The organism is Arthrobacter sp. zg-Y750, assembly GCF_020907365.1.
Classification (GTDB): Bacteria; Actinomycetota; Actinomycetes; order Actinomycetales; family Micrococcaceae; genus Arthrobacter_B.
Genome location: NZ_JAJJOC010000006.1, coordinates 1 through 55,534, shown reverse-complemented (window position 1 = coordinate 55,534; position 55,534 = coordinate 1). Strand labels below are relative to the sequence as shown.

Sequence of the window (55,534 nt, the reverse complement as noted above, 5' to 3'; positions counted from 1 at the left end):
GGTAGGGGATGGTGCCGACGGCGCTTATTAGCAGCCCCGTTTTGGCCCCTCCGTAGAAAAGAACATCAGCAATGGCGCAGCACCAACCGGACCATGCCCCTTCCACCACGCTCGGCGAGGATCCGGTGGGCGATGCACCTCTACCGGAGGCGCCTGCAGCGCCTGCAGCACCTGCAGCGCCTGCGGCTCCCGCCTTCGACCTGACTATGCCGCCACCACCGCCCGCACCTCCTGTGCCGGACGAACCGGCGGAGACCAGCGGGACGCGCAAGACCCTGAAGGGTGCCAACGCGGCGAAGCAGTCTCCGGCCGGCGTCCCGGGCGGGCGGAAAGGCAAGCGGATCTGGCTGGCCGCGGCCGGCGTCGTACTGCTGGCCGGTGGCGCTGTGGGCGGGCACTTCCTGACCGATCCGACGCGCAGCGACGAATACGCGGCAAAGGCAGGCGAGTCCGAACAGCGGCAGGCGCGGCTGGAGAAGTCCCAGAGCGACTACAACGCCATGAAGGCTGACTACAACAAGCTCTCCGCGGGCGTCTATGACCGGGAGAAGAAGGTGGGGGAGCGGGAAGAAGCGGTTACCGCGGCCGAAGCTGCCGTGAAGGCGCGCGAAACCGCGGTGACCTCCGCCGAAGCCACCAAGGCAGCCAACACCATTACCGACGGCACCTGGACGGTGGGAAAGACCGTCGCGGCGGGCACTTACACCACGACGACGGACGTCGGCTCGAGCTGTTACTGGGGCATCTACCGCAGCGGCTCCAACGGCGACGACATCATCGAAAACGACATTCCCGGCGGCGGACGCCCGTCGGTGACCATCTCGGAGGGCCAGGACTTCAAGTCCAGCCGCTGCGGAAAGTGGGAGAAGCAGTAATGAAGGAAGACGCTATGACACCCGGGCCGGAAAACCTGACACCGCCCGTCGCCGACGGCGGCATGCCGGTGCCGCCTCCTCCGCCCGCGGCGCCGGTGAACACGGCACCGGCCGCACCGTACGTCATGGAGCCATACCGGACAGCGCCCGATCCCGTATCTCCGCGGCGCAACTACGCGTTGTTCGCAGGCGCCGGACTGGTGCTGGGCCTGGGTGCAGGATTCCTGCTCGCGCAGATCGATTTTTCGTCCGAGCCCGAGCCCTCAGTGGCACTGACCAACGCGGTGAGCAGCTGCGGGGTTGAGGACACGACCGGCATCGAACTCGGAGACGAGGGGCAAAGCCTGACGATGGACAGCGAGGGCAAGGAATCCTACGGGGCCGATTTCGCCGACATCACCTGCGTGCTGGATGCCATCGACATTCCGGACAGCGTCAGTAACCGCATGAATGCCACCCGGTCCCTGGACGGCCGGCTGACCGCCGAGTGGGATGAGTTCGCCGCGTCTTGGAGCTACCACCCGGACAGCGGGATGAACGTGGTCATCGAGATTCTGGAACCCAGCGAAGACTAGCTGCAGCCTGCCGGGTGCCGGACACCATTGTCGGTACTATCGGGCCAGTCATTAGACAAACAAACCACCGAATGGGGAACGTCGTGGAATTGCCTGGAATCCTTTCTGAAGACCGCACCGGCGAAGCTGCCAAGCTTCTGAGCCGGTACTACACGGAGAAGGTGATCACCGGTTCAATCCGCACCGGCGCACGCTTTGATTCGTGGGCAGGCGGCGGCGACGCGCCGGCAGTAGCCAACGCCGTCACCTCCGACGACCTGCTGGCACTGGCCTTCCTGGGCGTGGAGGTTAAGGGCCCAGCTGTAGTGGGGTTGTTGGACACCCATGCTGCGGAGATCACCCGGCTGCTGGAGCAGATTCCCACGGATGTAGATATGGCCGATGTGAAACCGCAGGACTACGAGCGGTTTTACGGTGAGGGCAGTGCCGCCTGGGAACTGTGGAAGGTGATCCGCGGTTCCAAGGGTGCACGGTGGAAAATGGGGTCCACGAAAACCAGCAAGCTGCTGGCCCGAAAGCGGCCCCTGCTGATACCGGTCTGGGATTCCGTGGTTAAGAAAGAGACCCAGCTGAAAGGCTCGCTCACCCAGTGGTCTGATTGGCATGACCTGCTCACCCGGGACGGTGGCTTGGTGGCGGACCGGTTGGATGCAATCCAGCAGCAGGCCAACCTCCCGCACCCCGTCTCCCGGCTCCGCGCCATGGACGTTGTCCTGTGGATGCACGGAACTGACGGAGGGCTTCTGGAGCCGGCAGCCGACGAAGCCGATGATAGTGACGCCGCCTAGCTTCCGGACCGCTGGTTCCTGACCGGATGGCGTTTCCGCTGCCATTCCGGGATTCTCCTGCCGGTTTGGGAAATCCCTGCCGCTATGCAGTGGCAGGGATTTCCCAAACCGGTCGATTTTTCCCAAACCGGAGCGTCGCGGCAGGCCCGCGTGCCCGCACACCGGAGCGCCAGCCGAGCCCGCCAGCCCGCCGCCGACCGCCCGCCAGCGCTCATTCCCAGCACCGCCCCTCCACCCACCTCCCGCATCCGGCGTCAACCCCGGCCCCGAAACCGGCGCCAAAGCCCCGCGTTGTTCCGCTATGGGGCCTTTAGGCGCTTAATGTGAGGGTGGTAACGGTAAGTTTGCTTGCTCGTTTTCGCCCCGCCGCCTTCGGGCCGGCGGCGGCTTGGACAAGAAACATACGTACCAAAGTGAAGAGGTCTTGATGTGTGGGAATTCGTGGCGGACAGGTATCCGCAGATCCTGTTCGCCGGATGGCAGCACTTCAGCCTAGTTATTCAATGCCTGGTCCTGGCCACTGTGTTGGCGGTGGTCATCGCTGCACTGGTTTACCGGAACAAGACCCTGACCGGGCTGGCCAACGGCGTTTCCGCCGTCGGCCTGACGCTGCCCTCCTTTGCCCTGATCGGCCTGCTGATTGGCCCCGTGGGTTTCGGTGCCACCCCGGCCGTGATCGTGGTGGCGTTCTATGCCACCCTGCCCGTCCTGCGCAACGCCGTGGTGGGGCTGGCCGGTGTGTCGCCCGCCGTCGTCGAATCCGCCCGCGGCATCGGCATGGGCCGGCTGCGTACGCTGCTGCGGATCGAACTGCCGCTCGCCTGGCCGGTCATCCTGGCCGGCGTACGTGTGTCGGCGCAGATGGTGATGGGCATTGCCGCCATTGCCGCATACGCCCTGGGTCCGGGCCTGGGCGGCTTCATTTTCTCCGGCCTGTCCCGGCTCGGCGGTGCCAATTCCCTGGAATCCGTGGTGGTCGGCGTGGTTGGCGTCATTTTGCTGGCCATGATCCTTGACCTGCTCCTGGTCGGCCTGGGCCGGCTCACAACCCCGCGAGGTATCCGTGTCTGAGACAGAATCCCCCCAAGCTAACGACGGCGGTTCCGTCACCGGAGCCAGCATCCTCTTGGAGGACGTCACCAAGCGTTACCCGGGCCAGGAGAAAGCGGCCGTGGACGGGCTCACCCTGGAAATCCCGAAAGGCAGCATCGTGATGTTGGTGGGCCCCTCCGGCTGCGGCAAAACCACCACGCTGAAAATGATCAACCGGCTGATTGAGCCCACCAGCGGACAGATCATCCTGGGCGGCGAGGACGTCACCGGGATGGACGGCGACCAGCTGCGCCGCGGCATCGGCTACGTGATCCAGGCCGGTGGACTGTTCCCGCACATGACCGTGGCCGCGAACATTGCGGTGGTACCCAAAATGCTGAACTGGGACAAGGACCGGATCAGCGCCCGGGTGGACGAGCTGCTGGAACTGGTCTCCCTGGATCCGGCCGCGTACCGGGACCGGTATCCGAAGGAACTCTCCGGCGGGCAGCAGCAGCGCGTGGGCGTGGCCCGGGCGCTGGCCGCGGACCCGCCGGTGCTGCTGATGGATGAACCGTTTGGCGCAGTGGACCCGATCACCCGCCAGCGGCTGCAGGACGAACTGCTGCACATTCAGTCGGCGCTGCACAAAACCATTGTGTGCGTCACCCACGACTTCGATGAAGCTGTGAAGCTGGGGGACTGGATCGCGATCTTCGAGGAGGGCGCTCACCTGGTGCAGTACGACTCGCCGGAACGGATCCTGGCCAACCCGGCCAACGAGTTCGTGGAAAATTTCATCGGCTCCGGCGCGGGCCTGAAGCAGCTCACCCTGACCCGCGTCAACGAAGTGGACCTGGCCATGCCGGTCACCGCGAACGCCGGGGACCTGGCCAGCGACACCCTTTCCCGGCTGCAGGGCGAGGGCCAGCAGAACGCCGTGGTCCTGGACGGGCGCGGCCGGCCGGTGCAGTGGCTGTCCCGCCGCCAGCTCAGCCGGCTGGACCGGCACACGGACACTCCGGACCTGAAGCTTCCGGTGATCGGCGACCAGGCCACCCTCAACGACGCCCTGGACACCATGCTGGTTTCCAGCACCGGCGCGGCGCTGGTGACCGGGCCGAGGGACCGTTTCCTGGGCCTGGTCACCGTGCAGACGGTCATGGAAGCCATCACCGCTGCGAACGAAGCCGCGCAGCTGGGCTCCTCCGGGGCGCCGGTGGGGATCAACAGCGGCCTCATTGCACGGAACGGCGCCGACGGTTCCGGCAGTACGGTCGACGACGCCGGTGCCGCCGCCGGGCGGGGGTCCCGGTGAGCGCGGCCCAGCCGGCGGTCCCGCTGACGGCCCGGACCCAGGTTGAGGCTCAGACCGGCATGGATCCACAGTCCTGGCGGCCGCTGCTGCTGCAGCTGGCAGGCATTGCGGTGGCCTTCGGGCTTCTGATGCTCTGGCTGACCACCGTGGAGCTGAGCGCCACCGAGCGGGCCACCCTGGCACCGGAAGCCCTCTGGGCGTACACCGTGCAGCACCTGCTGCTCACGGGAGTCGCCGCCGTGATTGTGCTGGTGGTAGCCATTCCGCTGGGCATCCTGCTCACGCGCGGTCCGCTGCGCCGCCTGACCGGGCCGGTGATAGCGGTGGCCAACATCGGTCAGGCCGCCCCGGCCATCGGGCTGCTGGTGCTGCTGGCCTTCTGGCTCGGTTTCGGGTTCTGGGCGGCCATTACCGCGCTGGTGGTGTATGCCCTGCTGCCGGTCATGCGCAACACCATGGTGGGGCTGCAGCAGGTGGATCCGCGCATAGTGGAGGCCGGCCGCGGGGTGGGCATGAGTTCCGCCGGGGTGCTGTTCCGCCTGGAACTGCCGCTCGCCGTGCCGGTGATGCTCTCCGGCGTGCGCACCGCCCTGGTGCTGCTGGTGGGTACCGCCACCCTGGCCACGTTCGTCAACGGCGGGGGGCTGGGCATCCTCATTACCACCGGGGTGAACCTGAACCTGGACAAGGTGCTGGTGGCGGGGGCGCTGCTCGTGGCGCTGCTGGCACTGGTGGTCGACTGGATCGGGCGGCTGGTGGAACACGTCGCCCGGCCGAAAGGACTGTGATGGTTCGCCCAAACAACCCTGCCCGCCCAAAACCGGCCCGCCGCCGCCCGAACCTGCGCCGGGCTGCCGGCGCCGCCGCAGCCGGTACCGCCGCCGTCGGGCTCCTGCTTTCCGGCTGCGGCCTGCAACCGGCTGATTCCTACGTGCCCGAGGCCGATCCCGGCCTGATCCAGCCAATCGAGGGCCTGCCGGATCCTGCCCCGCTCACGGTCACCGGCAAGAACTTCACCGAACAGCTGATCCTGGGCAAGATCTCGGTGCTGGCCACCAAGGTTGCCGGGTTCGACGTCACCGACCTGACCAACATTCCCGGCAGCCAGCCGGCCCGCGAACTGATGGTTTCCGGCCAGGCGGACATGACCTGGGAGTACACCGGCACCGGCTGGATTGCCTACCTGGGGCAGACGGAAGGCATAGCGGATAAGCAGGAGATGTGGCAGGCGGTGCATGACGCGGACCTGGCCAACGGGCTGACCTGGGGCGACCCGGCGCCAATGAACAACACGTATGCCTTCGCCATCCGCAGCGAAGCCGCCGAGGAGCTGGGGGTGGACAGCATCTCCGACATTGCCTCCCTGCCTGTCCAGGAGCGAACCTTCTGCCTGGAATCCGAATTCAACTCCCGCCCGGACGGCATGAACCCGATGCTGGAGAAATACGGCATTCCGCGCGGCTCCCCGGACGGGGTGCCGGACGGGAACATCGGCATCTATGACACCGGTGCCGTGTATTCGGCCACCGACGCCGGGGAATGCAACTTCGGCGAGGTGTTCGCCACGGACGGGCGCATCGATTCGCTGGGGCTGACGGTGCTCGAGGATGACCTCGCTTATTTCCCGGCCTACAACGGTGCTCCGGTCTTCAACACCAAGGCGCTGGAGGAATATCCGGAGCTGGTGGACGTGTTTGCGCTGATCACCCCGCTGCTGACCGATGAGGAGCTGCGGAAAATGAACCTGGAGGTGGACGTCAACGGCCAGGAACCGGCCGAGGTGGCGTACGACTGGATGATATCCAAGGGGCTGATTACCGCTCCGGAATGAGGTGGCTCCGTGGATCTACCGGCAATCCTTGGGCAAAGGAACGTGCAGCAGGCGGCCGGGCTGCTGCGCAGCTATTACACGCGGAAACTGACCTCCGGGCACGTCCGCACGGGCGCGTTCTTCGACACGTGGGCCGGCGGGGGAGACGCGCCCGACGCCGTGAATCGGCTGACGGCCGATGACCTGGTGGCGGTCACCCTGCTGGGCGAGGACATCAAGGGCCCGGCCGCCCTGGGTTTGCTGGGCACCTACGCCGCTCCGGTTGCGGAGCTGCTGGAACAGATCCCGGCGGATCTGGACATGGCGGATGTTCCGCCGCAGGACTACATCCGGGTGTACGGCCGGGACAGCGCCGCCTGGCAGCTGTGGGACGTGGTCCGCGGCTATGCGGGCGGACAGTGGCGGATGGGGGCGGCGAAAACCAGCAAGCTCCTGGCCCGGAAGCGGCCGCGGCTGATTCCCATCTGGGATCCGGTACTGGCCCGGGCCGCGGACCTGGATACTTCGCTGACCTACTGGGAAGAGTGGCACCGGCTCCTCACAGCCGACGACGGCGCCCTGGCCCGGCGGCTTGGTTCCGTCCAGGACGCGGCGGACCTGCCGGTGCGGATCTCCGCGCTGCGGGCCATGGACGTCATCCTCTGGATGGACGCCAAGCAGCGCAGCTACTGACGCGCGGGAGCCGGAGGGCACCGGGGCGGCGGTGGTTGGCGGTAGGATCCCACGTGGCAGAAACTGCCGCACTTTTGACAAAAATACTGATTTCGGGGGGATTTAGTATGACGGTTAACACCGATCCGGGTTTGCCCAGGGAGGACGGCAGCAGCGCCTCCGCCAAGGGTGCCAAGACCGCCAAGACCGCCAAGGGCAAGCACCATCCGCTGACCGACCTGGCCGTGGGGCTGGTGCTGCTGCTTGCGGGCCTCTTTCTCGGCATTGACGATATCTCCGACAGCCATCGGGATCATCAGCTGATATCAACGGGTGTCCAGACGCAGGGCACCGTCACCGAAGTGGTCTTCGAGCACCGACGCAAGAAGGGCGACAAGAAGGTTGTCACCGCTTCCTATCAGGACACCAAGGGACACACGCATTCGGTGACCTACAGGGATCCGTACCGGAGCAAGGAAGAAGGTTCCAAAGCCGAGGTGTCCAAGAAGCTGCGCGGTGCCGGCGTTACTGTCTTTTATGAGCGGTCCAACCCCGGGGAAGCCGTAGTGCAGGGCCAGGAGGCTTCTACTGGCGTGGGCTACTTCATCATTGCGTTCTTTGGCCTCTTGAGCTGCCTTTTCCTGGTGCCGCTGGTCAAGGGCCTGAAGAAAAAGGCGAAACCTGCTGACGAGGGCGCCGGATCGGGAGCTGCGGGCAGCTAGCTCGCGTAGGTAAACACCGTCACCCCGCCGGAGGCGAAGTTGGGGATGTCGGCGTTGGCCAGCTGGCCCTCGGCGGTGGTCATGGCCTCCTGCATGGCCGGCTCGTCGTCGAAATCCGCCTCGAACAGCGCGAAGAACGGAGCCTGTCCCTCCGGGGAGCTGAGCCGCTGGGACTGCCGGAAAGCACGGATACCCGGAATGTTCCGCACCAGCGGCAGATGCACGTCCCGGTAGTGCCGGCGGAACGCGTCATGGTCCAGGGGATGGCCGTAGAGGACAACAAGGGTGTGCATGCCGGGCAGGGTAGCGCGAACGACGGCGGCGGGCACGAGTGGTTCCGGCCCGCGGCCGCAGGGGCTAGGGTCCTGTCTATGTCGCTTACCACCAGCCCCGCTTCCGCCGTCCCGACGCCGGACCTTCCGGCCACCATGCGCGTCTCGGTCCTGCGCGTCCCCGCCGCCCACCCCGGTGCCGATGACCCCGGTGCCGACGACCCGGCCGCAGCCGCCGGCACCGAGCACCCCAACACGCTCACCGTCGAGGAACGTCCTGTCCCGCAGCCGGGCGCGGGCGAGGTGCTGGTCCGGGTGGCCGCCGTCGGCGTCTGCGGCAGTGACGTGCACTATTACCGGCACGGGCGGATCGGGCCCTTTGTGGTGGAGGATTCGCTGGTGCTCGGGCACGAGGCGTCCGGTACCGTCGCCGCCGTCGGGCCCGGGGTGGACCCGGAACGGATTGGGCAGCGGGTCTCCATTGAGCCGCAGAAACCCTGCCGTAAATGCGGGCAGTGCAAGCAGGGCCGCTACAACCTCTGCCCGGACATGGCGTTCTATGCCACTCCGCCGGTGGACGGCGCCTTCGCCGAATACGTGGTGATCGAGGCCGACTTCGCCCATCCCGTCCCGGACTCCGTCTCGGACGAGGCCGCCGCCCTGCTGGAACCGCTGTCCGTGGGAATCTGGGCCTGCCAAAAGGCGGGCATCGGCCCGGGCCAGCGCCTGCTGGTGGCCGGGGCCGGTCCGGTGGGCGTCATCATTGCGCAGGTGGCGCGGGCCTTCGGGGCCAGCGCCGTCTACGTCAGTGACATTTCCCGGGAACGGCTGGACTTCGCCGCCGGGCACGGTGCCACACACACCCTGCACGCTTCCCAGCCGGTGGACCGGCTGGGGGCGGACGCGTTTATCGACGCGTCCGGTGCTCCCTCCGCTGTGCGCGCCGGCATCCGGGCGGTAGCGCCGGGCGGCCGGGCGGTGCTGGTGGGCATGGGCGCCGACGACGCCGAGCTGCCGGTGAGCGTGATCCAGAACCGCGAGCTCTGGGTTACCGGAGTCTTCCGCTACGCGAACACCTGGCCCACGGCCATAAGCCTCGCCGCCGAAGGCAGGGTGGACCTGGATGCGCTGGTGACGGATCTGTTCGGCCTTGGGCAGGTGGCGGAGGCGCTCGACGCCGGACGCCGGCCCGAGACGCTCAAGGCACTGGTCCAGCCGTGGCGCTGACGCCGCGACGGACCTGCTTTTCAGGCCAACCCGCCGCACCGCGCACGAGTCCTTCCGCCTCAAGTTACTGAGCGGTAATATAGCGGCCATGCACCTGATTCTGCGCACACTGCTGATCCTCTTCCGCGCCCGCCGCCGCTCCAAGCTCGGCTTCTTCGACAACTCTTCGGTGCCCATGCGGGTGCTGCCCACGGACATCGACGTTGCCATGCACCTGAACAACGGCATGTACCTGTCCCTGATGGACCTGGGCCGGTTTGACCTGCTGGTGCGCAGCGGCATGTGGGACATCATGAAGAAGAACAAGTGGAGCCCGGTGGTGAACAACGAGACCATCAGCTTCCGCAAGTCCCTGCAGCTGAACCAGCAGTACAGCATTGAAACCAAGATCATCGGTTTTGATGACCGGGCCATCTACCTGGAGCAGCGGATGGTGGCCGACGGCGAGATTTACGCCAGCGCGGTGATTGGCGCCCGCTTCCTCTCCGCCAAGGGGCCGCTGAGCAACGAGGAGATCTTCAAGAAGGTGGGCGCCGTCCCGCCGTCGGACCTGGTCCTGCCCGAGTGGATCAGCGAATGGCGGGCCAGCGTGGCCCTGCCCAGCACCCGCCGTCCCGCCCCGCACATCTGGTAGAACGCCGGCGCGGCCCAGCCGCCGGCAAAACCGTTGACAGCCCCGCACCCCGGGCAGAACCTTGAAGCAGCAGGGGAGAACAGGGGTGTCCGGTGAAACTGACAGTTAATGCCTTCCTGACGCTCGACGGCGTGATGCAGGGTCCGGGCAGTGCCGACGAGGACACATCGGGCGGGTTTGCCGGCGGCGGCTGGATGATCAACCATATGGACCCCGCGGTGGCCCGCATTGCCACGGAGTGGTTCCACTTCGGGGACGCGCTGCTGCTGGGGCGGACCACCTACGAGCTGCTCTGGCCCTATTGGCAGGACGCCCTCGACCCGCTGGACCTGGTGGCCGACCACATCAACCGCATGCCCAAGTACTTGGTTTCGGCAACCCTCACGGACCCGGGCTGGAACAACACCCGGCTCATCCGCGGCGACGTGCTGGCGGGCGTGCAGGAGATCAAGGCCCACGGCACGGGCGAGGTCCAGGTGCACGGCAGCTACCAGCTGGCCCGGTCCCTGTACGACGCCGGGCTGGTGGACGGCTACCGGCTGCTGATCCTGCCGGTCACGGTGGGGGAGGGGAAGCGGCTGTTCAACAGCGCGGCCGATCTGGGTGACTACGCCCTGACCCGCAAGGAAACCACGGACTCGGGTGCGCTGGCGGTGACCCTGGTCCACCGGGCAGCGGACTCCTCCTGACGAGAACCCTTTTCCACCATGCGATAAACTCCCCGCAGATCGTCGGAAGGGTCAACAATGGCTGAACGTGCCGCCGGGGCCGGCGTGCAGTCGGTGGAGCGCGTTTTCGAACTGTTGGAACTGATTGCCGATGCGGGCGGGGCCGTGTCGCTGAGTGAACTCGCCGGGTCCGCCGGGCTGCCCCTGCCCACCATCCACCGGCTGCTGCGCACCCTGGTGGGCCTGGGCTACGCGCGGCAGCTGCCCAACCGCCGCTACGCGCTGGGCCCGAAGCTGATCCGGCTGGGGGAGGGCGCCAACCAGCAGCTCGGCGCGCTGGCCATGCCGCAGCTGAAGCAGCTTGTGGACGCGCTGGGGGAGACCGCCAATATGGCGGTGCTCGACGCCGACATGGTGGTTTACGTGGCCCAGGTCCCCTCCCCGCACGCCATGCGGATGTTCACGGAAGTGGGCCGCCGGGTGCACACCCATGACACCGGCGTTGGCAAGGCCATCCTGGCCCAGCTGCCCGAGGAGAAGGTCCGCAGTATGGTGGCCCGGGCCGGGATGCCCACCCCCACCGGGAACAGCATAGGCAATGCGGAGTCGCTGCTGGCGGACCTGGACCGGATCCGGGCGCGCGGATACTCGGTGGACGAGCAGGAACAGGAGCTGGGGGTGCGCTGCTTCGCCATGGCCGTGCCCGATGCCCCCACGCCCGCCGCCGTCTCGGTCTCCGGACCGGTGTCCCGCGTGGATGCCGCCTTTGCGGAGCGGGCGGTGCCGGCGCTGCAGAGCGCGGTGGAGCAGATTTCCGCTGAGCTGAACCGCGCGGGGGGGTGGGGGGCCCCCACCCCCCCCCCCACCCGGCGGCGGCACGGGGTTGGGGCCGGTACCGCAGCTGCGGTACCGGCCCTTCCGTTAGTGGTGCGAGGTGATGCGGTGGTGCCTAGTACTGCGACTTGCGGCGGGTGCCGGCGATCAGCATGCCGATCGGAACCAGCAGGAGCAGCAGCGGGATCAGCACGGCCAGGATCTTCGGGGAGGTCATGATCTCGCCCGGAGTCAGTGCCGTGGTGCTGGCCCGCATGGTGTCGGCGCCGTCAGCGATCTTGCCGTTGCCGTCGGCCAGGGTCTTGCTGCCCTCGGCCAGCTTGCCGTTGCCTTCAGCCAGGTCCGAGGCGCCGGTCTTGAGCTCCTTGGTGCCTGCCGTCAGGGTCTTGCCGCCGTCGTCGAGCTTGGTGACGCCCTCGTCCAGGGACTGGGTACCGGTGTTCAGGCGGCTGGTGCCGTCGGCCAGGGTGATGGTGCCGTCGTAGATCTTGTAGTTGCCGTCGGCCAGCGTGTACGCACCGGTTTCCAGTGTGTCTATGCCGGTGTAGAGGGTGCCTGCACCGGTGGCCAGCTGGCCGTTGCCCTGGGCGAGGGTGCCTGCGCCGGTTTCAAGGGTCTTCAGGCCCGTGTTGAGCTCGGTGGCACCGGCGGAAAGCGTTCCGGCACCTGCGTAGAGCTGGGCAATGCCATCAGCGGCTGAGCGTGCACCGGCGGCCAGTGCGGGAGCTGCGGCAGGATCATTCAGCTGCGCGAGGCCCTCGGCGATGGCACCGGTGCCGTAGAGGAGGCCGTCCTGGTCGTATTGTTTGCCGGAGTCTGCAGTGTAAGGATCATACGGAATACCATCGACTCCGGGGTTGTAGCCGGTGAGTCCGTTGTCGATTCCTACAACAATCCATTCCAGCCCCTCAATCTTTGTAGCGGCTTGCTCGAGCGCGCCCGCTGTCAGTAGATCTCCGGAAAGTGTGTTCAACTGTGCCAGCTGCCGGAGCTGCGCGGCACCGCTTGAAGCAGCGTACGGCTCGTAGGATGCCAAGTCTGCGCGCATATTCGTATAGGCAGTATTCCCGTCTGTGCCTTTATTGACGTGAATGGCCTTCCACATTTCCTGAGCTCCACCGCTGACCTTTACGGAGCCGGGAGCCAGCTGTGCAACGCCGTTGGCAGCCTTCTCTGCGCCCGCAGCCAGTGCGGGTGCGCCCTCAGCGAGCGGGGCCATCTTCGTGTAGAGCTCGTTGGCGCCGGAGGCCAGCTTGTCGGAGCCTGCGCGAGCATTGGTGGCGCCGGCTGCAAGCTGGTTGGCGCCGTCGGCGGCACTGTTCGCGCCGGTGGCCAAGGTAGCTGCGCCTGTCCGGGCACTGGTGGCGCCGGCAGCGAGCTTGTTGGCGCCGGTATTGGCGGCCTCCGCGCCGGTGAGGAGCTTCGCTGCTCCTTCATCCAGGCTGGTGGCGCCCTCCTTCAGGGTGGTGACCCCGGACTTGGCGCTGGAAATGCCGGTGGCCAGCGTGTTGGCGCCGGTATCCACCTTCTCGGAACCGGCGGCAACCTTGTCCGCGCCTTCCTTGGCCTTGTCCGCGCCTTCCTGCAGGTCACTGGCTCCCGTGTTGGCGCGCTCAGCGCCGTCGCTCAGCTCCGTTGCACCGGCGGACACTTTGCCCGTGAACAGCACAAAGAAGGCCAAAAGGAGGATCAGGAACAAGGCCAGGAGTGCGGTTAAGAGTGTGTGGGGGCGGGAAGTGGCACGCCCGGACGTGGAACTCGTCATTGAATATCCTTTTTCTGCTTCATGCTGTCGAGACTGACTGGGCTGCGTGCAGCACGCCGGTAGGCGCAGCCTTCGCGGTGCGACCGGACGGGTCCGTCCCACCGAAGTGGAAACAACATGACGAAATCAGTCCGGGCTAGTGTGATGTCTGTTACATCTAAGCTACCCAGCGGTAACAAAGCAAGCATTTCGAGAAATTAGTTACCGAAGAGTAGGTTGCGCGGTATGTTTCCCTCCGCTAATGGGAAAACGCGTGTCGCACCGGGACATGGCGCGCGTGGAGGGGCATCCTGACTCCTGATGCACCGTCCGACCTCTGACAAGGGAGTCCGCATGAGCTGGCTTGATCGTGACCGCACCATTGCCCCGCCCGGCTTCAACCGCTGGCTCATCCCGCCCGCAGCTCTGGCCGTCCACCTGTGCATCGGCCAGGTGTATGCCACCAGCGTCTACAAGACGGCCCTGGTGGACTACTTCGACGCCAGCCTCACCCAAATCGGCATCATCTTCTCCATTGCCATTGTGATGCTCGGGCTTTCCGCCGCCGTGATGGGCACTTGGGTGGACACCAACGGACCCCGCAAGGCGATGTTTGTTTCGGCAATGTTCTGGGTGGGCGGATTCGTGGTCGGGGCCGCAGGCATCTTCACCCATCAGCTGTGGCTGCTGTACCTGGGATACGGGGTGATCGGCGGCATCGGGCTGGGGATCGGCTATATCTCCCCGGTCTCCACGCTGATCAAGTGGTTCCCGGACCGGCCCGGGCTCGCCACCGGCATGGCGATCATGGGATTTGGCGGCGGAGCGCTGATCGCCAGCCCGCTGTCCTCGGCGCTGCTCACCTTCTACGATCCGGAGTCCGGAACTCCCGGCTGGGTGGCCAGCGGTGACGCCGTGGGCAAACTGTTCCTGACACTGGCAGCCATTTACCTGATCTACATGCTCTACGGCGCCGCGACCATCCGGGTTCCGGCCGCCGACTGGAAGCCGGCGGGCTTTGACCCCGCCACTGTCGCGTCGAAGTCCCTGGTCACCACTAACCACGTTTCGGCGGCGAACTCCATTAAGACCCGGCAGTTCTGGCTGGTCTGGATTGTGCTCTTCTGCAACGTGACGGCCGGCATCGGCATCCTGGAACAGGCCGCCCCCATGATCCAGGACTTCTTCCGCCAGTCCGACGGCGCCTCGCTGGTGACCGCCGCCGTCGCCGGCGGATTCGTGGGCCTGCTTTCGATCGGCAACATGGGCGGGCGCTTTGTCTGGTCCGCCACCTCGGACCTGATCGGCCGCAAGCGCATCTACATGCTCTATCTCGGCGGCGGCGCCGTTTTCTACACCCTGCTCTCCTTCTTCGGAGACACCTCCACCATTCTCTACGTGGCCCTGGCCTTCGTGATCCTGTCCTTCTACGGCGGAGGATTCGCCACGGTTCCGGCGTACCTGCGGGACCTCTTTGGCACCTACCAGGTGGGAGCCATCCACGGCAGGCTGCTCACCGCCTGGTCCGCGGCAGGAATTGCCGGTCCGCTGATCGTCAATTCGTTCCTCGACGCGCAGGGCACTCCCGGTGAGCTGACCGCCAGCGCTTATATCCCGGCATTGCTGACCATGGTGGGCCTGCTGGTAGTCGGGTTCATTGCGAATCTGCTGGTCACCCCGGTGAACTCCCGCTACCACGAACCGCAGTCCGCGCCGCCCGCTGCGGCCCAAACCGCAACCCCGGACGGAGAACACGCATGAGCAACAAAGCCATGGTGACAGTGAGTTGGCTGCTGGTGGGGATTCCCCTGGCCTACGGTGTCTTCCAGACCCTGACCCGTGCCGCGGCGCTCTTCGGCTGAAACCTACTGACGAGCAGCCGGGGTCGCCTTGGAGCCCCTGCCGTCCTTGCCGTCCATTACCGCGTCCATAACAAGGGACCAGAGTGCTGCCGCCCCTGCCATCGCCACGCGGGGCTTGGCCGCCCCGCGCCGGACCAGCCAGGTTTCGATGCGCGCGTCAACCAGCAGGGAAACTGCAGTGGTTCCGCTGACTGCTGCCCCGGCGACGGCGCCCAGGCCCAAAAGCGCCATTTCCGTCCCTCCGGTCCCGGAACCGGAGGGGCGGGCGGCCACATACGAAGGAACGGCGGAAGCGGCGCCCGGCTCCTGTGCACCGCCGGCAGTGGTGAACGGCGTGACCAGGTCAACGGTTCCGTCAGCGGCCAGTTCCTTCCCTTTCCGGCTTGCCTTTCGGACCGCCACGGCGGCCATGGCGCCGACGGCGGCGCCGGGAACCAGGATGTAGGCCCGGCGCAGCAGAGGGGGCCAGCCGGCCGGACGGGACAGCGTGAAGGCTCCGACGAAAGCGGCCAGCGCAAGCGACCGGGGAAGGTTCTTCATGCCACACACGGTACCGGATGCTCCCGGGGCCGGGCTGGGGCCGTCGAGTATGACGCCCGGGGCTACAGCGGCGCCGGGGCCAGGCCGGCGAACCCGGCAGCGCTGCGCAGCAGCTGCGGCACTCCCGCCTCCAGCGACGGCGCGAAGCGCGTGTCATGGGGCCGTTCCCCCTTGAGCCACCGGGTGTAGATGGCTTCACAGAAGATGGACGCCTTCCACAGTGCCAGGGCCTGGTACCAGGGCAGCGCCTCCAGGTCCAGATCCGTCCGGTCCCGGTACGCGTTGATCACCTCCGCCCGGGTGAAGTAGCCGGGGTTGCGGGTGACGCCGGTCAGCTCCAGCGGCGTGGATTCACTGCCCGGTTCCGAATACGTGGCGGTGAGATAGCCCAGATCTGCGAGCGGATCGCCGATGGCGGACATTTCCCAGTCCAGGACGGCGATCACGCGGGCCGGGGCGGAGGGGGCGAACATCAGGTTTCCGGGCCGGTAATCCCCGTGCAGTACCGCCGCGGCGGAGCTGGCGGGAATGTTGTCCGCCAGCCAGCCGCCGATCCGGGCCACCTCGGGCAGGCTGCGGGTGGTGTTGATGTCCCACAGCCCGGAAAACCGGGCAACTTGGCGCTGCAGGTAGCCGTCCGGCTTGCCGAACGCCGCCAGGTCCCCGCTGCTGACGTCTACGGCATGGATGCGGACCAGAGTGTCAACGACGGCTTCACTGGTGGCCCGGCGTTGCTCCATGGAGGACAGGGAGTCCGGAATGCTGTTGGTGATCACCAGTCCGTCCAGATAGGCCATGACATAGAACGGCACCCCGAGCACGGAGTCGTCTGCACAGACAGCCAGGATTTCCGGCACCGGCACGCCCTGGGTCCGCAGCAGCTGCTGGATCCGTGCCTCGCGGACCATGTCATGGGTGGAACGCGGCAGCGGCGGGCGGGGCCCGCGGCGGAGCACAAAGTCCTCGGCGCCGCGGCGGATCCGGTAGGTGATGTTGGACTGCCCGTCCCCGATCGGTTCCCACGACAGCGGGCCGCTCCCCAGATTATGGGTGTCAAGGAAGGCGGTGACCTCGTCCAGGATCAGCAGCGGGGGAGAATCCAGCGCTTCGGCGTCGGCGCGGGTGGCCACAACTTCACGGCCGTCAGGAGTGGTGTGCATGGGTCAGGCTTTCGCGTCGGCGGGGGAGGCGGCGTCGTTCTCCGCCACATCGGCAAGGAAGGGTGCGCCGCGTTCCACTTCGCGGCGGCGCGCGGCGGAGGCGCGGCGGGCAATGGCCCACTTGTGCGTCTCATTGGAGCCGTCATAGATGCGGAAGGCGCGGACCTCGTTGAGGTAGGCGGCCAGCGGCAGCCGGTCGGTGACGCCGTCGCCGCCGCACAGCTGCAGACTGCGGTCAATCACCCGGTACACGGCCTCGGAGGTGTGGGTCTTGGCCACCGAGGACAGGGCCGACCCGGCTTTGGCGTCCGTTTCGAGCAGGGCGGCGGTCTTGGTGATGATCGCGTCCGAGGTTTCAATGTCGATCACGGACTGGGCAATCATTTCCTGCGCCAGGCCCAGCTCGTTCATCACGGATCCGAAGATTTCCCGGCGGTTGGTGCGGTCCAGGGCGATGTCCAGTGACCGCCGGGCGAGCCCGAGCCAGCGCATGCAGTGCGTCAGCCGGGCCGGACCCAGCCGAACCTGCGCGTAGCGGAAGCCTTCGCCGGGAGCACCCAGCACGGCGCCGTCGGGCACAAACACGTCCTCGAAGTGCACGTGCGGATGCCCGCCGCCGATGGCCCGGTCCATGGTGTGCAGCTGCTCGCCGATCCGCACCCCGGCGGCGTCCATGTCCACCAGCAGCATGGTGGCGCCGGCCGGTGCGCCGTCCACCGCGTCCGTGCGCACCATGGCGATGCAGAACGAGGCGTTGTTGGCGCCGCTGGTGAAGCGTTTATGGCCGGTGATCCGCCAGCCGCCGTCCACCTTTTCCGCCCGGGAACGCAGCGCGGCCGGATCCGAGCCGGCGCCGGGGTGCGGCTCGGTCATGCCGAAGCAGGAGCGCGCCTCCCCGGCCACCAGCGGGGCCAGGTAGCGGCGCTTCTGCTCCTCGCTGCCGATCAGGTGCAGCATGTGCATGTTGCCCTCATCCGGGGCCATGCAGTTCAATGCCGACGGTCCGATCAGCGAATATCCGGCCTCCTGGAAGATGGGGGACCAGTGCTGCAACGGGACCCCCTGCCCGCCGTACTCGCGCGGGGCGTGCGGCGCGAACACGCCGGCGGCCTTCGCGGCGGCGCGCAGGTCCGCGAGCATCTCCTCGGGCACGACGGCGCCCGGCCGCGGTTCGGCGGGCAGCACCGTGCCCCGGATGAACTCCCGGGTGCGCAGGCGCAGGTCTTCGATCTCCGGAGGCAGGGATGAGGTGCTCATGGGCGGGTCCTTTGGCTGGAGCGGGCTGCGTGGGGGAGGGGCTGGGGAGGCGCTGCTTGGGAAGGGGGAGGGGGAAGGCGGCCGGTGGTGTTGCCGGGCGGCGGAAACTGCGGCGGGCTAGGCGGAGCCGCCGGCCACCAGCAGGCCGCCGTCGAGGTTCAGGACCTGCCCGGTGACCCACGCGGCGTCGTCGGAGACCAGGAAAGCGGCGGCGCCGGCCACGTCTTCGGGGGTGCCGAGGCGCTTCAGCGGATAGGTGGAGCTGACCTTTTCCTCCCGGCCCTCGTACAGTGCCCGGGCGAACTGGGTCTTCACCACGGCGGGGGCCATGGCATTGACCCGCACGGAGGGGGCCAGTTCCACGGCCAGGGTGCGGGTGAGCTGTTCCACGGCGGCCTTGCTGATGCCGTAGAAGCCGATGCCGTGGGCCGGGGTCTGTGCCGAGACGGAGGAGAGGTTCAGGACGGACCCGCCGCGGCCGGTGAAGTCCAGGGCGGGATGCGCGCAGAGGGCCTGCACCCAGGCCAAGGTGCCCAGCACGTTGACGTCCAGGATGCGGCGGGCGGCCTCCGGGTCCAGTTCCGTCAGCGGGCCGTAGACGGGGTTGATGCCGGCGTTGTTCACCAGGATGTCCAAGGTGCCCCAGGTCCGGGCCACGGTGTCCAGCACCTCGGCACGGTGGTCCGGGTCATCGGACTTGCCGGCCAGGAACAGGACGCTGCCCTCCGGGAACTCCGCGGCGGCCTCCTTGAGCGGGCCGATGTTGCGGGCGGTGATGAGCACCTTCGCCCCTTCGGCTGCAAACCGGCGGGCGATGGCCAGGCCGATGCCCCGGCTCGCACCGGTGACGACGGCGGTTTTGCCCGCCAGACGGGATTGGTTGGCCGGTGCGGGCTCCGGCAGGTCCTGCACCGTGTACTGCCCCTGGTCCGCTGACTCGTCCGCTGCTGACTGCTCTGTCATATGCTCCGCCTGTCCCTACTACCGAGCGACCGCTCGGTATGGGTAGTCTGGTGCAGGCCCGCAAGTTGTGTCAAGGGTCACAACAGTTCCCCGCGAACCCCGGAAGGATGCCATGAGCGCCGCACCCCAGCCCGACTGGCGGGACTTTTCCGTTCCCGTCCTGCCGCCGCTGCTGGCCGCCGCACTGGAATGCTTTCTGGAACACGGCTACCACGGCACCGCCATCCGCACCGTGGCCGCACGCGCCGGACTGTCCGTGCCCGGGCTGTACCACCACTATCCGTCCAAGCAAGCGCTGCTGGTCGGGATAGCCGAGTCCGCCATGGCGGATCTGTATGCCCGCAGCACGGCGGCCCTGGCCGAAGCCGGGGACGATGTGGAGGAACGGTTCGCGCTGCTGATCGAATGCCTGGTGCTGGTGCACGCCTACCGGTGGGAGCATGCCTTTATCGCCGCGAGCGAGATCCGCAGCCTGGAGGGCGCGGCCCGCAGCGGGCACATTGCGGCGCGGGACCGGCAGCAGAAGCTGCTGGACGACGTCGTGGCCGACGCTGTCCGGCTCGGGCGGTTCTGCACCGCCCATCCCAAGGACGCCAGCCGGGCGGTGACCACCATGTGCACCGGGGTGGCCCAGTGGTACCGCGCCGGCGGGCCGCTCAGTCCCGAGGAGCTGGCGGCGCGCTATGTGCAAATCTGCCGGGGCGCGGTGGGTGCCCGCTAGACGGTCCTTACCGGTACCAGCGGTGCAGGTTCTCCTTCGGTTCGTCCCCGCGGGCAGTCTCGGAGATCCACGGGCCGGTGCCCTCGGACGCGTCCAGCACGCCCTCCTCGAGCCAGGTGTAGCGCCCGTCCAGCACACCCTTGGACACCTTGCGGTCCGCGGCGTCCGAATTGCGCCAGAGTTCTTCGAACAGGGTCTCGATCCGCACCCGGGATTCGGTGCTGAACGCGTCAGCCAGCTCAAAAGCGCTCCGGCCCTCCTCCGGATCCTTCCCGCGGATGTTCATGGCCCGGGCGCAGGACGCGGAAATGGCAAAAATCTCCGCGCCGATGTCCACAATCCGGCCCAGGAACACCTGGTGGTGCTCCAGCCCCGCCTGCCAGCGGGCCATGCCGTAGAACGTAGACCGGGCAAGCCGGCGTGAAGCCCGCTCGGCGAAACGCAGGTGCTTGGCGAGGATGCCGAACTCGGCGTACGACGTCGGCACGCTGCCCTTGCCTGCCGCGAGTGTGGGCAGCCACTTGCCGTAGAAGCCGCTGGCCTTCATGGCCGCCTTTGCCTTCGCGCCGAGCGGGGCATCCGCCACGGCCAGGTCTCCGGCGGCGGAGAGGTGTGCGTCCACGGCTTCCCGGGCAATAAAGAGGTGCATGATCTCGGTGGAGCCCTCAAACACGCGATTGATCCGCAGGTCCCGCAGCTGCTGCTCGGCCGGCACCGCGCGCTCGCCGCGGGCGGCCAGGGAATCCGCGGTCTCAAAGCCGCGGCCGCCGCGCACCTGCACCAGCTCGTCCGCTATGTTGTACGCCATTTCGCTGGCCCACAGCTTGGCAAGGGCCGCCTCGATGCGGATGTCCTTGGTGCCGGCGTCGGCCAGTTCTGCGGATAGCTCGAAGACCGCCTCCAGTGCGAAGCCGGTGGCGGCAATGTAGGCGAGCTTTTTGCCCACGGCCTCGTGCCGGCCGATGGGCCGGCCCCACTGCTCCCGGGCATTGGCCCAGCCGCGGGCAATCTTCAGCGACCACTTGCCTGATGCCGCGCACATGGCCGGAATGGACAGCCGGCCGGTGTTGAGCGTGGTCAGTGCGATCTTCAGGCCCTGGCCCTCCCGGCCCAGGCGGTTCGCGGCGAGGACCCGGACGTTGGTGAACCGGGTGACGCCGTTTTCAATGCCGCGCAGGCCCATGAAGTTGTTGCGGTTCTCCACCGTGATGCCCGGCGAGGACATTTCCACCACAAAGGCGCTGATTCCGCCCTTGGATTCCCCGTGCGGGGGCACTGCGGCCATCACCACCACCAGTTCGGCAATCACGCCGTTGGTGGTCCACAGCTTGACCCCGTCAATGACGTATTCGCTGCCGTCTTCGGACGGGATGGCCGTGGTGCGCAGCCGAGCGGGGTCGGAACCGACGTCGGGCTCGGTCAGGAGAAAGGCCGTCACGGCTCCGGCGGCGCAGCGCGGCAGGTATTCCTGCTTCTGCTCATCGTTGCCGAAAACCTTCACCGGCTCCGGCACGCCGATGGACTGGTGCGCCGAGACCAACGCCCCCATGCTGGGATGCACGGTGCCCAGCAGCATCAGCGCGCGGCCGTAGTGCAGCAGTGACAGCCCCAGCCCGCCGTAACGCCGGGGGATCTTGATGCCGAACACACCCAGGTCCGCCAACCCGCGCAGGTACTCGTCCGGGATGACGCCGGTGCGTTCAATCAGGCGGCCGTCCAGGGTGCGGCAGTACGCCGCCAGCTCCTCCAGGAAAGCCTCCGCCCGGGCCTCCTCGGCCGGATCCGGGGCCGGCAGGGACCGGATGAGGTCCAGGTTGTAACTGCCCAGATAGATTCCCTTGGCGAAGCTCGGGCGGGATTCGCCCGTGTCCCGGGCTTCTTCGGTGGCGTTGCGGGCATCCTGTTCCGTGACCACCCGGTCCTTGATTTTTCGAGCGCTGCTGTCGGGGCCGGACCCCTGGGCAAGATCAGTGGTGCTCATGGGATTTCTCCTCTGTTTTGGCCGCATGGAGGGGCGGCCTCGGCTCACTGTGGGGACCATGCTACGCCGCGGTAGCTAAGGGTAAAGAGGGTTCGCGGCTAATGTGGGGCGCAGGCAGCATTGCCGTGGGAAAGTACCTCCAACGGGTGGAAAATCGGCGGCAGTACAACGCAAAAGGAGACGGTTATGGCTTGGGTGGACAGCGAACGCGCGGAATTGGTCCGGACACTGCGGGAGGCGGATCCGCTGGCGCCCACGCTGTGCGAGGGCTGGGATGTGCGCCGGCTGCTGGCACACCTGGTGCTGCGCGAGCACGCGCCGTGGAAGATGGCCGCGGACGTGCTGCGCCGGCCCAAGCCCGGGCAGGAGAAGAACCTGGGCGCCGAGGCCTCCGCTGCAGCCACCCCCCACGGCTATGCCGCCCTGGTGGACCGTTTCGCTGCCGGACCGGGCCGGTTCTCCCCGTTCCGGGCCGACGCCGCGAATCTGGTGGAGTACGTGGTGCACCACGAGGACATCCGCCGCGGCACCGGTGCCGCCGCACCGCGTGAGCTGCCGGCCGGGCAGCAGCAGGCACTGTGGAAGCAGCTGGGGCTGATGGCGCGGATGGGCTACCGGAGCTCGCCGGTGGGTGTGGAACTGGCCGTTCCCGGGTTCGGCCGGAGGCGGGTCCGGGCGGGCGACACTCCCGTGCTGGTCTCGGGAAATGTGGTGGATCTGGCCCTGCACGCCATGGGCCGGCGGGCAGCGGCCAACGTCAGCGTGGAAGGCAGCGGCGAATCCGTGCGTGCCTTCCGGGAATGGGCCGGCGAGTAGGCGCTCCCGGCTTGACAAGCACCCCTCCTATGCCGTTGAAATAGTAAGCACACTGATTTGTTTCAGCGGAGCTGGATCGCCTACCAATGACGTATCAGGGAAGCAGGAAGATGCAGAACGAGGGGGATTGGGAACCCGTGCGGCTGCTGTCAACAGCTGCACGCTTGGTAAGACGGGAAGTGGATAACAAGCTGCGCGCCCTGGGGCTGACCCAGGAACGGGTGACGGTTCTGCGGGTGCTGCTCACGGACGGACCCATGCGGCGGGCGGAACTGGCCCGGCGGCTGCGGGTGACCGCGCAGACTCTCGGAACATCACTGGTGAGCATGGCGGGACAGGGCCTCGTTGAAGAGGTTCCGCCCGAAACTACGGGCCGCAGCGGCCGGCTCATGGCCATCTCGGAGCGCGGCCAGAAGATGCTCGCCGACGCGGAAAACCTGGAGCAGAACACTTCCACGGCCGGCATCGGCCCGGAACTGCGCGCAGAACTAATATCCCTGATCCGCGGCTTGGAACCGGCCCGGCAGTAAGGGACGGCGTCGTCGACCGGACCAGGCACGGCCTAACGGACCGCCGCGGTGTCCACCGCGGCAGCAGCCGGCCGACCCGCTGGGCCGGGGTAACGTGTTGAGGTAAGAGCAGCACGTTTTTGGCCTTGGCGCCGGGAAGGACAGGCATGAGCGAGGGTATCCGAGTTGCCGATGCGGATGAGATTGAAGAGGGCGAAGCCCTCACGGTAGACGCCGAAACGGCGGGCACCGCGGATGACATTGCCGTGTTCCACAGCGACAACGGGAACTTCTACGCCCTGAATGACACCTGCACCCATGAAGAGGCCTCCCTGGCGGACGGCTGGATCGAGGGCGACGAGGTGGAATGCCCCATCCATTCCGCGCGTTTCTGCATGCGCACGGGTGAAGCGCTCTGCCTGCCCGCCCTGGTCAACACCCGGGCGCACCGGGTGGAGGTGCGCGACGGCGAAGTGTGGCTGTACCCCAACCAGGCTCCGCAGGACGCGTGAACGCAGGCCCGGCCCCTGCAACGGTAGCCGTTGTGGGCGGGGGCATCGCCGGTTTCAGTGCGGTGCGCGAACTCCGCCGCCGCGGCTACGCAGGTACCCTGCAGCTTATTGATCCCGACGGGTTGCCCTATGACCGTCCGCCGCTGAGTAAGGCGTTCCTGGCCGGAACCCTGGACCTGCCGCAGCTGGAACTGGCTCCCCGCGGCTGGTACGCGGACAACGCCGTCGAGGTGGTCACGGACACTGCGGTAAAGCTCGACGCCGGACACGGCGCCCCCGCCCTCACCCTCGCCTCGGGCGGCCAAATCCATGCCGACGCGGTGCTGCTGGCCCCGGGTGCGCGCGCCCGGCGGTTGCCGCTGCCGGGCATGGACCTGCCCGGTGTCCTGACCCTGCGCTCCGCCGCGGATGCCCTGGTGCTGCGGCAGCGGCTGTTCCCCGGCGCGCACCTGGTGATCATCGGTGCCGGACTGGTGGGGGCGGAAACCGCGTCGACGGCCCGGGCCCTGGGCGCTGCCGTGACCATGGTGGATTCGGCTTACCTGCCGTTTGAGCGGGCGGCCGGTCCGGATCTGGCCAGGTACCTGCACGGACTGCACGCCGCACACGGCACTGCCTACCTGCAGGACACTCCCGCAGCCATTGTCGCCGGTGCCGGTGCCGGTGCCGGTGCCGGTGATGACGCCCTGACCGTGGTCCTGGCCGCAGGAGCCGCGCTCCCCGCCACCACCGTCCTGGTCTCGGTGGGCAGCGAGCCGGAAACTGCGCTCGCAGAAGAGGCCGGGCTCCAGGTCCACGACGGCATCCTGGTGGATGGCTCCGGCGCCACCTCGCAGTCCGGAATTTTCGCCGCTGGTGACTCCTCCCGGCTGCGGAACAGTGACGGCACGCCGGGCCGGCGGTTCGAGCACTGGGACGCCGCCCGCCGCACGGGTGAGGCGGCTGCGGCCGGGATCCTCGGCGTCGAGCCCCCGCAGGCCGCACCCGACTGGTTCTGGTCCGACCGCTACGGGATCCACCTGGAGATGGCCGGCAGCATGGCCGGTCCCGGCCGGACGGTGCTGCGCGGAGAACCCGGACCCGGGTTCATGGTGTTCCGCGTCCCTCCCGCCGGCACGCTGGCCGGCGTGGCTGCCGTGGACGGCGGGACGGCCGTGCGGGCGGCGCGGAAGCTGATCGAATCGGGCCGGGCGGTTGATCCGGCGCAGTTGCAGGACCCGGCGGCTGACCTGCGCAAGATGGCCCGTGGGAAGTCCTGAACCGCCCTTCCATATGGAACTGGCCGGTGTAACTGGAAGCTGTGCGGAGTATTACGCAACGTTAGCGTTGCGTAATTGAGCCAAACCTAGGTTAACCTTATTTTGGATCCGCGTCCGCAGGGTCCGTTCCGTCCGTTTTACGTGATTCCAAGGAGCCCCATATGGCCCTGTCCAGGATGCGCCGCGCCGCTGCCGCGGCCGCCGTCGCCGTTCTGTCCCTTTCCGCATGCTCCACCGGTGCCGCAGGCGAAAATGAGTCCACCGGCAGCGCCGCCGCCGGTGACCAGTTCCCCGTCACCATTGAGCATGCCTTCGGCGAAACAGTTATCGAAGAGGCCCCCGAACGGGTGGCGACAGTTGCCTGGGCCAACGCCGAGACCGCGCTGGCGCTTGGTGTTGTTCCCGTAGGCATGCCCACCATCGAGTTCGGCGGCAACGAGCAGGGCACCACGCCCTGGATCGACGAGGCCCTTGAGGACCTGGACGCCTCCATCGGCTCGGAGAACGCCCCGGCACAGTACTCCGAAGCGGACGGGATTGCGTTCGACGACGTCGCTGCCACCAACCCGGACGTCATCTTGGCCTCTTATTCCGGGCTGTCCCAGGAGGACTACGACAAGCTGAGCAAGATCGCTCCCGTCGTGGCCTACCCGGACGCCCCCTGGGGCACCTCCTGGCAGGACACCGCCGCCATGACCGGCAAGGCGCTGGGCCTGGAGGATGAGGCGCAGCAGCTGGTGGCGGACACTGAAAAGGCCATCACCGAGAAGGCCGCCGAATACCCGCAGCTCGAAGGCAAGACCTTCATCTACGGCAACCTGGCACCGGGGGCGGAGAACTCCGTCTACACCGCGCTGGACAACCGCCCCAAGTTCATGGAATCCCTGGGCCTGACGCAGGCACCCGTGGTGGAGGAGAACACCAAGGGCGACGAGTTCTACATCCCCTGGTCCGATGAAAACCTCAACCAGCTGGATTCGGACATCTTCATCAGCTGGGTGGCCAGCGAGGATGTTGCCGACACCATCGCCGCCGACCCGCTGCTGAGCCAGATCCCTGCCGTGAAGAACGGCGCGCTGGTGGCCGACGCAGACCCGACCCGCGTGTTCTCCACGTCCGCCATCAATGTCCTGAGCATCCCGTACGCCCTGGACAACGTAGTGCCGATGATCGCGGACGCTGCCACCGCCGCGGACAACGCACAGTAACCGCACTTCCGCCCGCAACGAACATCCGATTGGACAGCACCCCACCGGGGTTTGGGATCATCGAAAGCATGGAAGACCTGCTTGACCTTGCAGTTAGCCTCAAACCGCTCTTCGCCGTCCTCGTGGCAGTGGGCATTGCCCTGATCATCGCCTGGATCGCACGCGAGGGCGCCAACCGGGCGTTCCGCAAGGTGCCCAGCATCCGGGAGATCTCCGTCAAGGCCCGGAACCCGCTGCGGCTGGTGCTGGGACTGATCGGCATCAGGATTGCCCTGGGCGCAACAGCGCCCGGGGCGTCCTGGCTGCCGGTCCTGGACTACCTGCTGGTGCTGGGGCTGATCGGCGCGCTGGCCTGGTTCGGCGTCGTGACGCTGCTGATCATCGAGGCGATGATCCTCACGAAGTACAGCACCGACACCCGGGACAACCGCAGGCTGAGACGCCTGAAAACCCAGGTGAACCTGGGCCGGCGGATCGGCATCGCCGTGCTGATCACCATTGCCGTGGCCTTTGTGCTGCTGACCATTGACGAGGTCCGTGCGCTGGGCGCCGGTATCCTTGCCTCCGCCGGTTTGCTCTCCATTGTGGCCGGCCTTGCCGTGCAGGGAACCCTGAGCAATGTCTTTGCCGGGCTGCAGCTGGCCTTCACCGACGCGATCCGCGCCGACGACGTCGTAGTGGTGGAAGGCGAGTGGGGCACCATCGAGGAAATCACCATGACGTACGTGGTGGTGCATATCTGGGATGACCGGCGCCTGATCCTGCCTTCCACCTACTTCACCACCACGCCGTTCCAGAACTGGACCCGCCGGCAGTCCGCGATCCTGGGCACCGTGGAACTGGACCTGGACTGGCGGGTACCGGTGGGAGACCTGCGCACCAAGCTGAAGGAGACCCTGGCCGGCACCGAACTGTGGGACAAGCGCACCAGCGTGCTGCAGGTCACCGAGGCCGTGAACGGTGTGGTGCGGGTCCGCATCCTGGTCAGCGCCGTGGACAGCGGGACGCTGTTCGACCTGCGCTGCCTGATCCGCGAAACCATGGTGACCTACCTGCAGGAATGGCACCCGGACGCCCTCCCGCGCCAGCGCTGGGAAGAGGTGCGCAAGACCGGCACGGATGTCCACAGCGGACCGCGGACCGCGCCGTTGGTGCGCAACTCCGACACCAGCGATTCCCAACTGTTCACCGGCAGCATCGACGCCGTCGAACGCCGGCAGAGCTTCTCCGGTCCGGGTGAGGACGTGATGGCCGAACGCGAGGAGAACGCGGACACGCCGCGCTGATTTCCCCTGCCCGGCCGCCGTGCGTCCGGCACTGTTGACAGGAGGCCGCCCGCCGGGCGGCAATAAGAGCCCCGGCTGTTGCGCCGGACCGGCGAAGGGATCAACGATGGCGGACGCCTTTGTGCTTCACGAAATCCAGGGATCGAGTGTGTGGGCGAATGACGGCGAGCGGCTGGGCCTGGTGGGGGAAGTCCACCTGGACCGCGACACCGGGCAGCCCGCGTGGATCACCGTTAACCTGGGCCTGTTCGAGTCGGCTGAACACTACGTGCCGCTCGCTGCCGCGCGGCGCGACGGGCAGGACATTTTTGTGAACTACTCCAAGGAAAAGGTTTCCAAGTCACCCGGCGCCAATCCGGAAAACCCGTTGAGCCCGGCCGAAGAAAGTGTCCTGATGGAGTACTACGGCCTGGGCCGGAACACTTGAACCCGGCCGGCCTGTTTGTGGTGCCCCTTTGTTACTAAGGACACTTACAAATACGATGGGGATCTGACATCGATCCACCCAGGAGGCCGTAGTGGCGCAGGACACCAACAGCAAAGCCGAGACAGCACCAAGTCCCGACGATGCAAGCAAACCGGACAAACCGACCGAGGTCTCCAAGCCCAGCTGGAAATACATCCTCAAGAAGACGGTGCGGGAGTTCTCCAAGGACCAGTGCACTGACCTGGCCGCGGCACTGACCTACTACACGGTCCTGGCGATCTTCCCGGCACTGCTGGCCATGGTTTCCATCCTCGGTCTGGTGGGGCAGGGGGAAAGCACCACCAATGCACTGCTGGACTTCGTCAAGCAGTTCGCGCCGTCAGACGCTGCATCGGTCCTTGAAGATCCCATTAAGCAGCTGACCACCTCCAGCACCGCCGGACTCGCGCTGATTGTCGGTATTCTCGGCGCCCTGTGGTCCGCCTCCGGCTTCGTGAAGGCGTTTGGCCGTTCCATGAACCGCATCTACGAAGTGGATGAAGGCCGGCCCGCCTGGAAGCTGCTTCCCACCCAGCTGCTCGTGACCCTGATCCTGGTCCTCATGGCGGCGGCACTGCTGCTGATGCTGGTGATCTCCGGCCCGATAGCCGAAGCCATCGGCAACGTCATCGGCCTGGGCAGTGAAGCGGTGACCGTCTGGAACCTCGCCAAGTGGCCGGTCATGCTGATCTTCGCAGTTCTGATTATCGCGGTCCTTTACTACGCCACCCCGAACGTGAAGCAGCCCAAGTTCCGCTGGATGAGCATGGGCTCGCTGATTGCCCTGGTGATCCTGGCGATTGTGACCGCGGGCTTCAGCTTCTACGTCTCGAACTTCGGCAACTACAACGCCACCTACGGTGCCATTGGCGGCGTGATAGTGCTGCTGCTGTGGATCTGGCTGGCCAACGTGTCCCTGCTCTTCGGTGCCGAGTTCGACGCCGAGGTGGAACGCGGCCGCGAACTCCAGGCCGGTATTCAGGCCGAGGAATCCGTGCAGCTTCCCCCGCGCGACACCCGCCAGACGGAGAAGCGCCAGGAACAGGAAGAGGAAGACATCGCCGAGGGCCGCAAGCTGCGCCAGCAGCACGCCGGCAAGGACTACGACGACGACCTGCACGAGGACTGACCTGCCCGGCTAGCCCTGGCACGCCCGACCTAAAAAACCGCCCCCGGACCAACTGGTCCGGGGGCGGTTTTGTTTTCGGGGCCCGGCTGGACGTTCAAAGTGCAGCAGGTGCCGGGTGGGCTAGTGCCCGGTGTCCTTGGCGCCGCCGTGGTTCCGGGTGCCCAGGGTCTTGCCCTTGGAGAACCGGCGGGCGAAGTACAGCACCAGGCCAACGGCCATCAGGGCAGCTGCCCGCAGCCACGTGTCACCGCTCTGCTGGGTGAGCAGCAGGACGCAGGAGGCAATGGCAAGGTAGGGCAGCACGATGGGGGTGCGGAAGTGCTTTTCCTCCACCTTGTCCTTGCGCAACACGATCACCGCGACGTTGGTGCTGATAAAAACGAAGAGCAGCAGCAGGACCACGGTTTCGGCCAGCGCGGCCACCCCGCCGGTCAGGGTCAGGAGCATGGCCACCGCGGTGGTGGCGACAATGGCCACCCACGGAGTCTTGCGGTTGGGCAGCACCTTGCTGAAGACCTCGGGCAGCAGCGATTGCTCGGACATGCCGTAAACCAGCCGCGAGGACATGATCATGGTCAGCAGGGCGCCGTTGGCCACAGCTACCAGGGCAATCGCGCTGAAGATCCAGTCCGGGATGCCGAAGCCGGTGGCGCTGACAACGTCCAGCAGCGGCCCCGTGGAACCGGAGAGGTCCTTGGTGGGCAGGGCGATGGACGCCGCGATGCCGATCAGCACGTAAATGAGCCCGGCGGTAAGCATGGCGCCGAAAATGGCCCGGGGATAGACCCGTCGGACATCGCGGACCTCTTCGGCGATGTTGGCTGAAACCTCAAACCCTACAAACGAGTAGTACGCCAGGATGGAGCCCGCCAGGACAGCCAGCGCCGGATTCGTATCCGCAGGGAACTGCGTGATCTGCTCGGGGTGTCCCTCGCCCTTGCCCACCATCAGGGAGACGAGCACAATCACCAGGACCAGGCCGGAGACCTCGATAACCGTCATCACCACATTGCTGCGGACGGACTCGGAGATGCCGCGCGCATTCAGCAGCGCCACCAGCAGCAGGAACACAATGGCGGCCGGCACCGTGGGGACGTCCAGGAAGGACTTCAGGTAGTCGCCGGCGAAGGCCTGGGACAGGCCGGCGGCACTGGTCACTCCGGCAGCCAGCATGGCAAAGCCGACCAGGAACGAGATGGCAGGCACCTTGAAGGCACGTTGGGCGAACACTGCCGCACCGCCGGCTTTGGGGTATTTGGTGACCAATTCCGCGTAAGAGGCTGCGGTCAGCATCGCGAGCACGAGGGCAACCACGAGCGGAACCCAGATGGCGCCTCCGACTTGCACGGAAACATCGCCCACCAATGCGTAGATTCCTGCCCCGAGCACGTCGCCGAGGATGAACAGATAGAGCATGGGGCCGGTGATGCCCTGCTTGAGTTTGGATGCAGGTTTTTCCTGCGTGGTTTCTCCCATAAAAGGAAAGTTTAGACAAGATACTAAGAATGCTGATGATTTCCCGCGGATCCTGTAGAAATATTGTCTATGAGCACTCCCACACCCTCTTCTTCCACGTATGACGCAGTGATCGTGGGCGGCGGAATCGCCGGCCTGACGGCGGCCCTGGTCCTGGGCCGGGCACGGCGCCGGGTAGCGGTGATCGACGCCGGCAGCCCCCGCAACGCCCCGGCCGGGCACGTCCACGGCTTCCCGACCCGGGACGGCGTGCCGCCGGCAGAACTGTTGGAGCTGGCCCGGGCCGAGGTGCGCGGGTACGGCGTGGAACTGGTGGAAGCAACCGTGGCACGGGTGGCCGCCGACGGCAGCGTGCGGACCACCGACGGCCGGGACTTCCGCGGACGGCAGGTGGTGCTGGCCACCGGCCTGCGCGACGTCCTGCCGCAGATTGACGGGCTGCGGGAACGCTGGGGCCGGGACGTGCTGCAGTGCCCCTACTGCCACGGCTACGAAAACGCGGACAAGGTGCTGGCCGTGCTGGGTACCGCGCAAACCTCCATCCAGCAGGCGCAGCTCGTGCGCACCTTCTCCGACGACGTGACGCTGGTCCTGCAGGCCGGCCTCGAAGTGGGCGAGGAGGACGCCCGCGGGCTTGCCGCCATGGGCATCCGGGTAATCGACGGCGAGGTGGCCGGCCTGGAAATCGAAAACGACGCCCTGACCGGCCTGGAACTGGCGGACGGGCACACTCTGCGGTGCGAGGCGCTGTTCCTGGAACCGGAGGCCGAACTGGACGCGGACCTCACAGCGGACCTGGACCTGGACGACGACGGCTGCATTGTCACCGACGAGCTCGGCCGTACCAGCCGGGAACGGATCTGGGCGGTGGGAAACGCCACGGATCCCTCCGCGCAGGTGGTGGCCGCCGCCGGAGATGCCTACCGGCTGGCCGTGGTGGTCAACGCCAAGCTCCTCGAAGAGGACCTTGGCCTGGCTGTAGGCGGCGACGGCGACGGCCCGCGCCCAGTGGGTCCGGTTGAGGCAGCCGCCGTGCGCGAAGCCCTCTAGCCGTACCCGCTAGCTCCGGGCCCGGCTGCGCGGGGCGAGCAGCGGGGAGCCGGCCACGCCGTCGCCGGCGCTCATCCCGTCCAGCACAAACTGCAGGGCTTCCAGGGAGGTGCGGCGCGGCCGCCAGCCGAGCACTTCGCGCGCCCGGGTGGTGTCCATAACCGGGGCCCCGGCGGCCATGTCCACCCAGCCCGGATCGGTGGCCTGCAGGTGCGCGGCCCAAGTGAGGCCGACGACGGCGCGGACCAGTTTCACCGGCACGTTCAAGACCCGTTTGGCACCCAGCATGCCGGCGAGCAGCTCAGGGGTGATGATCGGATCCGCTGCAATGTTGAAGGCTCCCTCGGCCCGCTGGTCCACTACGCGCCAGTAGGCATCCGCAATGTCGTCGGCGTGCACGGCCTGGAAAATGAAGGAATCCGGCAGCGGGATCAGCGGCAGGGACAGCTTGTTCAGGAAGAACTTGGGGATCAACCGGCCAATGAAATAGTGCCCTATTTCGCTGCCCGCGTCGGAGGAGAAGATGAGTCCGGGCCGCAGCCGGGCCACCGGAATTTCCGGGTACTCCAGTTCAAACCGGTCCAGCAGGGCCTCCTGCTCGCCCTTGTGCCGGCTGTAGTGGGAGCTGGCAATGCCCCGGGCGGGCCAGGTTTCATCCGTCAGCCGGTCCTTGGGGGCGGGACTGTACGCTCCGACCGAGGAAGCGCAGACAAACTGCCGCACGCCTGCTGCCGCAGCCGCAGCCAGGGCGTTTTCCGTACCCTGGACGTTGACCCGGTGCAGCTCCGCCTCATCCCGGTTGGGCTGGATCAGCCAGGCCAGGTGGATCACGGCGTCGGCACCGCGCAGCGCTTCGGTCAGTTCCGGCACGTTGGCCGTGTCGCCGACGTCGATGCTGTGCCACTCGACGCCGTCGTACGGAGGCTGGGTGGTGTCCGGGATCCGGCGGGCAATTCCCGCCACTTCCAGCTCTCCGAGTTCCTGGCGGGCCTCCGCCAGCCGGCGCAGAACTGCGGTCCCCATGTTTCCGGTGGCCCCGATTACGGCTACTCGCATGGTCAAAGTCCTTCCGTCGCACTGCCGGCTGCATTGCACTCGACTCTACCGCCGCACCGGATTTCCGGCAGCGGGGCGGCCCTTCGGAAGCCGTTCGCAGCTCAGGGTGCAGGGGCTAGTGTGAGCGTATGACTTCGCACAGCACCAAGGGCTCCTACGTGACCGGTGGAACCGAGTACACCCGGGACACCAACTACATTGAAACCCGGATCACCCGCGACGGGCGGGACGGCTACCCGGTAGAGGCCGGACGGTACCGGCTGATCGCGGCCCGGGCCTGCCCGTGGGCCAACCGGACCATCATTGTCCGGCGCCTGCTGGGACTCGAAGACGCCATTTCCCTGGGCCTGCCCGGCCCCACCCACGACGCCCGCAGCTGGACCTTCGACCTGGATCCGGACGGCAGGGACCCGGTGCTCGGCATCGAACGGCTGCAGGAGGCCTTCTTCAAGCGCGTCCCCGACTATCAGCGCGGCATCACCGTTCCCGCCGTCGTGGACGTCCCTACGGGTGCGGTGGTGACCAACAACTTCCCGCAGATCACCCTGGACTTCTCCACCGAGTGGAAGGACTTCCACCGCGAAGGGGCCCCGGACCTGCTGCCGGCCGAGCACATGGCGGAAATGGAGGCCGTGAACAAGCGGATCTTCACCGAGGTCAACAACGGTGTGTACCGCTGCGGGTTCGCCGGTTCGCAGGAAGCCTACGACGCCGCGTATGACCGGCTGTGGGCGGCGATGGACTGGCTGGAGGACCGGCTTTCGAAGCAGCGTTACCTGGTGGGGGACACCATTACCGAGGCCGATGTCCGGCTGTTCACCACGCTGGTGCGTTTTGACCCGGTCTACCACGGGCACTTCAAGTGCAACCGGAACAAGCTCACCGAAATGCCGGCGCTGTGGGGTTACGCCCGGGACCTGTTCCAGACCCCCGGCTTCGGTGACACGGTGGACTTTGAGCAGATCAAGGCGCACTACTACGTGGTCCACGAGGACATCAATCCCACCGGGATCATCCCCAAGGGACCGGACCTGTCCAACTGGCTTTCCGAGCACGGACGCGAGGAGCTGGGCGGGCGCCCGTTCGGCAACGGAACACCGCCCGGACCGGTACGCGACTCCGAGCGGGTGGCCCCCGGGCACGGGGCCGGGAACTAGGCCGCCGGGCGCTTCCTAATACGCAACACAAACGTTTCTTAAAGCACCTGAGCATAGGCTAGCCTTACTTAAGAAATTGCTGCTGCTTAGGGGAGGTGCCTACGTGAGCGTTGCCGCACGCCCTGCCGGCGTTCCTTCCCGCGCACCCTCCGCCACGGCCCGGGACAACGGGTCCCCGGGCACAATGGTCCCGGGCAGCGGTACCCCGCACGGCAGGCGCGGACCCGGCACCCGCACGGCCCTGCTGCTGCTCACCATTGCGGTTTTGGTCCTGGCCTGCACCGCCTCAGTGGCCATCGGCGCCCGGCCTGTCCCGCTGGCCACGGTCTGGGACGCGCTCACCAACTTCGATCCGTCCAACGGAGACCACGCCGTGGTCTCCTCCCGCATTCCCCGCACCGTCCTGGGCCTGGTTACCGGCGCGGCCCTGGGCCTGGCCGGCGCAGCCATGCAGGGCGTGGCCCGCAACCCGCTGGCGGACCCGGGCATCCTGGGCGTCAACGCCGGCGCCGCGTTCGCGGTGGTGCTGGGCATCTACATCTTCGGCATCACCAACCTGACCGGCTACATCTGGTTCGCCCTTGCCGGTGCGGCGCTGGCCGCCGTCGTGGTCTACGTGGTGGCGAGCATGGGCCGTGACGGCGCCACCCCGGTGAAGCTGGCCCTGGCCGGCGCCGCCCTGAGCGCCGGGCTCATGTCCGCGCTCAGTGCCGTGCTGGTCTCCAGCCAGCAGACCCTGGACACGTTCCGGTTCTGGCGGGTGGGCAGTGTATCCGGCCGGGACTGGGACACCATCCTGTCCGTGCTGCCGTTCCTGGCCATCGGCGCCCTGATCACCCTGTTTGCCGGCCGGGCGCTCAACGGGCTGAGCCTGGGGGACGACGTCGCCCGCGGCCTCGGCCAGCGCGTGGGACTCAGCCGCGGCATCACCGCGCTGGGGGTGGTGCTGCTGTGCGGTGCCGCCACTGCCGCCGCCGGTCCCATCGCCTTCATCGGCCTGGTGATTCCGCACATGGTGCGCAGTTTCACCGGCCCGGACTACCGCTGGATCCTGCCCTTCTCCATGCTGCTGGCCCCGGCACTGCTGGTCGTGGCCGACGTTGTGGGACGGGTGCTGCTCCCGCCGGGCGAAATCCCGGTGGGCATCACCACCGCCGTGCTCGGTGCACCGGTGTTCATCTGGCTGGTCCGCCGCCGGAAGCTGGCCGAACTGTGAGCGCCGCCGTCGACACCCGCCCGGCGGCTCCCGCCGCAGCAGCCGGAGCCGTCCGCGCGGCCCGGAAACAGTCCCGCCGCCGCCGGGTCCTGGTGCCCTCGCTGCTGGCCGCCGCCGTGCTGGTCCTCTTCGCGGTGTACGTGCTGCTGGGTACCTACACCTTCACCATTCCGGACTTCTTCCGCATCCTGTTCGGCGAGCAGATCCCCGGCGCCAGTTACATCCTGATGGAGAGCAAACTGCCGCGCGCGGTGATCGGCACCATGATCGGAGTGGCCTTCGGTATTGCCGGAACGGTGTTCCAAACACTGCTGCGCAACCCGTTGGCCAGTCCGGACGTGATCGGCATCAGCTACGGTGCCAGCGCCAGCGCCGTGGCGGCCATTGTGCTCTTCGGCGCCGCCGGAACCACTGTGTCCGTTGTGGCCCTGGTCGGCGCGCTGGTGGTGGCGCTGGCCATCTACCTGCTGGCCCGCCGCGGTTCAGTGGCCGGCTACCGGCTGGTCCTGGTGGGCATCGGCTTCGCCGCCGTGATGCAGGCCCTGGTCAGCTACCTGCTCACCCGCACCGACATCCGGACCGCCTCCGAGGCGCTGGTGTGGCTGAACGGGTCCCTGAACAACAGCAGCTGGGACCGCGCCGCCGTGCTGGCGGTGTCCCTGCTGGTGCTGCTGCCCGCCGCGGCCGTGCTGGCGCGGAGCATGCGCGGCCTGGAACTGGGCGACGACGCCGCCGCCGGGCTGGGCATCCGGGTGGAAACCGCGCGGCTGGCCCTGATCATTACGGCGGTGGCCCTGGCCGCCGTCGCCACCGCCGCCGCCGGTCCGGTGGCCTTTATCGCGTTCCTTTCCGGGCCCATTGCCCGCCGCCTGATGCACGGGGAAACCACGCTGCTCACGGCCGGGCTGGTGGGCGCCTGCATTGTCCTCGCCGCCGATTTTGCCGGCGCCAACCTCATCCCGGGCGTCGCCATGCCCGTAGGGGTCGTCACCGGCGCGCTGGGCGCACCTTTCCTTCTGTGGCTGCTGGTCACGTCAAACCGCGTAGGCCAAGGAGGCTGACATGGAGAACCTTCTTTCCGCAGAGAAACTGGAGCTCGCGTACGACGAGCGCAAGGTGGTGGATTCCCTTTCGCTGACCCTGCCCGCGGGCAAGATCACCATCATCGTGGGCGCGAACGCCTGCGGGAAGTCCACACTGCTGCGCGGGCTGGCCCGGCTGCTCAAGCCGACCGGCGGCACGGTCTACCTCAACGGCAAGGACATCCACTCGGTGCCCAGCCGCCAGGTGGCCCGGACCCTGGGCCTGCTTCCGCAGACCCCCACGGCACCGGAGGGCATTACCGTGGCGGATCTGGTGGGCCGGGGCCGCTACCCGCACCAGGGCTGGTTCCGGCAGTGGAGCGCCGACGACGACGCCGCCGTCGCCGCCGCGCTGGCCGCCACGGACACCGTGGACCTGGCGGCACGGAACGTGGACGAACTTTCCGGCGGACAGCGCCAGCGGGTCTGGATTGCCATGGCCCTGGCGCAGGAAACGGACATCCTGCTGCTGGACGAGCCCACCACCTTCCTGGACGTCACCCACCAGATTGAAGTGCTGGACCTGATTACCGACCTGAACCGGCGCGCCGGCACCACGGTGGCCATTGTGCTGCATGACCTGAACCTGGCCGCCCGCTATGCGGACCACCTGGTGGCCATGAAGGACGGCCGGATTGCCGCCGAAGGAGCCCCCGCGGATGTGGTGACCGAGGACCTGGTCAGCACCGTCTTCGGCCTGTCCTCCCGCGTGATTCCGGACCCGGTGTCCGGCACGCCCATGGTGGTTCCCCTCGGCCGCCACCACAGTGCGGCACCGGAACCGGAACCGGAGGCGGAGCCGGAACCGGAACCGTCGCAGGGGTATATGCCCAACCCGGCGGACCGCCGCCCCACCGAACGCCTGGAGGCAGCATCATGACCCATGGATCCACCAACGGGGCCACGGCTGCCTCGGCTGTGCCGGCTGACGCGGCTGTGCCTGCCGGTACCGCACCCGTCCGGCCGCGCCGGGCACGCACTGCCGGGGCGGTAATGTCCTTCGACGTCGAGGTGAAGCGGATTGTCCGGCTAGGGGCCAACTTCCAGCGCATCACCTTCGCAGGGGCCTGTTTGTCCGACTTCGGCATCTCCGGTGAAACCCATGACCTGCGGATCAAGGTGATTGTGCCCTGCGTGGAAGCCGAAGGCACCTCGCTGCCGCTGCCGGACCTGTCTGAGCTATCAGCCGGCTGGTACCAGGACTGGCTGAAGCTGAACCCGGCCACCCGCGGCTGCATGCGTACCTACACCGTCCGCGGTGCCCGCTGCACCGGCCCGGAGCCGGAGATCGACGTGGACTTCGTGCTGCATTTCGATGAAGACGGCAATGGCGGGCCGGCCTCCAGCTGGGCCGCTGCCGCGCAGCCCGGCGACCGGGTATGCATCATCGGCCCCAACGCGGCCCAGTGCGTGACCGCCGAAGCCTACGGCGGCATTGAATGGCGCCCGGGGATGGCCCGGCATGTGCTGCTGGCCGGCGATGAAACCGCCGTCCCGGCCATCACCGCCATCCTGGAATCCCTGCCCGAAGATGTCACCGGCCACGCCCTGATGGAAATCCCCTCCACCGCCGACCGCCAGCCGGTCCGCACCGCTTCCGGGGTGCAGATGATCTGGCTGGCCCGGGGTAACCGGCCCCACGGTGAACTGCTCGACGCCGCGGTGCGGCAGACCGTGGCACTGCCGGGCTGGGCCTCGGTGGAAACCGCTGACGGCGTGCCGTTCCGCCAGCGGCCGGCGCTGTCGGAACCGGAGGAAATCAACGTGGACGAGGCAATCCTGTGGGAGACCCCGCAGCGCCTGGACCCGGCCGCCGTGCAGGCCACCCCCAATCCACACGCCCCTTCCGGTGCCCTGCCCTTCTATGCCTGGATTGCCGGCGAGGCGGCCGTGGTCCGCGGACTGCGCCGCTACCTGGTCCGCGACGTCGGCATTGACCGCAAGCAGGTGGCCTTTATGGGCTACTGGCGCAAGGGACGCGCCGAGTCCTAGCCCTGCCGGCGGACCCGCCGGCCCGCTCCACCCCGTTTTTGGCTTTACCGGCCCGCCGTTCGGCGGGCCGGACTTCTGAGAGGACAAACCATGAAACGTGCCCCCAAGGCCGCCCTGCTGGCGGTTCCCGCGCTCCTGCTCGGTTTGAGCGGCTGCGGTGCCGAGGCTTCGGACTCGAGCCCGGCCGAAGAATCCGGTACGGCGTCCGCGCAGTTCCCGGTGACGGTGGAATCCGCGCTGGGTGAGGCCGTCATCGAAAAGAAGCCCGAACGCGTGGTGACCATCGGCTGGGGATCCGCAGACACCGCCGTCGCGCTGGGCACCACCCCCGTGGGCGTGGAAGAAGTCACCTGGGGCAATGACGAGCACGGCAACTACCCGTGGGTCACCGAAGCCATCGAGGAGCGGGGCGACGACATCCCCGCCACCTTCACCGGCGGCACCGACATCGACATTGATGCGATCGTGGCGCTGGAACCGGACCTGATCCTGGCCCCGAACTCGGGCATCACGCAGGAGGACTTCGACATCCTCAATGACCTGGCGCCCACGGTTGCCTACCCCGAAAAGGCCTGGAACATCGACTGGGATGACCAGATTTCGGTGATCGGGAAGGCGCTGGGCGAGCCGGAGGCCGCAGAGGAAGCGGTAGCCGGTATCAGGACGTCCCTGGCCGACAGCGCCGCGGAGCACCCCGAATTTGCCGGCAAGACCTTCGCCTATGTGTGGGGCGGCGGCGCACCCGGTTCCCTGGTGCTGTACAACGAGGGTGACGCGCGCGTGGACATGCTCACCGCTCTGGGCATGACCGTGGCGCCCGAGGTGAAGGACATTCCCTCGAGCGAAGGCAGCTTCACCTCCGAGCTGGGACTGGAAAACGCCGAAAAGCTCAACAACGTGGACGTGCTGTTCACCTGGTACAACGATGAAGCCGAGCAGCAGCGCACCGAGGAACAGCGGCTGTTCGCCTCGATTCCCGCCGTGGAACGCGACTCCGTGGTCCGCAACCTGGACCGCCAGGTAGGCATGGGCTCCAGCTTCCTCACCCCGCTGAGCGTCCCGTGGGTCCTGGATCGGTTCGAACCGATGATCGAAGAAGCAGTTGCCAAGGTCGGCTGATTCGCTTCCGCCTGGGGTCCGGGCGGAAGCCGCGGACCCCGCAGCGGCCGGTGCATCAGCACCGGCCGCTCCCGGCGCTCCGGCGGGGCCCGCACCGGCCCGGCGGGCGTCCGTTGGCGCGGGCCGCGGGGCGGTGCTGCTTATTGCGGGTGCAGCCCTCCTGGTCCTGGCCGTGGTGACCAGCCTGGCCGTGGGAGCACATCAGCTGAGTCCCGGCGAGGTGGCTGCCTCCCTGTGGACCGAGCTCACCGGCACCGGCAGCACCTACGCGGATGACGTGGTGGCCAGCCGGATCCCGCGCACCGTCCTGGGCATCATGGCCGGTGCAGCACTGGCCGTGGCCGGGGTGATCATGCAGGGCCTGACACGCAATCCGCTGGCGGACCCGGGCATCCTGGGCGTTAACGCCGGTGCCGCCGCGGCCATGGTCACCGGCATGGCGTTCTTCGGGGCCGGCGCGGCCGGCGCAAATGTATGGCTGGCCCTGCCCGGCGCGCTGCTTACCGTCGTCGTGGTGTACGGCCTGTCCTCGGGCCGGCGGGGTTCGACCCCGGTGCGCCTGGTGCTGGCCGGCACGGTGATGTCGGCGGTGCTGATGTCCTACATCCAGGCCGTTGCCCTGACGCGTCCGGACGTTTTCACCATGTACCGGTTCTGGGCCGTCGGGTCCCTCAGCGGCCGCACCATGGAGCAGGCCCAAGACGTCCTGCCGTTCTTCCTCGTGGGACTGGCCGCGGCCCTGGTAACCGGCCGGTCACTGAACGCGCTGGCGCTGGGGGAGGAGGCGGCGGCGTCGCTGGGCCTGCACCCCCAGGCTGTCAAGATTACCGGCGCCCTGGCCGCCACACTGCTGTGCGCCTCCGCAACCGCCGCCGTCGGCCCCATCGGGTTTGTCGGCCTGGCCGTGCCGCACATAGTGCGCAGCTTCGCGGGCCCGGACCACCGCTGGCTGCTGGTCCTGAGCGCCCTCACCGGCCCGGCACTGCTGCTGTTCGCCGATGTCCTGGGCCGCCTGGCGGCGCAGCCCGGGGAACTGCTCACCGGCGTCGTGACCGCCCTGCTCGGTGCACCGCTGCTGATCCTGGCCGTGCGCCGGATGCGGGCCGTCGCATGAGCGCCCGGACGCGGGTCTCCGCACCCGCTGCGGCCCGTCGGTCCAGTGCGGTGCCACCCGGCGGCACGCGTACCCTCCGGCTGGGCTCGAAGCTGAGTATCCGGTACCGCCGGCGCAGCCTGTTCCTATCCGTTCTCCTGGCCGTGGCCGTGCTGCTGGTGGGTGCATTCACTTTGACCGCCGGGAAACTGGGACTGTCCTGGACCGAGCTGCTGGCCCTGGCCGTGTCACCGCCGGAAGGCAGCGGCGCCTTTGTCCTGGAACGTTTGCGCGGGCCCCGATTCCTGACCGCCGTGGGCGCCGGAATGGCGCTGGGCGTGGCAGGTTCCCTCTTTCAGACTGTCACCCGCAATCCCCTGGGCAGTCCTGAGGTGGTTGGCCTGACCAGCGGCGCTGCCGCCGGCGCCGCAGCCACCGCCCTGTGGCCCGGCTACGTGCCCGTCCCCGTGGCGGCGATCCTGGGCGGCGGACTGGCCGTGGCCCTGGTCTGGCTGGGCACCGGACGGGGCTTTGCCCGGCCCGGGAAAATGATTGTGGCCGGCATCGGCATTTCCGCCGTCGCCTCCGCGCTGACTTCGCTGGCGATGACGACCCTGGGCGAGCAGCAGGCCCAGACGCTGGCGTTCTACCTCAACGGATCCCTGGCATCCCGGTCCTGGTCCCACGTTGCCACTATCGGGATTGCCGTGGCCGTGGTGCTGCCCGCGGCGGCAGCCCTGCAGCGCCGGCTGGACCTGGTGGCCCTTGGCGATGAGCTGGCCGAATCCCTCGGCGTCCGGGTGGACCGGACCCGGACGGTGGCCGTGCTGCTGGCCGTGGTACTCGCCGCCACCGCCGTCAGCGTCTGCGGGCCGGTGGCCTTTGTGGCCCTGGTGGCCCCGCAGATTGCCCTGCGGCTGCTGGGGACTTCCTCGCCCGGAGTCGTTGCCCCCGCCCTGGTGGGTGCCCTGGTGCTGACGCTGTCCGATTTCACCGTGCAGCAGATCGACGTCGGCCCGGCCCTGCCCGTGGGGATTTTCACCGCGGGCCTGGGCAGCCTCTACTTGGGCTGGCTTTTGTGGACCGAAGCCCGGAAAGGCTTGTTCTGAGGAGAATCCTCCTCATCCAGGCCCCAATCCTCCTCATCCGCCAGGGGCTCCGGGTACTCCGCCGGCAGCGCCAGCTCGGAATACGCTGCCGGCAGCGGCTTCAGTTCCAGCGGTGCGTGCGGCCAGGGCAGCGGATCCGCCTTTGCGTTGTCGCGCACATAGGCGTCCCACTTGGAAAGTTCACCCAGCAGGAGCCGGACCTGCCGGCTGGCTTCGCCCCAGTTCAAGGTGCCCTTGGGGTGTTCCGCGGCAACCCGCACCAGCGTTCCACCGTCGGGGCCGGGCGCGGACACCACGAACATAGGTTCGCTCGCCAGCACCGTGCGGTTCCGGGCCAGCGTAAAGATGCCTCCGGGTACCTCCTGGATACCGCGGTAATACAATCCAACCGCGCCAAAAACGGTGTCCAGCAGTTCGGCGAACTGTGCAGGGGAGCGGTTGACCAGTACCTGGCGGTCAGCCCTCCGGCCCTGCAGCCGGATGCCGGCGGCCCGTGCGGCGCGCCGGTTGTTCAGCACATAACCACAGGTCCACAGCGTCAGGACCACGATCACCGCAACCAAGGCCGGACCGAACCGGGGAGCGTTGCAGTAGGACAGGACGAGCCAGGCGGCAGCAAAGGTGCCGGCGCTGACGAAGAACAGGTGATGCGGCCGCATGAGTATCCCCCGGGATGGTTCGGCCCGCCGTCTACGGCAGGCACTTCAGCTAGTGATGCTAATCCATCTACAACCGGTCCGTGACGGCGGACACAGGAGCAGGGGCGGCGGTCACGCAGGAATTTGGGATTGCCCACATATTGTCGAATGGGCTCACCGCCCTTCCTAGAATCGAAATATGGCCGGTGTCGAAAGCACACCAGGCCCGATGCATAGACAGGGACCCGAACAAGGGTCCGGTGCATGAAGAGTCCTTGACCAATACTCACGCTGAGGTGATTGTTGACCGAGCACTTTTTTGAACCCGCACAGGCATATGAAACCGTCTCCGGCCGGATCCTGCTCCGCACCATGCATAACGTCCGGGACCGGGCCCGCGACCTGGTGGAACGGCGCCCACGGGGAGCGCACGCGGCCACCCGCAAGCCCCGCGACCTGCGTACCCAGGCGAAGGACTGGATCCACGAGCACGACACCCCGGCGAACCGGACCGGAGCGCTGGGGGTTGCCGCCGCCGTCGTTATTGCCGGCCTGGTAGGCGGGGCGGCAGGCTCCGCCGAACCGGAGCTGCAGCTGGAACGGCAGGCAGTGGTTGCGTCGCTGAGCGCTGAAGCCGCGGCTGCGACACCGGCGGCCCCTGAGTCCGGAGGAGGTCCGGCCGCCCCGGCGGCGCAGGCCGGGCCCGCAGGCGGGGGCACGGAAGCAGTTTCCGTGCCCGTCCCGCAGGGACCGGTGGCTCCGCTGGACGACGCCCCCGTCACGTCCCCGTTCGGCTACCGCGAGAATCCGCTGGCGCCGGGCGCCCTGGAGTTCCACACCGGCACCGACTTCGGTGCAGGCACCGGCACTCCGGTGAAGGCTTCTGCCGCCGGCACCGTGGTGGAAGCGGGCTGGCACACCACCGGCGGCGGCGGGCTGCGGATCGTCATTGACCACGGAGACGGCCTGCAGACCACCTACAACCACCTCAACAGCATTGACGTTGAAGTGGGCCAGACCGTCGAAGCGGGGCAGGTCATTGCCGGCGTGGGCAGCACCGGCAACTCCACCGGCCCGCACCTCCACTTCGAGGTGCTGCGCCACGGAGCCTACGAAGACCCGATGGGCTGGCTGTAGCCGGGGCGGGCTACGGCACCGGGTTGCTCAGGACTGCCGGATCCTTCTTGCCGTACGGCATCCGGATGCGCAGGGCATTCGACTCCGTTTCGAACAGGATGTGCGTGGCGCTGCCGAGGTGGTCCCCGTCCATCTCGAAGTCCAAGGGGGACTCGGCCCACACCTCGGCGCGCTTGCACTGGTAGTACTCCACGGCGGTGCTGCTGCCCTTGCCGCGGCGCAGCAGCCCCGTCACTACACCGAACCAGCCCAGCTTGCCCTTCGGAGCCAGGGTCAGGATGTCCAGCAGGCCGTCATCAAGGCGGGCGCCGGGGAAAATTTCCAGTCCGCCGGTGATCTTGCCGCAGTTGCCGCCCATCACGCTGCGCAGCCGGCGCTGGATCGGCTTGCCGCCGTCAATCGAGATGGTGGTCTTCACCGGTTTGCCGGGCAGGTTGCGGATGCCGGCATCCACGTAGGCCAGCCAGCCGATCTTGTCCTTGAGGGCGTCCTTGGTGTCCGCCATCATGCCGGCGTCGTAGCCCAGTCCGGCCATCACCAGGAACGTGTCGCTGTCCACGTTCTCGTCAACGGTCACGTGCACGACGTCGATGCGCCGCTCGGTGCCGTTCAGGGCGGCGCGGACCGCCTGCTCGGGATCGTCGACGCCGATGTCGAGGTTCCGTGCCAGCAGGTTGCCGGTGCCCAGCGGCAGCAGTCCCATGGGGAAGGTGGTGCCGGCCAGTTCGGCAGCCACGCAGCGGACGGTGCCGTCGCCGCCGGCGGCGATGACCAGGTCCACGCCGGCCTCCATCGCCTTGCGGGTCATGGAATGCCCCGGGTCCTCCGCCTCGGTGTCGAAGAACAGCGGTTCCTCCCAGCCTTCGTCCGCGCAGATCTCGGCCACGCGGACGCGCACGTCGAAGTCCGTTTTCTTGATGGGGTTCACAATGACAGCGGCGCGCTGGCGCTTCTGTGGTTCCTGGCTGGTCATGGTGTCCTTATCGTAAGCATGCGAACTGTTCCGCTCCGAGTCTAGCCCGGGGGTGTGGTGAAAGGGCCCGGGTCCGAGCTTGTAACCTGTGGTGGTGAACTTTACGCAACGATATGTGGCCCTGGGGGATTCGTTTACGGAAGGTGTGGGGGATGAGGATGAAACCCGCCCCAACGGTGTGCGGGGCTGGGCGGACCGGGTTGCCGAACAGGTGGTGCTTGCCGACAGCTCCTGGGGGTACGCGAACCTGGCAATCCGGGGCAAAAAGCTGCACCAGGTCCTGAACGAGCAGGTGGATGCGGCTATTGCCATGTCTCCCACCTTGGTCACCATCTACGCCGGCGGCAATGACATCCTGCGCCCGAAGGTGGACATTGACGCCATCGTGGCTGCCTACGAAGGAGGCATCGCGAAGCTGCGCTCCAGCGGCGCAGCGGTGATGGTCTTCACTGGGTTTGACTCGGGCAGCGCACCGGTCATCGGCCGGACCCGGGGGCGCACAGCCGTGTACAACGAGCTGGTGCGGGAAATCGTGGAGAAGAACGAGGCCGTGCTGGTGGACTACTGGCGGATGCGGGAGCTCCAGGACGAACGCTACTGGGCGGTGGACCGGATCCACATGTCTCCCGCCGGTCATATGCTCACCGCCAAGAAGGTCCTGGAAGTGCTGCGCGGAACCGACGCAATCGACGTGCCGGAACTGGAGAACCTGCCCTCCCGCAACCGGGTGGAACAGCTGCGCCGGGACGCCCAGTGGGCTCGGGTTTACCTTGGCCCCTGGGTGAGCCGCAGACTGCGCGGCGTCTCCTCCGGAGACAACCTCACTGCCCGTTATCCAGAGCTGACACACCCACCGCTGCCTGCCTGAACCGCCGGTTATGGGCCAAATCACATAACTGAAGATAAGTCCCCTGTTTATTGGGCTGAATCGCCTTCCCTGCCGCGTAAAACCGGCGGAATCCGCCCCTTCGATTCGGTGTGGCCAGGAGATTTTCCTAAACTTGTAGGTCTGCCCGGCCCTATTTGGCGCCGGGCGGCTGCTTCTGTTCCCAGCAGCTGACTTCATCGAGGGAAGGCCGACATGTCGAAAGATGCACCGCCCCACATTTCCGGAACCCCGGAATCATCCGCTAAGGCAAGGGCCCGCAAGCTGCGGATGCCACCGCTGAGGCGGCGCAGGCTGGAGTTTGACGACGTCAACGTGGTCGACAAGGCCATGATGAAAAAGGCAGTGGGCGGAACCGTCGTCGGCAACACCATGGAGTGGTTCGACGTCGGCGTATACGGCTACCTCGCCGTCACCATGGGTGCCGTCTTCCTGTCAGACGCCGACAAGGATGCGCAGCTGCTCTTCAGCCTGGGTGTCTTCGCGGCCACCTTCATTGCCCGCCCGCTGGGCGGCGTCGTCTTTGGGCGCCTCGGTGACCGCATTGGCCGGCAGAAGACCCTGGCCATCACGCTGATCATGATGGCTGCGTCCACGTTCATCATCGGCCTGCTGCCCAGCTACGACACCATCGGCATCTGGGCTCCGATCCTGCTGGTGCTCATGAAGCTGCTGCAGGGCTTCTCTACCGGCGGTGAGTATGCCGGTGCCACCACCTTCGTTTCGGAATACGCCTCCGACAAGCGGCGGGGTTTCCTGGCCAGCATCCTGGACCTTGGCAGTTACATGGGCTTTGCCCTGGGCGCCGCCGTCGTTTCGGTGATGCAGCTGCTGCTCTCCGAGTCCGACATGGTGGGCTGGGGTTGGCGCATTCCCTTCCTTATTGCGGGACCGCTGGGTGCCTTCGCCATCTACTTCCGGCTGAAAATCGAAGAATCCCCGGCTTTCCAGGCCACGCTGGACGCCCAGGAAGCCAGTGCCAAGGCCGGTGACGAAACCGAGTCGCTGGGCACCATGGGAATCTTCCGCGCCTACTGGCGTCCGATTGTGTTGGCTATGGTCCTCGTGGCCGCCGTCAACTCGGTGGGCTACGCACTTACGTCCTACATGCCGTCCTACCTGACTGATTCCAAGGGCTACGACCCGGTCCACGGCACCCTGCTGACCATTCCCGTCCTGGTGGTTATGGCCCTGTGCATTCCGCTCGCCGGCAAGCTGTCGGACCGGATCGGCCGCCGCCCCGTGCTGTGGATCGGTGCCGGATCCACCATCGTGCTGGCTGTTCCTGCCTTTATGCTGATTGGCCAGGGTCCGGTTGCCACTACGCTGCTGGGCCTGCTGCTGCTCGCCGTCCCGGTGACCTTCTATGTGGGCAACCTGGCCGCCACGCTGCCCTCCCTGTTCCAGACCTCCAGCCGGTACGGCGCCATGGGCATCTCCTACAACGTTGCCACCGCCGTCTTCGGCGGTACCGCTCCGCTGATCATGCAGGGCCTGATCGCCCTCACGGACAATGACATGTCCCCGGCGTACTGGCTGATGTTCACCTCAGTGGCCGGCGCCATTGCGGTGATCTTCATGAAGGAATCCGCGCAGCGGCCCATGCCGGGGTCCATGCCCAGCGTGGACACGGAGGCCGAGGCATACGAGCTGGTAGCCGGGCAGGATGAGAACCCCAATCTGGACGTTGACTCGCTGCCCTTTGACACGCTCGGCAGCCAGCAGGGCACGCAGTCGGACGCCGACCCGGCGCCCGCGGGCACTGCAGACCACCGCTAGCCGGGGTCGGCACCAGCCGTAGCGCTTCCCAACCGCACCGGTCGGACACCTGTCCGGCCGGTGCGGCGTTTAACCCGGAGGTTGGAACGTTGCCCGGGGCCTGCGATGATTGAAAGGTAAACCATTGACGAGAGGACAGCCGGCATGACCGAAAACAGCCCCCGCTGGCTCAGCCCCCGGGAGCGGCAGGCCTGGCTTGCCCTGTATGCCGTTTCCAGCCTGCTGCCCGCCACCCTCGACGCCGATCTTTTCCGCCGTGCCCGGCTGACCCTCTTCGATTACCACGTCCTGGCCATGGTCTCCGAGTCCGAGCAACGCTGCCTGCCCATGAGCGAACTGGCTGCCCGCTCCAACGCGTCCCTGTCCCGGCTGTCGCACGTGGTCAAGAAACTCGAGCAGCGCGGCTGGATGTCCCGCTCGCCGTCGCCCGACGATGCCCGGGTGACCACTGCGTCGCTGACCGACGAGGGGATGGCCGCGCTCAAGGCACTGGCGCCGGACCACGTGGAATCGGTCCGCAGCGTGGTCTTTGACGGCCTCACCGAGCAGGATGTGGAAGACCTGGAGCGGGTGGGCAAGAAGATCCTCACGCGGATTAATCCCGGCAACGGCATCCTGGGCCCCTGCCAGCGGCCCTAGTCCGTCCCGCTTGTGCCGTGCCCGCGCGGGGTTGTTAGCGTGGAAAGTACCGAACACGGCACGACGAGAGGCACAAAAGCATGCGCGTACCCCGAATCCTGACCGTAATCCTGGCCGGCGGTACCGGCGGCCGGCTGGGGAGCCTGACCGGACACCGGGCAAAACCGGCCATGCCGGTGGCCGGCTCCTACAGCCTGATCGACATTTCCCTTTCCAACCTGCACAACAGCGGCTTCGGCGACGTGTGGATTGTGGAGCAGTACAAACCCCAGTCACTTAATGACCAGCTGGCCAGCGGCCGGCCCTGGGACCTGGACCGTACCAACGGCGGACTGCGGGTGCTGCCGCCGTTCCAGGGCGGCGAGGGCGAAGGGTTCGCCCAGGGCAACGCGGACGCCCTGTACCGGCAGGCGGACTACATACGTGAATTCGATCCGGAGCTGGTCCTGGTCCTCAGCGCCGACCACCTGTACCGGCTGGATTACCGCGAGGTTGTAGACACCCACCAGGAGAGCGGGGCGGCGCTGACCGTCGTCACCACTTTGGCCAAGGACAATCCCGGAGACCACGGGGTGGTGGAGGTATCGGACGGGACGGTCACCGGATTCGAGTACAAGCCCGAGGACCCCAAGTCGGATCTGGTGGCTGCGGAGATCTTCCTCTATGACGCCGATGTGCTCCTGGATGCCCTGGACGAGCTGGTGCGTCGGGACGGGCAGCTCGAAGACTACGGGGACCAGCTCATTCCCTACCTGGTGGAAAACGCCAAGGTGGTGGAGCACCGGCTGCCGGGTTACTGGCGGGATATGGGCACCCCGCGCAGCTACCACCAGGCACACATGGACCTGATTGACGGACGCGGACTGGATTTCGATGACCAGCAGTGGCCCATGCTCTCCGCCAGCCCCCGCCGGCTGCCCGGTTTTGCAGGCCCGGTTGCCCGGGTCGAGAGCAGCCTCCTGGCCCCCGGGTCCCGGGTGGAAGGGTCCGTGCGGCGCAGCGTGCTCAGCGCCGGCGCAGTGGTGGAAGCCGGTGCGGAAGTCGACTCCTGCGTCCTGCTGGAGGATGTGGTGGTCCGCTCCGGCGCCCGTATCGCCAACCTGGTGGTGGACTCCGGAACGGTGATCGGCCAGGGACGCAAACTCGACGGCGCGGAGCAGGATCCGGAAAACGGCGTGGCAGTGGTGGGACGGGATTCAAAGGTCGATCCGCCGTCGTCGTGATACCCGGCACCCGGGGTCGCTGCGAGTTTGAACGAAACGCCCGTTGGCCCTAGGATGGAGAGGCGTTAAGTCGTGCGTATGTTAATCTGCCTGCCCCGCGCGGGCGGAGGAGTATTTGCGCGGCCACCCGTATAAACCTAGAATTGAGGGCTGTCGAGCCGGGTTTCCCCGTTCGGCTACCTGAACTTCACCGTCTTCCCCGCGGCGAGGCACTTCGGCTGGATCTCACCCCGCCAGGTCAACCTCCGGAAAGTCGCAGTAATAACGGTGTCAAAACTGGTGGCGGGACGCTCTTTATGGCAGGTGCTTAGGCGCTTTGGCCTTGTGTCTGTTTTTTGAGGACCGTCATATTTACTACAACTGGAGGAGAGATCATGGCAGCTTACTGCCAGGTAACCGGAGCCATCCCCGGCTTTGGTCACAGCATTTCGCACTCGCACCGCCGCAACAAGCGTCGGTTCGACCCGAATATTCAGAAGAAGCGCTACTGGGTTCCGTCCCTGCGCCGCAACGTGACGCTGCAGGTTTCTGCACGCGGCATCAAGACGATTGACATCCGCGGCATCGACGCTGTTGTTACCGACCTGATCGCGAAGGGTGTGAAGCTGTAGTGGCTAAGGATAAGGACGTACGTCCGATCATCAAGCTGAAGTCCACTGCGGGCACCGGCTACACCTACGTAACTCGCAAGAACCGTCGCAACGATCCGGATCGTATGGTTCTGAAGAAGTACGATCCCAAGATCCGCCAGCACGTCGAATTCCGTGAGGAGCGCTAAGAATGGCAAAGAAGTCCAAGATTGCCCGCAACGAGCAGCGCAAGGTCGTTGTTGAGCGCTACGCTGCAAAGCGCCTCGAACTGAAGAAGACCCTGGTAGACGAAAACGCTACCGACGAAGCCCGCGAAGCTGCACGCCTCGGCCTGCAGAAGCTCCCGCGCAACGCTTCCCCGGTCCGCCTTCGCAACCGTGACCAGATTGACGGCCGCCCCCGCGGTACCCTCCAGAAGTTCGGTATCTCGCGTGTGCGTTTCCGCAACATGGCCCACGCAGGCGAACTGCCGGGCATCAAGAAGTCCAGCTGGTAAGCACTGCTTTACCGCCAAAAAGGGCGGCCCCTTGAAGGGGTCGCCCTTTTTGCTGTTAATTGGGCTTCAGGGCCGCGCTGTACCAGCTGGGGCGCGGGACGGTATCACGCAGGAGGCCGGGGACGCGAGTTGGTGGTCCGGCCAGCCGAAATTGGCCTTTTTCGGCTCGAAAAACCGGAAAAATCCGCTGAATGCAGGGGTTTTTGCCGGAGTTGGGGGTCCAAGCTGGTAAGTTTTCGAACAGCGGCGGTTTCGCATCCGCGTTTCCGCACGAAATACCCCAGAGTCCAGGAGGACATAAATTGGCTATGAACCGCAGTGAACTTGTTGCCGCAGTTGCAGAAAAGTCCGGCAACAGCCAGACCGCAGTCAACGGCGTGCTGGATGCCGTCTTCGACATCTTCGCAACCTCCGTTTCCAACGGCGAGAAGATCACCATCCCGGGCTGGCTCGCAGTTGAGCGCACCGACCGCGCTGCACGCACGGGCCGCAACCCGCAGACCGGCGAAACCATCCAGATCCCGGCAGGCCACAGCGTCAAGCTGACTGCCGGCTCCAAGCTGAAGGCCGCTGTCTCCAAGAAGTAGCATCCGCAGCGGCCTAAGCCGCAGCGTACAGAGGGCCGGCATCCATGATGCCGGCCCTTTCTGCGTCCGGGCGCACCGTGAGGGCGGCAACAATGATTGGCCCTATTTTTACCGGGGGTAGAGAATGGGTACTGTGCCAAAATCTGCCAAAACCTCCACCGCCCGCTCTGCAGGCGCTGACCTGCGCCCGCAGCCGCGCACCGGGAATGATCCAAGCGCAGCGGACGGCGGGAACGCTGACGCTGGCGCGGTGCGGACCGGCTGGCTGGCGGCTGCCGGCGCCCTCGTTTTTATTGCCCTCGCCTCCGCGCTGCTCTTCACAGGCGCAGCCGGGGCTTCGCAGCTGGGGGACCCCGGTGCGCTGACCCGCTGGGCACTGCCCGCGGCCAAAGCGGTACAGAACATCTCCATGGCGGCGGTGATCGGCTCATTGCTGTTCGCGGTGGCTATTGTTCCCAAACACCTGAACTTCAAACGGACGCGCAAATCCGATACCGGCCGGGCCGCATCAGCCGAACCGGAGCATCCCGCGTTCACCCGCACACTGACGCTGGCCAGCGGAGCCGCCATTCTCTGGACCGTGTCCGCCCTGGCGGTCATGGTGTTCACGTACTCGGACGTTTCCGGCCTTCCGCTCAGCGCCGGCTCCGGGTACACCGACGGCTTGGCTTCCTTCCTCACGGACTTCTCCACCGGCCGGGCCTGGCTGGCGATCAGCATTATTGCCGCCGTCGTCACTGCACTGACGTTCGGCGTACGTTCCCTGGGCATGCTGGCCTTCACCCTGATCCTTGCCGTCGGCGCGCTGCTGCCCACCGCCCTGATTGGCCACTCGGCCGGCGGTGACGACCACAGTGCGGCTGTGAACTCCATTGGCCTGCACCTGCTGGGTGTGTGCCTCTGGATCGGCGGGATCATTGTGCTGGCCGTTGTTTCACGGCAGCTCGGTTCCATCACCGGCGTCGTACTGACCCGGTTCTCCGCCCTGGCCGGCTTCGCCTTCGCACTGGTGTTCCTCTCCGGCGTCGTCAACGCCTCGCTGCGGATCACCTCGCTGGACCAGCTCGGCAGCAGGTGGGGCGCCCTGGTGCTCACCAAGGCTGCGCTGACCCTGCTGCTGGGCCTGCTGGGACTGATGCACCGCCGCTGGATCATTCCCCGCCTTGCCGGCTCCAACCCGGCACGCACGCCCGGTACCGCCGGAGCAACGGCCGTGGCCGGTTCCAAGGGGGACCTGTCCGCGCAGCGGGTGCTGTGGCAGCTGGTGGCCGTGGAACTGGCCATCATGGGCGCCGTGTCCGGCGTGGCGGTGGCCTTGGGCCGCACCGCACCCCCGCGCTCGGAAGAACTGCCCACGGACGCGTCGCCGGCACGCATCCTCACCGGATACGACCTGCCCCCGGAACTGACCTCGGAGCGATACCTGACCGAATGGCGGCCGGACTGGTTGTGGGTGGCGATTATTATCACCCTGGCCGTGACGTACCTGATTGGTGCGGTGAAACTGCGCCGCCGCGGAGACAAGTGGCCGGTGCTGCGCACCGCGTGCTGGCTTATTGGCCTGATGGCCCTGGCCTACATCACCTCCGGGGCGCCTGCGGTCTACGGCATGGTCCTGTTCAGCACCCACATGCTGGGGCACATGGCCCTGACCATGGTGGTGCCCCTGTTCCTGGTGCTTGGCGCGCCGGTGACCCTGGCGCTCAAGACCCTGGCCCCGCGCCGGGACGGAACCCGCGGGATCCGGGAATGGATCCTGATCGGAGTGCACTCGCGCTACTCGAAGATCATCACCAACCCCATCTTCGCGGCCGTGAACTTTGCCGGGTCCATTGTGATTTTCTACTACTCGGACCTGTTCGGCTTCGCCCTGCGCGAGCACGTGGGCCACGAGCTGATGGTGCTGCACTTCCTGCTCACCGGCTACATCTTCATCCTGACCATGATCGGCATAGACCCGTTGCCCGCCCGGGCGCCGTACCCGCTGCGGCTGGTCATCCTGCTGGCCACCATGGCCTTCCACGCGTTCTTCGGCGTGGCAGTGATGGGCGGCACAGCGCTCATCCAGGCCTCCTACTTCGGCAACATGGCCCGGGAGTGGGGCTTGTCGGCACTGGCAGACCAGCAGCTGGGCGGGTCCCTGATGTGGGGCATCGGTGAAATCCCCACGCTTTTCGTCGCCATCGGGGTCGCTTACCAGTGGTCCAAGAGCGACGCACGGGAGACGCGGCGCTCCGACCGTGCGGCCGAGCGGAATAATGACGCCGACCTCACTGCTTACAACAACATGTTTGCAACACTGGCCCAGCATGATGCCAGGACCCAGGACCAAGGAGATCGTTAATGACTGAAACCGTGCGCGCCGGATACCGGGTGCGGGCCTCCGAGCTGGAGGGCCGGAACTGGCTGAACACCGGCGGCCGGCAGCTGAACCTTGAGGATCTGCGCGGCAAGATTGTGCTGCTGGATTTTTGGACCTTCTGCTGCATCAACTGCCTGCACGTGTTGGATGAGCTGCGGCCCCTCGAGGAGAAGTACTCGGACGTGCTGGTGACGGTGGGAGTCCACTCACCCAAGTTCGAGCACGAAGCGGACCCGGTGGCCCTGGCCGCGGCCGTCGAGCGCTATGACATCCACCACCCGGTCCTGGACGACCCCGAGCTGCTGACCTGGCAGGCCTACACTGCCCGCGCATGGCCCACACTCGTAGTTCTGGACCCCGAGGGCTACATCGTGGCGCACCTGTCCGGCGAGGGCCACGCAGCGGGCCTGGAATCGCTCGTAGCCGAGCTCGTGGCCGAGCATGAGGCCAAGGGGACGCTGCACCGCGGCGACGGTCCCTACGTGCCCGCAGAGCCCTCCGCCGGAGACCTGCGCTTCCCGGGCAAGGTAACCGCCCTGCCCGGCGGCACCTTCCTGGTGGCCGACACAGGCCACCACCGGCTGGTGGAGCTTGAAGCCGACCTGGCCACGGTCCGCCGCGTGATCGGCGAGGGCACCAAGGGATGGCGCGACGGCGACGCTGGCGCGGCACGCTTCAACGAGCCCCAGGGCGTGGCCCTGCTGCCCGCCGATGTGGCTGCGCAGGCCGGGTACGACGTCGTTGTGGCGGACACCGTGAACCACCGCCTGCGCGGGGTGAATATGGCAGCAGGAACGGTCACTACGCTGGCCGGCAACGGCGTGCAGCGGCTGCTGGACGCCGGGAACCAGTCCAAGGCCGGTGCCGCCGAGGCGGCCACCGCAGAGGACGCGGCTGGGGCAGGCAGTGTTCCGGCAGATGCTTCCGACCTGCTTGGCGCTGATCCGCTGAATGTTTCGCTGTCCTCTCCGTGGGACCTCGTCTGGTCCGCGAAGCTCGGCCGCCTGGTGGTGGCCATGGCCGGTACGCACCAGATTTTCAGTTTCGACCCCGCGACCGGCGGGGTAGCCGTGCTGGCGGGCACCGGATTGGAAGGACTGCTCGACGGCGCAGCCAAGGAGGCCTGGTTCGCCCAGTCCTCCGGACTGGCCGAGGACGCCGACGGGAACATCTGGGTGGCTGACTCTGAAACCTCGGCCCTGCGCCGGCTGACGGTGGACGCCAACGGCAGCGTTCAGGTGGACACCGCCGTCGGCGCCGGCCTGTTCGACTTCGGGTTCCGCGACGGCGAGGCGTCCGAGGCCCGTTTGCAGCACCCGCTGGGCGTGGCGGTGCTGCCGGACGGTTCGGTAGCCCTGGCGGACACCTACAACGGCGCCGTGCGCCGCTATGATCCGGCCACGGGCACCGTCTCCACCCTGGCCCGGGGACTGGCCGAGCCGTCGGACGTCCTGGTGGACAGCAGTTCCGCCGAGCCGCTGCTGATTGTGGTCGAAGCGAACCGGCACCAGCTGGTCCGCCTGCCCATCCCGAAGGACGCCCAGTCCGTGGACGAAGGTGCCCGCCAGACGCAGCGGCCCAAGACCGCCGTGGCTGCCGGCCCCCTGGCTCTGACCATCCGCTTCGCCGCCCCCAAGGGGCAGAAGCTGGATGACCGCTGGGGCGACCCCACGCAGCTGAAGATTTCCGCCTCCCCGGAGGAGCTGCTGGTCTCCGGCGGCGGCACGGCCACCGGCCTGACCCGCGAGATCGTGCTGTCGGACCAGGTGAGCGGGGGAGTCCTGCACATCACCGCCCGCGCGGCGGCATGCGACGGCGAGCCCGGCGGTGAAATCCCCGACCACGCTGCGTGCCACATGTACCAGCAGGACTGGGGAATCCCGGTTGAGGTGCAGGCCGACGGCGAGTCCGCGCTGGTCCTGGACCTGCGCGGCCTGGACTAAGTCAGTCCACCTGGGGGGTTACGGACACCTCTTCGCCGTCCACCCGCAGGGACGCGTTGAAGGTGAAGCCCTCCTCGGCCACCAGCGGGCTCTTGGCTCCGGTGAAGAGGTCGATCTGGGTGGCCGTGACCCGGGCCGTGCCGGTCAGCGGGCTCAGGACCCAGCGGCCCTCGGTCTGCGTCAGCTTTACCTGGGGGTATTGCGCAATGCTCCACTTGATGGGCTGGTCCACCCGGTTGTTGGTCAAGTGGTAGAACGGACAGCCCGGGGGAGCCAGGCGGTCCGCGGCGGTGCACTCGTCCAGGAACGCGCGGATGCTGGTGTCCACCTTGGAGATCAGGTCCTTGGTGGCCTCGGGCGCCAGATTCAGCTGTTCCTCGGACTCCGCGGTCACCACCGTGTGCTGCTCGGGGGCCGCCAGATACGGGCTTTCATAGGAGGCCGCCACCCGCGAGAGGGGGAAAGCGGCAAACGTGTTCACGCCCTCGGGCAGCGTTACCCGTACACCGTTGAGGTTCGCTTCCCGCAGTGCGGGGGCATTGACCTGGACCGTGGGCAGGGCTGACGGGACAAACTCCCATGTGTCGAAGAACATCCAGTGTTTTCCGGCGTTCTCGAGGACAAACCCGGTGGTGCCCTCCGTGCCGTCGTACGCATAACGCACCGGAACCTGGACGCGGTCCTCGCCGAGGTCTTCGGGTTCGCCGACCTCCAGCACCTCCAGGCCCTTGACCGAGGCACGGAGTCCATCGTTGTCCAGCAGTGCGGCATTGGCCTCGGGGACCGAGGCGTGGAGCAGCCCCAGGGCCTGCCCGCCCTCGCCGTCGGCCACCGTCTGCAGATAGGCGCGGATTTGGTGTTCCGGGCCGTACGCCTTCGCGTTCACGAAGTAGACGGCGACGACGGCGGCCGCAATGGTGAGCATGAGGGCAAGCAGCCAACTGGCCACTGCCTTGATTACCGGTGATGTTCCCTGCACCGGTATTACGTTACCTGCCCGAGGCAGCGTTGGCCGGATCGGTTCCCCGGTCCGGCCAACGTGTCAGGCGCTGCCGCAGCGCTCTTATGCAGCCCTGCGGGGGGGGGGGGGG

The 55,534-nt window shown here is 67.2% G+C and carries 55 protein-coding genes and 1 pseudogene; 44 read left to right on the top strand and 12 right to left on the bottom strand.

Annotation, left to right across the window (positions count from 1 at the left end; translation table 11 throughout):
- Window positions 1–71 precede the first annotated feature (71 nt).
- The 9 genes from LOC57_RS03205 to LOC57_RS03165 all read left to right on the top strand — a co-directional run bounded on the left by LOC57_RS03205 (window position 72) and on the right by LOC57_RS03165 (window position 7,792).
- Window positions 72–875: a hypothetical protein gene (locus tag LOC57_RS03205; protein ID WP_229958023.1), complete on the top strand. Its 804-nt coding sequence runs from the start codon at window positions 72–74 to the stop codon at window positions 873–875.
- Window positions 875–1,450: a hypothetical protein gene (locus tag LOC57_RS03200; RefSeq protein ID WP_229958021.1), complete on the top strand. Its 576-nt coding sequence runs from the start codon at window positions 875–877 to the stop codon at window positions 1,448–1,450. Before LOC57_RS03205 ends, LOC57_RS03200 begins: the two co-directional genes overlap by 1 nt.
- A gap of 71 nt (window positions 1,451–1,521) precedes the next feature.
- Window positions 1,522–2,238, top strand: coding sequence for a DUF6308 family protein (locus LOC57_RS03195; RefSeq protein ID WP_229958020.1), 717 nt, complete (start codon window positions 1,522–1,524; stop codon window positions 2,236–2,238).
- A 429-nt stretch (window positions 2,239–2,667) separates the two neighbouring features.
- Window positions 2,668–3,309 carry an ABC transporter permease gene (locus LOC57_RS03190; RefSeq protein WP_227911829.1) on the top strand — a complete coding sequence of 214 codons (642 nt, stop codon included), beginning with the start codon at window positions 2,668–2,670 and terminating at the stop codon, window positions 3,307–3,309.
- On the top strand, window positions 3,302–4,588 hold the full coding sequence (locus LOC57_RS03185) for an ABC transporter ATP-binding protein (protein ID WP_227911828.1): 1,287 nt from the start codon (window positions 3,302–3,304) through the stop codon (window positions 4,586–4,588). The genes LOC57_RS03190 and LOC57_RS03185 overlap by 8 nt, the downstream gene beginning before the upstream one ends.
- 59 nt (window positions 4,589–4,647) lie before the next feature.
- Entirely contained in the window at window positions 4,648–5,376 is a 729-nt protein-coding gene (locus tag LOC57_RS03180) for an ABC transporter permease (RefSeq protein WP_229958017.1), read from the top strand.
- Window positions 5,376–6,419, top strand: coding sequence for a glycine betaine ABC transporter substrate-binding protein (locus tag LOC57_RS03175; RefSeq protein WP_227911827.1), 1,044 nt, complete (start codon window positions 5,376–5,378; stop codon window positions 6,417–6,419). Before LOC57_RS03180 ends, LOC57_RS03175 begins: the two co-directional genes overlap by 1 nt.
- A gap of 9 nt (window positions 6,420–6,428) precedes the next feature.
- Window positions 6,429–7,091: a DUF6308 family protein gene (locus LOC57_RS03170; RefSeq protein ID WP_227911826.1), complete on the top strand. Its 663-nt coding sequence runs from the start codon at window positions 6,429–6,431 to the stop codon at window positions 7,089–7,091.
- 107 nt (window positions 7,092–7,198) lie between these two features.
- On the top strand, window positions 7,199–7,792 hold the full coding sequence (locus LOC57_RS03165; RefSeq protein ID WP_229958015.1) for a DUF3592 domain-containing protein: 594 nt from the start codon (window positions 7,199–7,201) through the stop codon (window positions 7,790–7,792).
- Here LOC57_RS03165 and LOC57_RS03160 read toward each other — a convergent pair.
- Window positions 7,789–8,085, bottom strand: a complete 297-nt coding sequence (locus LOC57_RS03160; RefSeq protein WP_227911824.1) for an EthD family reductase — start codon at window positions 8,083–8,085, stop codon at window positions 7,789–7,791. The genes LOC57_RS03165 and LOC57_RS03160 overlap by 4 nt on opposite strands.
- Window positions 8,086–8,163: 78 nt before the next feature.
- Between LOC57_RS03160 and LOC57_RS03155 the strand changes: the two genes are divergently transcribed.
- From LOC57_RS03155 to LOC57_RS03140, 4 genes and pseudogenes are all read left to right on the top strand, one after another.
- Window positions 8,164–9,291: an NAD(P)-dependent alcohol dehydrogenase gene (locus LOC57_RS03155; protein WP_229958013.1), complete on the top strand. Its 1,128-nt coding sequence runs from the start codon at window positions 8,164–8,166 to the stop codon at window positions 9,289–9,291.
- Window positions 9,292–9,379: 88 nt separating this feature from the next.
- Window positions 9,380–9,925 (top strand): thioesterase family protein, encoded by a 546-nt coding sequence (locus LOC57_RS03150; RefSeq protein WP_227911822.1) that lies wholly within the window; start codon window positions 9,380–9,382, stop codon window positions 9,923–9,925.
- 92 nt (window positions 9,926–10,017) lie between these two features.
- The gene (locus tag LOC57_RS03145; RefSeq protein WP_229958012.1) at window positions 10,018–10,614 is read left to right on the top strand and encodes a dihydrofolate reductase family protein; all 597 of its coding nucleotides are present in this window, start codon (window positions 10,018–10,020) and stop codon (window positions 10,612–10,614) included.
- A gap of 57 nt (window positions 10,615–10,671) precedes the next feature.
- Window positions 10,672–11,424, top strand: a pseudogene (locus tag LOC57_RS03140) (IclR family transcriptional regulator); the annotation flags it as partial.
- 118 nt (window positions 11,425–11,542) lie between these two features.
- Here LOC57_RS03140 and LOC57_RS16425 read toward each other — a convergent pair.
- Complete coding sequence (locus LOC57_RS16425) at window positions 11,543–13,192, bottom strand: hypothetical protein (protein ID WP_269440247.1); 1,650 nt, start codon at window positions 13,190–13,192, stop codon at window positions 11,543–11,545.
- Between the two features lie 333 nt (window positions 13,193–13,525).
- On the opposite strand from LOC57_RS16425, the gene LOC57_RS03120 reads away from it, so the two are divergent.
- Together LOC57_RS03120 and LOC57_RS16575 are read left to right on the top strand one after the other, a co-directional pair.
- Entirely contained in the window at window positions 13,526–14,932 is a 1,407-nt protein-coding gene (locus LOC57_RS03120; protein ID WP_229958010.1) for an OFA family MFS transporter, read from the top strand.
- Window positions 14,929–15,033, top strand: coding sequence for an MFS transporter small subunit (locus tag LOC57_RS16575; protein ID WP_442860145.1), 105 nt, complete (start codon window positions 14,929–14,931; stop codon window positions 15,031–15,033). Before LOC57_RS03120 ends, LOC57_RS16575 begins: the two co-directional genes overlap by 4 nt.
- Window positions 15,034–15,036: 3 nt before the next feature.
- Here the strand turns inward: LOC57_RS16575 and LOC57_RS03115 are convergent, their stop codons facing one another.
- The 4 genes from LOC57_RS03115 to LOC57_RS03100 all read right to left on the bottom strand — a co-directional run bounded on the left by LOC57_RS03115 (window position 15,037) and on the right by LOC57_RS03100 (window position 18,953).
- Window positions 15,037–15,573 carry a hypothetical protein gene (locus tag LOC57_RS03115; protein WP_229958008.1) on the bottom strand — a complete coding sequence of 179 codons (537 nt, stop codon included), beginning with the start codon at window positions 15,571–15,573 and terminating at the stop codon, window positions 15,037–15,039.
- Window positions 15,574–15,635: 62 nt separating this feature from the next.
- Window positions 15,636–16,733 carry a phosphotransferase family protein gene (locus LOC57_RS03110; protein ID WP_229958007.1) on the bottom strand — a complete coding sequence of 366 codons (1,098 nt, stop codon included), beginning with the start codon at window positions 16,731–16,733 and terminating at the stop codon, window positions 15,636–15,638.
- Between the two features lie 3 nt (window positions 16,734–16,736).
- Window positions 16,737–17,990: an acyl-CoA dehydrogenase family protein gene (locus LOC57_RS03105; protein ID WP_229958005.1), complete on the bottom strand. Its 1,254-nt coding sequence runs from the start codon at window positions 17,988–17,990 to the stop codon at window positions 16,737–16,739.
- A 117-nt stretch (window positions 17,991–18,107) separates the two neighbouring features.
- Window positions 18,108–18,953, bottom strand: coding sequence for an SDR family oxidoreductase (locus LOC57_RS03100; RefSeq protein WP_229958003.1), 846 nt, complete (start codon window positions 18,951–18,953; stop codon window positions 18,108–18,110).
- A gap of 112 nt (window positions 18,954–19,065) precedes the next feature.
- On the opposite strand from LOC57_RS03100, the gene LOC57_RS03095 reads away from it, so the two are divergent.
- Window positions 19,066–19,674, top strand: a complete 609-nt coding sequence (locus LOC57_RS03095) for a TetR/AcrR family transcriptional regulator (protein ID WP_229958001.1) — start codon at window positions 19,066–19,068, stop codon at window positions 19,672–19,674.
- A 7-nt stretch (window positions 19,675–19,681) separates the two neighbouring features.
- Here the strand turns inward: LOC57_RS03095 and LOC57_RS03090 are convergent, their stop codons facing one another.
- Window positions 19,682–21,655 (bottom strand): acyl-CoA dehydrogenase family protein, encoded by a 1,974-nt coding sequence (locus LOC57_RS03090; protein WP_229957999.1) that lies wholly within the window; start codon window positions 21,653–21,655, stop codon window positions 19,682–19,684.
- 186 nt (window positions 21,656–21,841) lie between these two features.
- Here LOC57_RS03090 and LOC57_RS03085 point away from each other — a divergent pair, with 186 nt between their 5' ends.
- From LOC57_RS03085 to LOC57_RS03050, 8 genes are all read left to right on the top strand, one after another.
- Window positions 21,842–22,471, top strand: a complete 630-nt coding sequence (locus LOC57_RS03085; protein WP_227911812.1) for a TIGR03085 family metal-binding protein — start codon at window positions 21,842–21,844, stop codon at window positions 22,469–22,471.
- Between the two features lie 179 nt (window positions 22,472–22,650).
- Window positions 22,651–23,001 carry a MarR family transcriptional regulator gene (locus LOC57_RS03080; RefSeq protein ID WP_229957997.1) on the top strand — a complete coding sequence of 117 codons (351 nt, stop codon included), beginning with the start codon at window positions 22,651–22,653 and terminating at the stop codon, window positions 22,999–23,001.
- Window positions 23,002–23,147: 146 nt separating this feature from the next.
- Complete coding sequence (locus LOC57_RS03075) at window positions 23,148–23,492, top strand: bifunctional 3-phenylpropionate/cinnamic acid dioxygenase ferredoxin subunit (RefSeq protein ID WP_227911810.1); 345 nt, start codon at window positions 23,148–23,150, stop codon at window positions 23,490–23,492.
- A complete protein-coding gene (locus tag LOC57_RS03070; RefSeq protein ID WP_229957995.1) occupies window positions 23,489–24,751 on the top strand; it encodes an NAD(P)/FAD-dependent oxidoreductase in 1,263 nt (420 codons plus the stop codon). Before LOC57_RS03075 ends, LOC57_RS03070 begins: the two co-directional genes overlap by 4 nt.
- 161 nt (window positions 24,752–24,912) lie before the next feature.
- Window positions 24,913–25,959 carry an iron-siderophore ABC transporter substrate-binding protein gene (locus LOC57_RS03065; RefSeq protein ID WP_229957992.1) on the top strand — a complete coding sequence of 349 codons (1,047 nt, stop codon included), beginning with the start codon at window positions 24,913–24,915 and terminating at the stop codon, window positions 25,957–25,959.
- A gap of 68 nt (window positions 25,960–26,027) precedes the next feature.
- Window positions 26,028–27,245 (top strand): mechanosensitive ion channel family protein, encoded by a 1,218-nt coding sequence (locus LOC57_RS03060; protein WP_229957990.1) that lies wholly within the window; start codon window positions 26,028–26,030, stop codon window positions 27,243–27,245.
- Between the two features lie 106 nt (window positions 27,246–27,351).
- A complete protein-coding gene (locus tag LOC57_RS03055; protein WP_227911806.1) occupies window positions 27,352–27,672 on the top strand; it encodes a PRC-barrel domain-containing protein in 321 nt (106 codons plus the stop codon).
- Between the two features lie 91 nt (window positions 27,673–27,763).
- Window positions 27,764–28,840 carry a YihY/virulence factor BrkB family protein gene (locus tag LOC57_RS03050; protein WP_227911805.1) on the top strand — a complete coding sequence of 359 codons (1,077 nt, stop codon included), beginning with the start codon at window positions 27,764–27,766 and terminating at the stop codon, window positions 28,838–28,840.
- 120 nt (window positions 28,841–28,960) lie between these two features.
- On the opposite strand, the gene LOC57_RS03045 is transcribed toward LOC57_RS03050, so the two are convergent.
- The gene (locus LOC57_RS03045) at window positions 28,961–30,316 is read right to left on the bottom strand and encodes an APC family permease (RefSeq protein ID WP_229957988.1); all 1,356 of its coding nucleotides are present in this window, start codon (window positions 30,314–30,316) and stop codon (window positions 28,961–28,963) included.
- A 69-nt stretch (window positions 30,317–30,385) separates the two neighbouring features.
- Here LOC57_RS03045 and LOC57_RS03040 point away from each other — a divergent pair, with 69 nt between their 5' ends.
- Window positions 30,386–31,366, top strand: coding sequence for an NAD(P)/FAD-dependent oxidoreductase (locus LOC57_RS03040; RefSeq protein ID WP_229957980.1), 981 nt, complete (start codon window positions 30,386–30,388; stop codon window positions 31,364–31,366).
- A gap of 9 nt (window positions 31,367–31,375) precedes the next feature.
- On the opposite strand, the gene LOC57_RS03035 is transcribed toward LOC57_RS03040, so the two are convergent.
- Entirely contained in the window at window positions 31,376–32,422 is a 1,047-nt protein-coding gene (locus LOC57_RS03035; protein ID WP_229957978.1) for an NAD-dependent epimerase/dehydratase family protein, read from the bottom strand.
- 128 nt (window positions 32,423–32,550) lie between these two features.
- Here LOC57_RS03035 and LOC57_RS03030 point away from each other — a divergent pair, with 128 nt between their 5' ends.
- The 8 genes from LOC57_RS03030 (at window position 32,551) to LOC57_RS02995 (ending at window position 41,190) form a co-directional block, all read left to right on the top strand.
- Window positions 32,551–33,579 carry a glutathione S-transferase family protein gene (locus tag LOC57_RS03030; protein ID WP_229957976.1) on the top strand — a complete coding sequence of 343 codons (1,029 nt, stop codon included), beginning with the start codon at window positions 32,551–32,553 and terminating at the stop codon, window positions 33,577–33,579.
- A 184-nt stretch (window positions 33,580–33,763) separates the two neighbouring features.
- Window positions 33,764–34,795 (top strand): FecCD family ABC transporter permease, encoded by a 1,032-nt coding sequence (locus LOC57_RS03025; protein WP_229958324.1) that lies wholly within the window; start codon window positions 33,764–33,766, stop codon window positions 34,793–34,795.
- Between the two features lie 89 nt (window positions 34,796–34,884).
- Window positions 34,885–35,856: a FecCD family ABC transporter permease gene (locus LOC57_RS03020; RefSeq protein ID WP_229958322.1), complete on the top strand. Its 972-nt coding sequence runs from the start codon at window positions 34,885–34,887 to the stop codon at window positions 35,854–35,856.
- A 1-nt stretch (window position 35,857) separates the two neighbouring features.
- Window positions 35,858–36,757 carry an ABC transporter ATP-binding protein gene (locus LOC57_RS03015; protein WP_229957974.1) on the top strand — a complete coding sequence of 300 codons (900 nt, stop codon included), beginning with the start codon at window positions 35,858–35,860 and terminating at the stop codon, window positions 36,755–36,757.
- Between the two features lie 113 nt (window positions 36,758–36,870).
- Window positions 36,871–37,869 carry a siderophore-interacting protein gene (locus LOC57_RS03010; protein WP_229958320.1) on the top strand — a complete coding sequence of 333 codons (999 nt, stop codon included), beginning with the start codon at window positions 36,871–36,873 and terminating at the stop codon, window positions 37,867–37,869.
- 90 nt (window positions 37,870–37,959) lie between these two features.
- Window positions 37,960–38,988 (top strand): iron-siderophore ABC transporter substrate-binding protein, encoded by a 1,029-nt coding sequence (locus tag LOC57_RS03005; RefSeq protein ID WP_229957972.1) that lies wholly within the window; start codon window positions 37,960–37,962, stop codon window positions 38,986–38,988.
- The gene (locus LOC57_RS03000) at window positions 38,972–40,102 is read left to right on the top strand and encodes a FecCD family ABC transporter permease (protein ID WP_229957969.1); all 1,131 of its coding nucleotides are present in this window, start codon (window positions 38,972–38,974) and stop codon (window positions 40,100–40,102) included. The genes LOC57_RS03005 and LOC57_RS03000 overlap by 17 nt, the downstream gene beginning before the upstream one ends.
- Window positions 40,099–41,190: a FecCD family ABC transporter permease gene (locus LOC57_RS02995; protein ID WP_229957967.1), complete on the top strand. Its 1,092-nt coding sequence runs from the start codon at window positions 40,099–40,101 to the stop codon at window positions 41,188–41,190. The genes LOC57_RS03000 and LOC57_RS02995 overlap by 4 nt, the downstream gene beginning before the upstream one ends.
- On the opposite strand, the gene LOC57_RS02990 is transcribed toward LOC57_RS02995, so the two are convergent.
- Window positions 41,142–41,849 (bottom strand): hypothetical protein, encoded by a 708-nt coding sequence (locus tag LOC57_RS02990; protein WP_229957965.1) that lies wholly within the window; start codon window positions 41,847–41,849, stop codon window positions 41,142–41,144. The two genes, LOC57_RS02995 and LOC57_RS02990, sit on opposite strands and share 49 nt — an antisense overlap.
- A gap of 282 nt (window positions 41,850–42,131) precedes the next feature.
- Between LOC57_RS02990 and LOC57_RS02985 the strand changes: the two genes are divergently transcribed.
- Window positions 42,132–42,965 carry a M23 family metallopeptidase gene (locus LOC57_RS02985; protein ID WP_229957963.1) on the top strand — a complete coding sequence of 278 codons (834 nt, stop codon included), beginning with the start codon at window positions 42,132–42,134 and terminating at the stop codon, window positions 42,963–42,965.
- Between the two features lie 10 nt (window positions 42,966–42,975).
- Here LOC57_RS02985 and LOC57_RS02980 read toward each other — a convergent pair whose 3' ends face one another.
- A complete protein-coding gene (locus LOC57_RS02980; RefSeq protein ID WP_227911794.1) occupies window positions 42,976–43,938 on the bottom strand; it encodes a diacylglycerol/lipid kinase family protein in 963 nt (320 codons plus the stop codon).
- A gap of 94 nt (window positions 43,939–44,032) precedes the next feature.
- On the opposite strand from LOC57_RS02980, the gene LOC57_RS02975 reads away from it, so the two are divergent.
- The 10 genes from LOC57_RS02975 (at window position 44,033) to LOC57_RS02930 (ending at window position 54,443) form a co-directional block, all read left to right on the top strand.
- Entirely contained in the window at window positions 44,033–44,806 is a 774-nt protein-coding gene (locus LOC57_RS02975; RefSeq protein WP_229957961.1) for an SGNH/GDSL hydrolase family protein, read from the top strand.
- A 213-nt stretch (window positions 44,807–45,019) separates the two neighbouring features.
- Window positions 45,020–46,603, top strand: a complete 1,584-nt coding sequence (locus tag LOC57_RS02970) for an MFS transporter (RefSeq protein WP_229957959.1) — start codon at window positions 45,020–45,022, stop codon at window positions 46,601–46,603.
- Window positions 46,604–46,747: 144 nt separating this feature from the next.
- A complete protein-coding gene (locus LOC57_RS02965; RefSeq protein ID WP_227911791.1) occupies window positions 46,748–47,242 on the top strand; it encodes a MarR family winged helix-turn-helix transcriptional regulator in 495 nt (164 codons plus the stop codon).
- Between the two features lie 80 nt (window positions 47,243–47,322).
- Window positions 47,323–48,465: a glucose-1-phosphate adenylyltransferase family protein gene (locus LOC57_RS02960; RefSeq protein WP_229957957.1), complete on the top strand. Its 1,143-nt coding sequence runs from the start codon at window positions 47,323–47,325 to the stop codon at window positions 48,463–48,465.
- Between the two features lie 374 nt (window positions 48,466–48,839).
- The gene (gene rpmB / locus LOC57_RS02955; RefSeq protein ID WP_146360594.1) at window positions 48,840–49,076 is read left to right on the top strand and encodes a 50S ribosomal protein L28; all 237 of its coding nucleotides are present in this window, start codon (window positions 48,840–48,842) and stop codon (window positions 49,074–49,076) included.
- Window positions 49,076–49,243, top strand: a complete 168-nt coding sequence (gene rpmG, locus LOC57_RS02950; RefSeq protein ID WP_013602737.1) for a 50S ribosomal protein L33 — start codon at window positions 49,076–49,078, stop codon at window positions 49,241–49,243. The genes rpmB and rpmG overlap by 1 nt, the downstream gene beginning before the upstream one ends.
- A 2-nt stretch (window positions 49,244–49,245) precedes the next feature.
- Entirely contained in the window at window positions 49,246–49,551 is a 306-nt protein-coding gene (gene rpsN / locus LOC57_RS02945; RefSeq protein ID WP_227902692.1) for a 30S ribosomal protein S14, read from the top strand.
- A 302-nt stretch (window positions 49,552–49,853) separates the two neighbouring features.
- The gene (locus LOC57_RS02940) at window positions 49,854–50,138 is read left to right on the top strand and encodes an HU family DNA-binding protein (protein ID WP_269437355.1); all 285 of its coding nucleotides are present in this window, start codon (window positions 49,854–49,856) and stop codon (window positions 50,136–50,138) included.
- A 133-nt stretch (window positions 50,139–50,271) separates the two neighbouring features.
- On the top strand, window positions 50,272–52,482 hold the full coding sequence (locus LOC57_RS02935; protein ID WP_442860702.1) for a cytochrome c oxidase assembly protein: 2,211 nt from the start codon (window positions 50,272–50,274) through the stop codon (window positions 52,480–52,482).
- Complete coding sequence (locus LOC57_RS02930) at window positions 52,482–54,443, top strand: NHL domain-containing thioredoxin family protein (protein ID WP_229957955.1); 1,962 nt, start codon at window positions 52,482–52,484, stop codon at window positions 54,441–54,443. The genes LOC57_RS02935 and LOC57_RS02930 overlap by 1 nt, the downstream gene beginning before the upstream one ends.
- A gap of 1 nt (window position 54,444) precedes the next feature.
- Here LOC57_RS02930 and LOC57_RS02925 read toward each other — a convergent pair whose 3' ends face one another.
- A complete protein-coding gene (locus LOC57_RS02925; RefSeq protein ID WP_229957953.1) occupies window positions 54,445–55,422 on the bottom strand; it encodes a hypothetical protein in 978 nt (325 codons plus the stop codon).
- Window positions 55,423–55,534: the final 112 nt, after the last annotated feature.

Excerpts from the sequence above, each read along its gene's own strand:
- LOC57_RS03205 (WP_229958023.1), top strand. The coding sequence starts at position 72 with ATGGCGCAGCACCAACCGGACCATGCCCCTTCCACCACGCTCGGCGAG.
- LOC57_RS03200 (WP_229958021.1), top strand. The coding sequence starts at position 875 with ATGAAGGAAGACGCTATGACACCCGGGCCGGAAAACCTGACACCGCCC.
- LOC57_RS03195 (WP_229958020.1), top strand. The coding sequence starts at position 1,522 with ATGGGGAACGTCGTGGAATTGCCTGGAATCCTTTCTGAAGACCGCACC.
- LOC57_RS03180 (WP_229958017.1), top strand. The coding sequence starts at position 4,648 with ATGGATCCACAGTCCTGGCGGCCGCTGCTGCTGCAGCTGGCAGGCATT.
- LOC57_RS03175 (WP_227911827.1), top strand. The coding sequence starts at position 5,376 with ATGGTTCGCCCAAACAACCCTGCCCGCCCAAAACCGGCCCGCCGCCGC.
- LOC57_RS03165 (WP_229958015.1), top strand. The coding sequence starts at position 7,199 with ATGACGGTTAACACCGATCCGGGTTTGCCCAGGGAGGACGGCAGCAGC.
- LOC57_RS03160 (WP_227911824.1), bottom strand. The coding sequence starts at position 8,085 with ATGCACACCCTTGTTGTCCTCTACGGCCATCCCCTGGACCATGACGCG.
- LOC57_RS03155 (WP_229958013.1), top strand. The coding sequence starts at position 8,164 with ATGTCGCTTACCACCAGCCCCGCTTCCGCCGTCCCGACGCCGGACCTT.
- LOC57_RS03150 (WP_227911822.1), top strand. The coding sequence starts at position 9,380 with ATGCACCTGATTCTGCGCACACTGCTGATCCTCTTCCGCGCCCGCCGC.
- LOC57_RS16425 (WP_269440247.1), bottom strand. The coding sequence starts at position 13,192 with ATGACGAGTTCCACGTCCGGGCGTGCCACTTCCCGCCCCCACACACTC.
- LOC57_RS03120 (WP_229958010.1), top strand. The coding sequence starts at position 13,526 with ATGAGCTGGCTTGATCGTGACCGCACCATTGCCCCGCCCGGCTTCAAC.
- LOC57_RS16575 (WP_442860145.1), top strand. The coding sequence starts at position 14,929 with ATGAGCAACAAAGCCATGGTGACAGTGAGTTGGCTGCTGGTGGGGATT.
- LOC57_RS03115 (WP_229958008.1), bottom strand. The coding sequence starts at position 15,573 with ATGAAGAACCTTCCCCGGTCGCTTGCGCTGGCCGCTTTCGTCGGAGCC.
- LOC57_RS03110 (WP_229958007.1), bottom strand. The coding sequence starts at position 16,733 with ATGCACACCACTCCTGACGGCCGTGAAGTTGTGGCCACCCGCGCCGAC.
- LOC57_RS03105 (WP_229958005.1), bottom strand. The coding sequence starts at position 17,990 with ATGAGCACCTCATCCCTGCCTCCGGAGATCGAAGACCTGCGCCTGCGC.
- LOC57_RS03100 (WP_229958003.1), bottom strand. The coding sequence starts at position 18,953 with ATGACAGAGCAGTCAGCAGCGGACGAGTCAGCGGACCAGGGGCAGTAC.
- LOC57_RS03095 (WP_229958001.1), top strand. The coding sequence starts at position 19,066 with ATGAGCGCCGCACCCCAGCCCGACTGGCGGGACTTTTCCGTTCCCGTC.
- LOC57_RS03090 (WP_229957999.1), bottom strand. The coding sequence starts at position 21,655 with ATGAGCACCACTGATCTTGCCCAGGGGTCCGGCCCCGACAGCAGCGCT.
- LOC57_RS03085 (WP_227911812.1), top strand. The coding sequence starts at position 21,842 with ATGGCTTGGGTGGACAGCGAACGCGCGGAATTGGTCCGGACACTGCGG.
- LOC57_RS03075 (WP_227911810.1), top strand. The coding sequence starts at position 23,148 with ATGAGCGAGGGTATCCGAGTTGCCGATGCGGATGAGATTGAAGAGGGC.
- LOC57_RS03065 (WP_229957992.1), top strand. The coding sequence starts at position 24,913 with ATGGCCCTGTCCAGGATGCGCCGCGCCGCTGCCGCGGCCGCCGTCGCC.
- LOC57_RS03060 (WP_229957990.1), top strand. The coding sequence starts at position 26,028 with ATGGAAGACCTGCTTGACCTTGCAGTTAGCCTCAAACCGCTCTTCGCC.
- LOC57_RS03055 (WP_227911806.1), top strand. The coding sequence starts at position 27,352 with ATGGCGGACGCCTTTGTGCTTCACGAAATCCAGGGATCGAGTGTGTGG.
- LOC57_RS03045 (WP_229957988.1), bottom strand. The coding sequence starts at position 30,316 with ATGGGAGAAACCACGCAGGAAAAACCTGCATCCAAACTCAAGCAGGGC.
- LOC57_RS03040 (WP_229957980.1), top strand. The coding sequence starts at position 30,386 with ATGAGCACTCCCACACCCTCTTCTTCCACGTATGACGCAGTGATCGTG.
- LOC57_RS03035 (WP_229957978.1), bottom strand. The coding sequence starts at position 32,422 with ATGCGAGTAGCCGTAATCGGGGCCACCGGAAACATGGGGACCGCAGTT.
- LOC57_RS03030 (WP_229957976.1), top strand. The coding sequence starts at position 32,551 with ATGACTTCGCACAGCACCAAGGGCTCCTACGTGACCGGTGGAACCGAG.
- LOC57_RS03025 (WP_229958324.1), top strand. The coding sequence starts at position 33,764 with ATGGTCCCGGGCAGCGGTACCCCGCACGGCAGGCGCGGACCCGGCACC.
- LOC57_RS03015 (WP_229957974.1), top strand. The coding sequence starts at position 35,858 with ATGGAGAACCTTCTTTCCGCAGAGAAACTGGAGCTCGCGTACGACGAG.
- LOC57_RS03010 (WP_229958320.1), top strand. The coding sequence starts at position 36,871 with ATGTCCTTCGACGTCGAGGTGAAGCGGATTGTCCGGCTAGGGGCCAAC.
- LOC57_RS03005 (WP_229957972.1), top strand. The coding sequence starts at position 37,960 with ATGAAACGTGCCCCCAAGGCCGCCCTGCTGGCGGTTCCCGCGCTCCTG.
- LOC57_RS02995 (WP_229957967.1), top strand. The coding sequence starts at position 40,099 with ATGAGCGCCCGGACGCGGGTCTCCGCACCCGCTGCGGCCCGTCGGTCC.
- LOC57_RS02990 (WP_229957965.1), bottom strand. The coding sequence starts at position 41,849 with ATGCGGCCGCATCACCTGTTCTTCGTCAGCGCCGGCACCTTTGCTGCC.
- LOC57_RS02980 (WP_227911794.1), bottom strand. The coding sequence starts at position 43,938 with ATGACCAGCCAGGAACCACAGAAGCGCCAGCGCGCCGCTGTCATTGTG.
- LOC57_RS02970 (WP_229957959.1), top strand. The coding sequence starts at position 45,020 with ATGTCGAAAGATGCACCGCCCCACATTTCCGGAACCCCGGAATCATCC.
- LOC57_RS02965 (WP_227911791.1), top strand. The coding sequence starts at position 46,748 with ATGACCGAAAACAGCCCCCGCTGGCTCAGCCCCCGGGAGCGGCAGGCC.
- LOC57_RS02960 (WP_229957957.1), top strand. The coding sequence starts at position 47,323 with ATGCGCGTACCCCGAATCCTGACCGTAATCCTGGCCGGCGGTACCGGC.
- rpmB (WP_146360594.1), top strand. The coding sequence starts at position 48,840 with ATGGCAGCTTACTGCCAGGTAACCGGAGCCATCCCCGGCTTTGGTCAC.
- rpsN (WP_227902692.1), top strand. The coding sequence starts at position 49,246 with ATGGCAAAGAAGTCCAAGATTGCCCGCAACGAGCAGCGCAAGGTCGTT.
- LOC57_RS02930 (WP_229957955.1), top strand. The coding sequence starts at position 52,482 with ATGACTGAAACCGTGCGCGCCGGATACCGGGTGCGGGCCTCCGAGCTG.